The organism is Desulfosarcina cetonica JCM 12296 (assembly GCF_001311845.1).
In the GTDB taxonomy this organism is placed as follows: Bacteria; Desulfobacterota; Desulfobacteria; order Desulfobacterales; family Desulfosarcinaceae; genus Desulfosarcina; species Desulfosarcina cetonica.
The window spans coordinates 1-52,701 of the sequence record NZ_BBCC01000024.1; the positions used below are offsets into that span (position 1 = coordinate 1).

47 protein-coding genes and 2 pseudogenes are annotated in these 52,701 nt (G+C 54.8%); 32 read left to right on the forward strand and 17 right to left on the reverse strand.

Features of this window, described 5'->3' with window-relative positions; all coding sequences use genetic code 11:
• From JCM12296_RS39705 to JCM12296_RS07835, 12 genes and pseudogenes are all read left to right on the forward strand, one after another.
• Positions 1-430: pseudogene (locus tag JCM12296_RS39705) on the forward strand (hypothetical protein); the annotation flags it as partial.
• Between the two features lie 81 nt (positions 431-511).
• Positions 512-2,646, forward strand: a pseudogene (gene glgP, locus JCM12296_RS07790) (alpha-glucan family phosphorylase).
• A 32-nt stretch (positions 2,647-2,678) separates the two neighbouring features.
• A complete protein-coding gene (locus JCM12296_RS07795; protein ID WP_054691389.1) occupies positions 2,679-3,131 on the forward strand; it encodes a universal stress protein in 453 nt (150 codons plus the stop codon).
• A 221-nt stretch (positions 3,132-3,352) separates the two neighbouring features.
• A complete protein-coding gene (locus JCM12296_RS07800) occupies positions 3,353-4,885 on the forward strand; it encodes an NADH-quinone oxidoreductase subunit 5 family protein (protein ID WP_218188007.1) in 1,533 nt (510 codons plus the stop codon).
• A complete protein-coding gene (locus JCM12296_RS41525; RefSeq protein ID WP_218188008.1) occupies positions 4,882-5,274 on the forward strand; it encodes a hypothetical protein in 393 nt (130 codons plus the stop codon). Before JCM12296_RS07800 ends, JCM12296_RS41525 begins: the two co-directional genes overlap by 4 nt.
• Complete coding sequence (locus tag JCM12296_RS07805; protein ID WP_054691390.1) at positions 5,271-6,128, forward strand: complex I subunit 1 family protein; 858 nt, start codon at positions 5,271-5,273, stop codon at positions 6,126-6,128. Before JCM12296_RS41525 ends, JCM12296_RS07805 begins: the two co-directional genes overlap by 4 nt.
• A complete protein-coding gene (locus JCM12296_RS07810) occupies positions 6,125-6,628 on the forward strand; it encodes an NADH-quinone oxidoreductase subunit B family protein (protein WP_054691391.1) in 504 nt (167 codons plus the stop codon). The genes JCM12296_RS07805 and JCM12296_RS07810 overlap by 4 nt, the downstream gene beginning before the upstream one ends.
• A complete protein-coding gene (locus tag JCM12296_RS07815) occupies positions 6,625-6,996 on the forward strand; it encodes an NADH-quinone oxidoreductase subunit C (protein WP_054691392.1) in 372 nt (123 codons plus the stop codon). Before JCM12296_RS07810 ends, JCM12296_RS07815 begins: the two co-directional genes overlap by 4 nt.
• Positions 6,950-8,080, forward strand: a complete 1,131-nt coding sequence (locus JCM12296_RS07820; RefSeq protein WP_246804062.1) for a hydrogenase large subunit — start codon at positions 6,950-6,952, stop codon at positions 8,078-8,080. Before JCM12296_RS07815 ends, JCM12296_RS07820 begins: the two co-directional genes overlap by 47 nt.
• A 33-nt stretch (positions 8,081-8,113) precedes the next feature.
• Positions 8,114-8,461 (forward strand): 4Fe-4S binding protein, encoded by a 348-nt coding sequence (locus tag JCM12296_RS07825; RefSeq protein WP_054691393.1) that lies wholly within the window; start codon positions 8,114-8,116, stop codon positions 8,459-8,461.
• Positions 8,462-8,797: 336 nt separating this feature from the next.
• The gene (locus JCM12296_RS07830; RefSeq protein WP_054691394.1) at positions 8,798-9,139 is read left to right on the forward strand and encodes a hypothetical protein; all 342 of its coding nucleotides are present in this window, start codon (positions 8,798-8,800) and stop codon (positions 9,137-9,139) included.
• A gap of 1 nt (position 9,140) precedes the next feature.
• Positions 9,141-12,317 (forward strand): PAS domain S-box protein, encoded by a 3,177-nt coding sequence (locus tag JCM12296_RS07835; RefSeq protein WP_054691395.1) that lies wholly within the window; start codon positions 9,141-9,143, stop codon positions 12,315-12,317.
• Positions 12,318-12,345: 28 nt separating this feature from the next.
• On the opposite strand, the gene JCM12296_RS07840 is transcribed toward JCM12296_RS07835, so the two are convergent.
• The gene (locus tag JCM12296_RS07840) at positions 12,346-12,990 is read right to left on the reverse strand and encodes a response regulator (protein WP_054691396.1); all 645 of its coding nucleotides are present in this window, start codon (positions 12,988-12,990) and stop codon (positions 12,346-12,348) included.
• Positions 12,939-15,929 carry an ABC transporter substrate binding protein gene (locus tag JCM12296_RS07845; RefSeq protein WP_054691397.1) on the reverse strand — a complete coding sequence of 997 codons (2,991 nt, stop codon included), beginning with the start codon at positions 15,927-15,929 and terminating at the stop codon, positions 12,939-12,941. The genes JCM12296_RS07840 and JCM12296_RS07845 overlap by 52 nt, the downstream gene beginning before the upstream one ends.
• A gap of 577 nt (positions 15,930-16,506) precedes the next feature.
• Between JCM12296_RS07845 and JCM12296_RS07850 the strand changes: the two genes are divergently transcribed.
• Positions 16,507-16,719 carry a hypothetical protein gene (locus JCM12296_RS07850; RefSeq protein WP_157067450.1) on the forward strand — a complete coding sequence of 71 codons (213 nt, stop codon included), beginning with the start codon at positions 16,507-16,509 and terminating at the stop codon, positions 16,717-16,719.
• Between the two features lie 8 nt (positions 16,720-16,727).
• Positions 16,728-17,471 carry a ribonuclease HI gene (rnhA, locus tag JCM12296_RS07855; protein WP_054691425.1) on the forward strand — a complete coding sequence of 248 codons (744 nt, stop codon included), beginning with the start codon at positions 16,728-16,730 and terminating at the stop codon, positions 17,469-17,471.
• Positions 17,472-17,503: 32 nt separating this feature from the next.
• On the opposite strand, the gene JCM12296_RS07860 is transcribed toward rnhA, so the two are convergent.
• The 5 genes from JCM12296_RS07860 to JCM12296_RS07870 form a co-directional block, all read right to left on the reverse strand.
• Positions 17,504-18,160 (reverse strand): class I SAM-dependent methyltransferase, encoded by a 657-nt coding sequence (locus JCM12296_RS07860; RefSeq protein ID WP_054691399.1) that lies wholly within the window; start codon positions 18,158-18,160, stop codon positions 17,504-17,506.
• 34 nt (positions 18,161-18,194) lie between these two features.
• Complete coding sequence (locus JCM12296_RS37965) at positions 18,195-18,356, reverse strand: AF1514 family protein (protein ID WP_157067451.1); 162 nt, start codon at positions 18,354-18,356, stop codon at positions 18,195-18,197.
• Positions 18,353-18,490 (reverse strand): hypothetical protein, encoded by a 138-nt coding sequence (locus JCM12296_RS37970; RefSeq protein ID WP_157067452.1) that lies wholly within the window; start codon positions 18,488-18,490, stop codon positions 18,353-18,355. Before JCM12296_RS37970 ends, JCM12296_RS37965 begins: the two co-directional genes overlap by 4 nt.
• Positions 18,491-18,595: 105 nt before the next feature.
• Positions 18,596-19,447, reverse strand: a complete 852-nt coding sequence (locus tag JCM12296_RS07865) for a rhomboid family intramembrane serine protease (RefSeq protein ID WP_246804063.1) — start codon at positions 19,445-19,447, stop codon at positions 18,596-18,598.
• A 5-nt stretch (positions 19,448-19,452) separates the two neighbouring features.
• On the reverse strand, positions 19,453-20,412 hold the full coding sequence (locus JCM12296_RS07870; protein ID WP_054691400.1) for an aldo/keto reductase: 960 nt from the start codon (positions 20,410-20,412) through the stop codon (positions 19,453-19,455).
• Between the two features lie 187 nt (positions 20,413-20,599).
• Between JCM12296_RS07870 and JCM12296_RS07875 the strand changes: the two genes are divergently transcribed.
• From JCM12296_RS07875 to JCM12296_RS07915, 9 genes are all read left to right on the forward strand, one after another.
• A complete protein-coding gene (locus JCM12296_RS07875) occupies positions 20,600-22,972 on the forward strand; it encodes an ATP-dependent DNA helicase (RefSeq protein WP_172683810.1) in 2,373 nt (790 codons plus the stop codon).
• Positions 22,973-23,139: 167 nt separating this feature from the next.
• On the forward strand, positions 23,140-24,438 hold the full coding sequence (locus JCM12296_RS07880) for an ABC transporter substrate binding protein (protein ID WP_054691402.1): 1,299 nt from the start codon (positions 23,140-23,142) through the stop codon (positions 24,436-24,438).
• A gap of 247 nt (positions 24,439-24,685) precedes the next feature.
• Positions 24,686-25,087: a hypothetical protein gene (locus tag JCM12296_RS07885; RefSeq protein WP_157067454.1), complete on the forward strand. Its 402-nt coding sequence runs from the start codon at positions 24,686-24,688 to the stop codon at positions 25,085-25,087.
• Complete coding sequence (locus JCM12296_RS07890; protein ID WP_157067455.1) at positions 25,021-26,829, forward strand: cache domain-containing protein; 1,809 nt, start codon at positions 25,021-25,023, stop codon at positions 26,827-26,829. The genes JCM12296_RS07885 and JCM12296_RS07890 overlap by 67 nt, the downstream gene beginning before the upstream one ends.
• Positions 26,807-27,046 (forward strand): cyclic di-GMP-binding domain-containing protein, MshE-related, encoded by a 240-nt coding sequence (locus tag JCM12296_RS07895; RefSeq protein ID WP_054691405.1) that lies wholly within the window; start codon positions 26,807-26,809, stop codon positions 27,044-27,046. The genes JCM12296_RS07890 and JCM12296_RS07895 overlap by 23 nt, the downstream gene beginning before the upstream one ends.
• A gap of 43 nt (positions 27,047-27,089) precedes the next feature.
• Positions 27,090-27,905, forward strand: coding sequence for a diaminopimelate epimerase (locus tag JCM12296_RS36100; RefSeq protein WP_172683811.1), 816 nt, complete (start codon positions 27,090-27,092; stop codon positions 27,903-27,905).
• A gap of 291 nt (positions 27,906-28,196) precedes the next feature.
• Positions 28,197-30,833, forward strand: coding sequence for an MFS transporter (locus JCM12296_RS07905; protein WP_054691407.1), 2,637 nt, complete (start codon positions 28,197-28,199; stop codon positions 30,831-30,833).
• Between the two features lie 111 nt (positions 30,834-30,944).
• A complete protein-coding gene (locus JCM12296_RS07910) occupies positions 30,945-32,333 on the forward strand; it encodes a hypothetical protein (RefSeq protein WP_054691408.1) in 1,389 nt (462 codons plus the stop codon).
• An 8-nt stretch (positions 32,334-32,341) separates the two neighbouring features.
• Positions 32,342-32,590: a hypothetical protein gene (locus JCM12296_RS07915; protein ID WP_157067456.1), complete on the forward strand. Its 249-nt coding sequence runs from the start codon at positions 32,342-32,344 to the stop codon at positions 32,588-32,590.
• 64 nt (positions 32,591-32,654) lie between these two features.
• Here the strand turns inward: JCM12296_RS07915 and JCM12296_RS07920 are convergent, their stop codons facing one another.
• From JCM12296_RS07920 to JCM12296_RS07930, 3 genes are read right to left on the reverse strand one after another with little or no spacing between them, the layout of a single operon-like run.
• Positions 32,655-33,251, reverse strand: coding sequence for an SAM-dependent methyltransferase (locus tag JCM12296_RS07920; RefSeq protein WP_054691410.1), 597 nt, complete (start codon positions 33,249-33,251; stop codon positions 32,655-32,657).
• Positions 33,248-33,679: a 50S ribosomal protein L11 methyltransferase gene (locus JCM12296_RS07925; RefSeq protein ID WP_054691411.1), complete on the reverse strand. Its 432-nt coding sequence runs from the start codon at positions 33,677-33,679 to the stop codon at positions 33,248-33,250. Before JCM12296_RS07925 ends, JCM12296_RS07920 begins: the two co-directional genes overlap by 4 nt.
• Positions 33,680-33,706: 27 nt before the next feature.
• The gene (locus JCM12296_RS07930; protein ID WP_246804064.1) at positions 33,707-34,708 is read right to left on the reverse strand and encodes an ABC transporter substrate-binding protein; all 1,002 of its coding nucleotides are present in this window, start codon (positions 34,706-34,708) and stop codon (positions 33,707-33,709) included.
• A 553-nt stretch (positions 34,709-35,261) separates the two neighbouring features.
• Between JCM12296_RS07930 and JCM12296_RS07935 the strand changes: the two genes are divergently transcribed.
• The 4 genes from JCM12296_RS07935 to JCM12296_RS07950 all read left to right on the forward strand — a co-directional run bounded on the left by JCM12296_RS07935 (position 35,262) and on the right by JCM12296_RS07950 (position 42,505).
• Positions 35,262-37,115 (forward strand): response regulator, encoded by a 1,854-nt coding sequence (locus tag JCM12296_RS07935; RefSeq protein WP_054691413.1) that lies wholly within the window; start codon positions 35,262-35,264, stop codon positions 37,113-37,115.
• Between the two features lie 168 nt (positions 37,116-37,283).
• Entirely contained in the window at positions 37,284-39,095 is a 1,812-nt protein-coding gene (locus tag JCM12296_RS07940; protein ID WP_054691414.1) for a response regulator, read from the forward strand.
• Positions 39,082-40,935 (forward strand): response regulator, encoded by a 1,854-nt coding sequence (locus JCM12296_RS07945; RefSeq protein WP_083455951.1) that lies wholly within the window; start codon positions 39,082-39,084, stop codon positions 40,933-40,935. The genes JCM12296_RS07940 and JCM12296_RS07945 overlap by 14 nt, the downstream gene beginning before the upstream one ends.
• Before the next feature lie 13 nt (positions 40,936-40,948).
• Positions 40,949-42,505 (forward strand): sensor domain-containing diguanylate cyclase, encoded by a 1,557-nt coding sequence (locus JCM12296_RS07950; protein ID WP_172683812.1) that lies wholly within the window; start codon positions 40,949-40,951, stop codon positions 42,503-42,505.
• A 16-nt stretch (positions 42,506-42,521) separates the two neighbouring features.
• Here the strand turns inward: JCM12296_RS07950 and JCM12296_RS07955 are convergent, their stop codons facing one another.
• Positions 42,522-42,758, reverse strand: coding sequence for a MoaD/ThiS family protein (locus JCM12296_RS07955; RefSeq protein WP_054691417.1), 237 nt, complete (start codon positions 42,756-42,758; stop codon positions 42,522-42,524).
• Between the two features lie 263 nt (positions 42,759-43,021).
• On the opposite strand from JCM12296_RS07955, the gene JCM12296_RS07960 reads away from it, so the two are divergent.
• Positions 43,022-44,095, forward strand: coding sequence for an SDR family oxidoreductase (locus tag JCM12296_RS07960; protein WP_218188009.1), 1,074 nt, complete (start codon positions 43,022-43,024; stop codon positions 44,093-44,095).
• On the opposite strand, the gene JCM12296_RS07965 is transcribed toward JCM12296_RS07960, so the two are convergent.
• The 4 genes from JCM12296_RS07965 to JCM12296_RS07980 form a co-directional block, all read right to left on the reverse strand.
• Positions 44,052-44,681 (reverse strand): hypothetical protein, encoded by a 630-nt coding sequence (locus JCM12296_RS07965; RefSeq protein ID WP_054691418.1) that lies wholly within the window; start codon positions 44,679-44,681, stop codon positions 44,052-44,054. The genes JCM12296_RS07960 and JCM12296_RS07965 overlap by 44 nt on opposite strands.
• A gap of 649 nt (positions 44,682-45,330) precedes the next feature.
• On the reverse strand, positions 45,331-46,518 hold the full coding sequence (locus tag JCM12296_RS07970) for a diaminopimelate decarboxylase (RefSeq protein ID WP_306303984.1): 1,188 nt from the start codon (positions 46,516-46,518) through the stop codon (positions 45,331-45,333).
• Positions 46,519-46,529: 11 nt separating this feature from the next.
• Entirely contained in the window at positions 46,530-47,756 is a 1,227-nt protein-coding gene (locus tag JCM12296_RS07975) for an LL-diaminopimelate aminotransferase (RefSeq protein WP_054691419.1), read from the reverse strand.
• A 72-nt stretch (positions 47,757-47,828) separates the two neighbouring features.
• Positions 47,829-48,302, reverse strand: coding sequence for an Lrp/AsnC family transcriptional regulator (locus JCM12296_RS07980; RefSeq protein ID WP_054691420.1), 474 nt, complete (start codon positions 48,300-48,302; stop codon positions 47,829-47,831).
• A 254-nt stretch (positions 48,303-48,556) separates the two neighbouring features.
• Between JCM12296_RS07980 and crcB the strand changes: the two genes are divergently transcribed.
• Together crcB and JCM12296_RS07990 are read left to right on the forward strand one after the other, a co-directional pair.
• Entirely contained in the window at positions 48,557-48,934 is a 378-nt protein-coding gene (gene crcB, locus JCM12296_RS07985) for a fluoride efflux transporter CrcB (RefSeq protein ID WP_054691421.1), read from the forward strand.
• Between the two features lie 65 nt (positions 48,935-48,999).
• Positions 49,000-49,368: a DUF190 domain-containing protein gene (locus JCM12296_RS07990; protein WP_054691422.1), complete on the forward strand. Its 369-nt coding sequence runs from the start codon at positions 49,000-49,002 to the stop codon at positions 49,366-49,368.
• Between the two features lie 107 nt (positions 49,369-49,475).
• Here the strand turns inward: JCM12296_RS07990 and JCM12296_RS47215 are convergent, their stop codons facing one another.
• Positions 49,476-49,601, reverse strand: coding sequence for a hypothetical protein (locus JCM12296_RS47215; RefSeq protein ID WP_281491957.1), 126 nt, complete (start codon positions 49,599-49,601; stop codon positions 49,476-49,478).
• Between the two features lie 17 nt (positions 49,602-49,618).
• Positions 49,619-50,236 (reverse strand): hypothetical protein, encoded by a 618-nt coding sequence (locus JCM12296_RS07995; protein ID WP_218188010.1) that lies wholly within the window; start codon positions 50,234-50,236, stop codon positions 49,619-49,621.
• 367 nt (positions 50,237-50,603) lie between these two features.
• Here JCM12296_RS07995 and JCM12296_RS08000 point away from each other — a divergent pair, with 367 nt between their 5' ends.
• Together JCM12296_RS08000 and JCM12296_RS47220 are read left to right on the forward strand one after the other, a co-directional pair.
• Complete coding sequence (locus JCM12296_RS08000; RefSeq protein ID WP_054691423.1) at positions 50,604-51,746, forward strand: PDC sensor domain-containing protein; 1,143 nt, start codon at positions 50,604-50,606, stop codon at positions 51,744-51,746.
• Positions 51,746-52,701, forward strand: a 956-nt coding sequence (locus JCM12296_RS47220) for a methyl-accepting chemotaxis protein (RefSeq protein ID WP_281491958.1), incomplete at its 3' end; no start/stop codon positions are given. The genes JCM12296_RS08000 and JCM12296_RS47220, both read left to right, overlap by 1 nt.

Sequence of the window (52,701 nt, forward strand, 5' to 3'; positions counted from 1 at the left end):
CGATGCCCGGCGCTACCGCCTGGCCTATGGCGGCTCGGATTTCGTGCTCATGCCGCTGCGGCTCGATCCCTGCGCCTTGCCCTGCCGCATCGGACAACGCTACGGTGCCCTGCCGATTGCCTTTGATGCCGGCGCCATCCATGACTGCACCACGCATCTGGATTGGAATACCGGCCAGGGCAACGGCTTTCTTTTCCGTTACTTCGACGCCACCGGTTTTCTGTGGGCCATCGACCAGGCCATGGCCTTTTACCGGCAACCGCCGGAGATCCGTGCCCGTGAGGTTGAACGCGTGATGCAGGCGAGCCTGGCGCAGGTCAATTCCGATGAGGCCATCGACGGCATCGTTGCGCTCTATTCCCGGACCCTTGCCGGCGGGCCGGTGCAGTTTACCCCCGATTCCGGCGATCACGATCGCATCGCGGCCTGATCCGTGGGGCAGGAAGTGCTCCCGGCCGTCATGGGAAAATCTCTTGCTGTCCCCGGCTGAGCCGCACGACCGGAGGTGAGAATGCCGCTATCGACGAGTCATTCGCCATTTCCCGACCTTCCCGAGAGCATTGCCGGGCTGACCCAGCTTGCCGAAAACCTGTGGTGGAGCTGGCGTCCCCGGGCGCGCATGCTCTTCAAGATGATCAACCGGCAGGCCTGGAAGGAGAGCGGCCACAATCCGGACAAGATGCTGCGCGAAATCGACCCTGCGATTCTGAAACAGGCCGCCGCCAACCCGGATTATCTGCGTCATTACCATGTGGTCATGTCGCTTTTTGAGAATTACATGGCCCGTCGGGGATGCCCGCTGCTGGATGGCATCGCCCCTTCCGAGAGCGGACCCATCGCTTATTTTTCGGCCGAATTCGGTCTGCACCGATCGCTGCCGTTTTATGCCGGTGGGCTCGGTTTTCTGGCCGGCGATTTCATGAAAGAGTGCAGCGACCTGAACCTCCCCGTGGTCGGCGTGGGATTCATGTATCCCGAAGGCTACCTGTCACAAAGGGTCCGCGAGGACGGATGGCAGGAGAACCTCAACGAACACTTCGATCGGGAGGCGGCGGCCATTTCGCGGGTCATGACCGAGTCCGGCCAGCAGCTGACTTTCAAGGTGCCGTTGATCGACCCGCCGATCCACGTGGCCGTCTGGAAGATCGCCGTGGGGACCACGGATCTCTACTTGATGGATACGGACATCGATGCCAACGACCCCTGGAACCGCACCATCTCCGCGAGGCTCTACTCCGGAGATCTGGAACAACGCCTGCGCCAGGAGATCGTGCTGGGCATCGGTGGAGCAGAAATGCTCGAAAAGCTGGGATTGCATTTCAAACTGATCCATCTCAACGAGGGGCATGCCGCCTTTGCCCTCTTGGAATGGATCCGGGACTTTCGCCTTGAGGGGCTCGCCTTTGCCGAAAGCTTCGATAAAGTGCGCCGTCACACGATCTTCACCACCCATACACCGGTGCCGGCCGGTCACGATATTTATCCTTTCCACATGATGGAGAAATACTTCCGTTCCTATTGGTCCGACCTGGGGCTGGACCGCGATGGTTTTCTCGAACTGGGCGTCCACCCGGAAAACCCCCAACAGGGTTTCAACATGACCGTGCTGGCCCTCAAGGCTCGGCCTATCGTAACGCCGTGAGCCGCAACCATGCCGGGGTATCGCGCAAAATGTGGCACGCCCTGTGGCCGGACCAAGCCCTGGCCGATGTGCCCATCGACGCCATCACCAACGGGGTCCACGTGCCCACCTGGGTGGACCCCAAGATCAAGATGCTTTTCGACCGCCATCTCGGCTCCACCTGGCGGGACAATCACGACAACCCCTATATCTGGGAGCTTGTCGAGAAAATCCCCGATCAGGTGCTCTGGGAGACCCACTACTGGCTGAAGATCAAACTCATCGATGCCATCCGCGAACGCTGCCGCAAACGCTGGGTGACCGAGCAGGGCAGTCCCTCGATTCTGCTTTCCGGCGGCGCCATGCTGGACCCGTCGATTCTGACCATCGGGTTTGCCCGTCGTTTCGCCACGTACAAACGGGCCGACTTGATCCTGCATGACCTGCCGCGGCTCATGCGCCTGCTCAACGACCGCTGGCGGCCGATCCAGATCATTTTCGCCGGCAAGGCCCACCCGGCCGACGATCCGGCCAAGCATATCCTGCAGAAGATTTTCAACACCTGCCGTGATCCCCAGATGGGCGGGCGCATCGCCTTTGTGGAAGATTACGGCGAGCAGATTGCCCAATATTTATTACATGGTGTGGACCTGTGGCTCAACAACCCCCTGCCCCCCATGGAGGCTTGCGGCACCAGTGGCATGAAAGCGGCCTTGAACGGCGTTCCCCAGCTGAGCATCCTGGATGGCTGGTGGATCGAAGGCTACAACGGCAAAAACGGCTGGGCCTTCGGCGATGTCTCCGGCGAGAGTAACCGCACCGACACCGATGCCGCATCGATCTATCACCTTCTGGAGCAGGAAATCATTCCCCTTTACTACGCGATTTCGGACGATGGCTTTCCCAAGGGGTGGGTGCGCATGATGAAAGAGACCATTCGCAGCAGCGGGGCCCGGTTCTCGGCCCGGCGAATGGTCAAGTCCTACGTCCGGCAGTACTATGTGCCGGCCCTGCAGGAGGCTTGACCCGATGGAACCTGAAAGCAAGGAGACAGACCATGTACAAGAAGATTCTGGTTCCCTTGGATGGATCGTTGCGCGCGGAGGCCATTTTGCCCCATGTGGAGCATCTGGCCCTGCATTTCCGCTCCACGGTGATCCTGCTCAGCATGGACGATACCGCCGATCTGCTGCTGGAAAAGGATGAGGTGGTGGACGTCGATACCGTGCTCGAAGCGCGCCACAAACGACACCAGAAAACCCAAACCTACCTGCAGACCATTGCCGACAAATGGCGCAGCATCGATATCATCGCCCGGGTGATCATCGAACGCGGGAATGTCGTCAGCGGCATCATCGCGGTGGCCCGGCGGGAGGCCGTGGATCTGGTGGCCATGGCCAGCCATGGCCAGGGCGGCACGAATCGAACCTTTTACGGCAGCGTGGCCGTGGGCGTCCTGAACCAGATCGACCGGCCGCTGCTCCTGATCCGATCGCGCCTGGAGGAATAGGGCGGAACCGATGGGATGCACGCTGATGAACGTGTAAAAAGCCGCATTTCCGACGGATTCGTAAGAAGCCCGAGATCAAGGCTTGCGAATCCCGAGAATACCGCTATCGCGGGTGCCGTAGGCAGCGTACTTTTGCGTACGCCGCAGTGACGAGGGATACGCGTAACGCCGATATCGGGCTTCTTACGAATCCGTCAACCTTGGAGGAATGCCCCCATCCCATGACCCCCTACCTGATCCTCGTCTTGCTGGTGTTGCCTCCCGTCGCAGCGGTGGCATGCCGTTGGTGCCGATCCGATCGGCTGCGTAGCGGTGTTATCTCCGTCACCGGCCTGGCAGTGGCATGGGCCGCGCTGGGTCTGTCGGTCATGCCTCCGGCGGACGTGAAGATCGGCACGGGCGCCGGGCAAGTGATGGATGGCCTGATCCAGGTGGCCGATATCGGCTTGCTGTTGCTGTTTCTCTACTACGGAAGGCGCTACCGCAGCCGGGCGGTGTTGGTGCTGGCTGGGGTGCAACTTCTGCTGCACCTGCCCATGGAACTGCTGCCACCGGCGGCAGCGGGTACCACGTTGTCGGTGCTGCACGACGACGGCCTGACCCGGGTCATGCTGCTGGTGGTCAACCTGGTGGGCCCCCTGATCTGCTGCCATGCGCTGCCCTACATGCACAACCATGAAAAACATCTCTCCCCGGCAGCGTCTACCCAACCCCGCTTCTTTTTCATGATGCTGCTCTTTTTGGGCGCCATGAACGGACTGGTGCTGGCCAATGCCCTGAACCACATTTACTTCTGTTTCGAGCTGACTACCCTGTGTTCGTTTCTGCTCATCGGGCACGATGGAACCGACGAAGCCAACCAAAACGCCGTGCGGGCTTTGTGGATCAACAGCATCGCTGGCGTCGCTTTTGCCCTGGCTCTGCTGCTGCTGCGCTTTGGCGGCATCCCTCCGGTTTTGACCGGGCTGCTTGCCCAAGGGGCAGGGGCATCCTCTTCCATTTTCCATCCGGCCGTGGCCCTGCTCTGCCTGGCGGCCTTCGTCAAATCGGCCCAATTTCCCTTCCAGCGCTGGCTGCTGGGCGCCATGGTCGCGCCCACGCCGGTCTCGGCCCTTTTGCATGCCAGCACCATGGTCAAGGTGGGCGTCTATCTGCTGCTGCGCCTGGCGCCCCTGTTTTCCGGTACCTTCATGGGGCGTTGTACCGCCATTTACGGCGCGCTGATTTTCATGGGGGCCGCCGGCCTGGCCGTGGGGCAGCATAACGGCAAGAAAATTCTGGCCTATTCCACGATCAGCAACCTGGGGCTGATTTTTGCCTGCATCGGTCTGGGCACGCCCGCGGCCCTGACGGCCGCCGTCTTGCTGATGATTTTTCACGCCCTGACCAAGGCCTTGCTCTTCTTGTGCGTGGGCACCATCGAGCAGCACATTCACAGTCGCGACATCGAGGACATGCGTGGCCTTTACGCGGTCATGCCGGCCACCGCCATGATGACCGTGGCGGGCGTCCTGATGATGATCATGCCGCCCTTCGGCATGCTGCTGGGCAAATGGATGGCCATGGAAGCGGCGGCCCGGGCCGTCGATGTGATTCTGCTGATCGCGGCCGGCTCGGCTTTGACGGTGATCTACTGGGCGCGATGGGCCGGCTTGCTCATGAGTGAACCCATCACGGTTCCTTTCCGGGTCGAAAAGATGCCCGTGGCCACCTGGTCGGCGCTCTTGGCGCTGTGCGCCAGCGGGCCGCCATGAGCGCCGCCGCTCCCTGGATTTACGAAGCGCTCGTGGGAAAGGCCATCGGAGCGGCGGGCGCGATGGCCACCTATGCCGTACATGCCGGTGCCATGGAAAACGCCGCCGGCCGGTTTGCCGTCTTCCCCCTCAGTCTGTTGATGATCGGCGGCTGTATCGTTTCGATACTGGCCTTTCACCACGCCAGTCGGGGGCGACCGGTTTCGCCCTACCTGTGCGGCGAGCAGGCCGGCGCGCCGGATGCTTTCCACGGGCCCATGGACCAGCCGGTTGTCGCCCATGTGGGCAACTTTTACTTGCAGTCCATTTTTGGCGAGGCGACCCTGACCCCCTGGCTCAATACCGCCGCCATCGCGCTTTTGATCCTGTTTCTGGGAGGTGCGCGATGAGCGACCTGATCCTCCGCGGGGTCGCCGGTCTGCTTGCCGGACCGCTGCTCGGGGGCCTGACCAGCGGCCTGGACCGCATCCTTACCGCCCGGCTGCAGGCCCGCCAAGGGCCGCCACTGCAGCAACCCTATTACGATGTGGTCAAGCTGCTGGCCAAGGAACTCGTGGTGGTCAACGCCTGGCAGGCCTTCTGCGTTTACAGCCATCTTTTTGCCACCGTTTTGGCGGTGGTGCTTTTCGCCCTGCAGGCGGATCTGCTGTTGATTCTCTTCACCGAGGCGGTGGGTGCCGTGTTCCTGGTCATGGGCGCCATGGCCTCCACCTCACCCTACAGCCAGATCGGTGCCCACCGGGAACTGCTGCAGATCCTGGTTTACGAGCCGCTGCTTTTTCTGGTGGCCATCGGCATCTATCTGGAAACCGGATCCTTCCGGCTCACGGCGGTATTCCAGTGGCCGGTACCTTTGATCACCCAGCTGCCCCTGTTGTTTGGCGTCCTTTGCCTGGTGTTGGTGATCAAGCTGCGCAAATCGCCCTTTGATCTGTCGGCCGCCACCCATGCCCACCAGGAGTTGGTGCGGGGTCTGTTCACCGATTTTTCCGGGCCGCTGTTGGGGTTGATCGAAATTGCCCATTGGTATGAAACGGTGTTGATGCTGGCCTTCTGCGGCCTCTTTTGGGCCGGTGGCCTGCTCCCCATGACCACGCTGGCCCTAGCGGCCGTCATGGGCGTGATCTTGATGGACAACGCCACCGCGCGCCTCAACTGGCGCTGGCTCTTGGGGTATGGCTGGCTGGCTGGCATGACCCTGTCGCTGATCAACCTGATCTGGCATTTCCGGGGGGCGGGATGAGCATTGAACAACGACCGCGCCGCTGCGGGGGGTGGCTGGAAAGGCTGATCCAACATGCCCGGGTGCGCTCGCCGTGGCTGCTGCATTTCGACTGCGGCAGCTGCAACGGGTGCGACATCGAGGTGCTGGCCTGCCTGACGCCGCTCTACGACGTGGAGCGCTTCGGCATCGTCAATGTGGGCAACCCCCTGCACGCGGACCTGCTGCTGGTTACCGGCACGGTCAATCGGCGCAACGCACGGGTGCTGGCCAACCTTTACCGGCAAATGGCGGCCCCCAAAAAGGTGGTGGCCATTGGTGCCTGCGGTCTTTCCGGCGGCATCTTCCGGGAGGCCGACAATGTCATCGGCGGGATCGACCGGATCATTCCGGTGGACTGCTACGTGCCGGGCTGTCCGCCACGGCCCGAGGCGATCATCGATGGGGTGATGCGCGTCCTGGAGCGTTTCGGCACCGGCCATCCAAAGGAAGACGTGGCAAAAGGGAAGGGGATTCCATGATCGATGCGACCCGCATGGTTAGCCCGCAGGATCTCTTGGGCACGGTCACCCGGCTCAAGATCGACGGTTATCGCCTGGTGACCCTCACCGGCGTGGCCACGGGAACGGATACGGTGGAAATCCTCTACCATTTCGACAAGGACCTGACCTTGCGCCACTTACGCCTAAGCGCCGCCATGGCGGCAACGGTACCCAGTATCGCCTCCATCTTTCCGGCCGCCGTTCTGGCTGAAAACGAAATCCAGGACGGCTTCCGGATCCGTTTCAGCGGATTGCCCATGGATTACCGGGGCTGCATGCTGCGGACGGCGGAAACGGCCGATGACCCTTCTTTCGGGACGGCGCCATCGGCGCCGGACCCGGCGTGAGGTGGCCATGCGTAGGGCGGTGATTCCCTTCGGTCCCCAGCATCCGGTCCTGCCCGAGCCCCTGCAGCTCAAGCTGAGCCTCAAGGACGAGGTGGTCGTCGAGGCCCTGCCGGCCCTGGGGTATGTGCACCGGGGGCTGGAATCCCTGGCCACCAAACGCGATTTCCACCAGATGGTCCAGGTGTGCGAGCGGGTCTGTGGGATCTGCTCGGTGCTGCATGCCATCTGCTACTGCCAGGGCATCGAGGAGATCATGGGGATCGCGGTGCCCGACCGGGCACGCTACCTGCGGGTCATCTGGGGTGAGCTGCTGCGGTTGCACAGCCATCTGCTGTGGATGGGGCTGTTTGCCGACAGCCTTGGCTTCGAAAGCCTTTTCATGCAGTTGTGGCGCATTCGTGAACAGGTGCTGGACATCCAGGAGGCCACCACCGGCAACCGGGTCATCTCCGGCGTGATCCGTATCGGCGGCGTGTGCCGGGATATCGACGATGCCCAGCGCGGCTGGATCCAGACCACCCTTGCGGCCGTCGACCGGGCGGTGCGCCAAATCGCGCCGGTATTGCGGGAGGATTTCACCATTTGTGCCCGCACCGTGGGCAAGGGGATCCTTTCGGCTGAAAAGGCCCGTGAACTGGGCGCCGTCGGGCCGGTGCTGCGGGCCAGCGGCATCGCCCAGGACATCCGCCAGACCGGTTATGCCGCTTATGGCGAACTGGACTTTAACCCGGTCATCGAGACCGCCGGTGATTGCCACGCCCGCTGCATGGTGCGCTTGGGGGAGATCCACCAAAGCATCGATCTCATCGGCCAGGCCCTGGCGCGCCTGCCCCAGGGGGCGATCCGTAACCCGGTGCACGGCAAACCCACGGGTGAAACCGTGATGCGGGTCGAGCAGCCCCGGGGGGAGGTCCTGTACTACCTGCGCGCCGATGGCGGCAAGACCCTTGCACGGATGCACATCCGTACCCCGACCTTTGCCAATGTCCCCGTGCTCATCGATCTTTTGCCCGGACTGGGCCTGGCCGATGTGCCGGTGGTGGTGCTGAGCATCGACCCGTGTATCAGTTGCCTGGAGCGATAACCATGCAGCCTATCTGGTGAAAGGCCGACGCGCATGCTCAAGATGATGCCCCGCATTCTGGACAACCTTTTCGGCCGGCCGGTGACGCGCGACTATCCCCGGAAGGTCCGCGCCCCCTTTGCCGCCGTCCGCGGCCGGGTGGTGAACGATCCTTGCACCTGTATCGGCTGCGGTATCTGCGCGCAAAAATGCCCCAGCGGCTGTATCCGCGTGGATCGCCATGCCGGTCAGTGGATCATCGAACCCGATCGCTGCATCGGTTGCGGGGTATGTGTCGAGAATTGCCGCCAGCACAGCCTGCACCAGGAGAACACCACCGGCCCGCCCATGCTGGAAAAGCTGCCCGTGGTGGTGGCGATTGAGACAAAAGCGAACAAATGAATCGTATTACCGATCCATTCCCCCACCAACACCTGCCTTCCGGAGCCTCCTGCAGATAACCCAACCGGCCATCTGAAATGCTTTTGAAACCGTGAATGGCCGGACGTATTTCCGATTACGAATGAAACCCTGGCCCGTCATCCGAATCCTTCCTCTGAAGGCTGCAAATATATTGGGACATGGGGATGTCGCGTGCCTGCCGGTGTGCCGTCAATATATTCCGCAAAGTGTCGATATCGCCAATCAGCTGAAAAAAAACGATCGACCAGAAAATCCTGGATGATGTCAGCGGTTCGGCTATAATGAAGTTGACGTCAATCCGCGGAGAGATGCCACATGAATCCTTACCACGTTAAAGACCTGCCACCGGTCAGGATTAAACCCTATATCTTGGCACTGACGCTGATTTGGTCGGCCCTTGTCATTGGCCTGTGGGCCTGGGATGTGATCCAGATCAAACAAGGAAGCCTTGATCTGGCAACCATCCAGGCCCGGGAATCATTGAAGAAAGACATTATTTACCGCCGCTGGAACGCCGGACACGGCGGCGTTTATGTTCCCATCACGCCAGCGACGCCGGCCAACCCATATTTGAAAGTGCTATCGGGATATTCCGGTCAATTCCAATCTGGTGCTGACCCTGGTAAACCCGGCCTATATGACGCGGCAGGTCCATGAAATGGCCAGCAAAGCAGCCGGGGTCATCGGACATATCACCAGCCTGAATCCCATCCGTCCCAAAAACGCGCCCGATAAATGGGAGGTAAAGGCTTTGGAAGCATTTGAACGCGGCGATGCGGAAGTCAGCTCGGTGGAGAAGATGGGCGGCATCGAATACCTGCGCTTGATGCAGCCGCTATTTACGGAAAAGGGTTGCCTGCAATGCCATTCCGAACAGCATTACCGCGTCGGCGACATTCGTGGTGGCATCAGTATATCGATCCCCACCGCCCCCTTCGTGTTTGTCGAGCACGCCAATATCGTGCGTTCATCCATCGCCCATGGTCTTCTCTGGTTGTTCGGCTTGGCTTTTGTAGGCTTTGAAATGCAGCGGTTGAACCAGCAGTTGAGGATTCGTCATCGGCTTTCCAAGAACGCATTGATCGAGAGCGAGGCCAAGTACCGGCGGATATTCAACGCGTCGGTCGCGGCCATTTACATCGTTGACACAGACAAGTATTTTTTGGATTCCAACCAAGCCGGATTGGACCTATTAGGCTACACTCGGGAAGAACTGCTCGGCATGCGTGTTCCCTATGTCTATGGCGATCCAGATGGCGTTTTTGCGGCCCACGCGCAACTCTTGAAGGGACGCAAGGCCATCAGTTATGAGCATCGGCTGAAGCGCAAAGACGGGCGTGTCATTACCGTCCTCAGCAACTCCGTACCGATTCTGGATGCCGATGGAAATGTTATCGGCATCCAAAGCACACTCATCGACATCACCCTGCGCAAGCAGGCGGAACAGGAGTTGCGCGAAAATCAAACCTTCCTGACGATATTGATCAAAGCATTGCCGGATCTGGTCTGGTTGAAGGACCCGGATGGCGTATACCTGGCCTTCAATTCCCGATTTCAACGGTTTTTCGGGAAAGCGGAGAAAGACATCATCGGGAAGACCGATTATGATTTCATGGGACGGGAGCAGGCCGATGCTTTCAGATACCATGACAAACGCGCCATTGAAAAAGCTGCCCCGAGCATCAACGAGGAGGAGGTCACCTATGCCGATGATGGTCATCGGGAAATTCTCGAAACCATAAAAACACCCATCTATACGGAAGCCGGAAGGCTGATGGGTGTGTTGGGAATCGCTCGTGATATCACCGAACGCAAATTGAAGGAAAAAATCCAGGCCGCCAAACTGCGGCTGATCGAGTTTTCCGCGACGCACGCCAGTGTGGAACTGCTGCAAAATTTCCTGGACGAAGCCGAAGCCCTCACCAACAGTTCAATCGGTTTCTATCATTTCGTTGATGAAGACCAGAAAACGCTGTCGCACCAAACCTGGTCCACGAACACCCTGAACAACGCCTGCCACGTGGAAGGGGCGCCTAAACACGCCGCCCTTACCCAAGCAGGGGTGTGGGCTGACTGCGTCAAGCAGCGCAGACCCGCCATTCACAACGATTATGCGAGGCTTGAACACCAAAAGGGGATGCCGCCGGGTCACGTGCCGGTTACTCGCGAACTCGTCGTGCCGGTCATTCGAAACCATCGGATCCAGGCGATTTTCGGCGTGGGGAATAAAACCACCGCCTACACCAGCAATGATGTTGACATCATTGAGCAGTTTGCCGAGCTGTCGTGGGAGACGATCAATTACGAGCGCGCCCGGGACGCCCAGCGTGAAAGCGAGGAAAGATATCGATCCATGATGGAGGCGATGAATGATGCGGCCTTCATTTGTTCACCGGATTTCCACATCGAGTATCTGAATCCTGCCATGGCCAGAAGAATCGGCCGTGACGCAACCGGTGAAATCTGCCATCAAGCGATCAACCATCTGGATGAATGCTGCCCCTGGTGCGCCATGGACACCATCCAGCAGGGCGCGAGCCTGAAAACGGAAGTCAAAAGCCCGCTGGACGGTCGCTATTACCAAGTTTCCAATTCGCCGATCCAGCACCGGGACGGCGTCATTTCAAAAATGGCCATCTACACCGATATCACCCAAATCAAGGGGGCGGAAGAGCGTCTCCGGCAAGCCCAGAAAATGGAATCGCTGGGCAATCTGGCCGGTGGCATCGCCCACGATTTCAACAATATTTTGTCGCCCATCATCGGTTTGTCGGAACTGTTGATGATGGACCTTCCCGAAGGCGGCTTCGAACGTGAGCATGTGAACGGCATCTTGAAATCTGCCAAACGAGCCTCCGATCTGGTACAGCAAATTCTCTCTTTCAGTCGGCAGTCCGAGAAGAAACGGATTCCGATTCGGATTCAGCAGATTCTGAAAGAGGTGTTCAAGTTGATGCGATCGACGATTCCCTCCAATATTCCGATCAAGCGGGCCATCCAGGTGGCGTGTGGTCAGGTTCTCGCCGATCCGACGCAAATCCACCAGATCGTCATGAACCTGGTGACCAACGCCTTTCACGCGGTTGAGGAAAATGACGGTGAAATCGCACTCTCGTTAAGAGAAGTCACCATCGACAAAACCATGCTGACAGGATCGATGCTGGAGCCGGGCCAATATGCGGTGATATCCGTTTCGGATACGGGCTGTGGAATCGAGCCGGCCATTTTGGAGAAGATCTTTGAGCCGTATTTCACCACCAAAAAACCGGGGAAGGGAACCGGCCTCGGTCTTTCGGTGGTTTACGGCATCGTCAAAGACCATGGGGGTGACATTCGGGTGACCAGTCCACCCGGGGAGGGCACGACCTTCGATATTTATCTGCCGATCATCGAGGCTGAGGATGAGAATGATCACCTTGTGGATAAGGATGAACACCAGCCCGGCGGAAACGAACACATTTTATTGGTTGACGATGAAGAACCGGTTGTGAAAGTCGAAAAGATCATGCTTGAACGCTTGGGGTATCGTGTGACGACGCGTGTCAGCAGCATGGACGCCCTATATGCGTTCAAGGCGCGTCCGCATGCCTTTGACTTGGTCATCTCCGACATGACGATGCCGAATATGACCGGCGACCAATTATCCCGGGCAATGCTCGAGATCCGTCCCGGCATGCCCATCGTGATTTGTACCGGGTTCAGTGAAAGAATCGACAAGCAAAAAGCCGATGCGATCGGTATCAAGGGCTTTTTGAAAAAACCGGTCATCAAGTCCAAGATGGCTGAAATGGTTAGAACGATCCTGGATGAAGCGCAAGGTCAGATTCAACCTTGACGGATTCGTAAAAAGCCCGATATCGGCGTTACGCTTCATCCCCGTCCAACGCTTCACGCACCTTGATACCAAGCTTTTCCATCGAGAATGGTTTGGGTATGAAATTCACGCCTTCATCCAAAACGCCGTGATGGGCGATAACGTTGGCGGTATATCCGGACATGAACAGGCACTTCATATTCGGATGAATAGACCGGATGCGGCTGGCCAAATCCCGCCCGTTCATTTCGGGCATGACCACATCCGTCACAAGCAGATGGATCTCACCGGCATGCACCTCGGCCAGGCGAATGGCTTCATTCGGTGTGCTGGATGGCCTCACTTGATACCCCATGCTTTCGAGCATGATGGTTGTCATTTCAAGAATTGCCGGTTCGTCCTCCACCAGCAGGATGGTCTCGTTGCCGCCTTCGGCCGGTGGCTCTTTTTCTTTCTTTGGCGCCTCGTCTGCCCGGGTTTTGTGACGCGAGAGGTAGATTTTAAATGTCGTCCCCTGGCCCGGCTCGCTGTATACATTGATAAAACCATTGTTTTGCTTGACGATGCCATATACTGTTGACAGTCCCAGTCCCGTGCCCCTGCCGGATTCCTTGGTTGTGAAAAAAGGTTCGAAGATTTCATTCAAGATCTCGGCGTCCATGCCGCAGCCGTTGTCGCTGACGGCCAGCAGCACATATTCACCCGGCCTGAACCCGAGGTGCTGGCTGCAATAGTCCTCATCGAATATCGTATTGCCCGTTTCGATGGTGACCTTGCCCACATCCGTGATGGCGTCCCGGGCGTGACGCAAAGGTTGGCCAGGATCTGATCGATTTGGCCAGGATCGATCATCACCGGCCAAACCGCCTCGCCCGGCAGCCATGCCAGATCGATATCTTCCCCGATGAAGTGCCTCAGCATCAGCATCATGCCCGCAACGGTTTTGTTGATGTCGAGCACCTGGGGAGCGATGGTCTGTTTCCTGGCAAAGGCCAGCAGTTGGCGGGTAATATCGGCGGAGCGCTGGGCCGCTTTCACGATTTCCATCAAGGCAGCATGTAGTTGAAGGGCGGGGTCCGTCTGAGCCAGAGCCAGTTCTCCATATCCGAGGATGACACTGAGCATGTTGTTGAAATCGTGCGCCACCCCGCCGGCCAAGCGTCCGACGGATTCCATTTTCTGAGCCTGCCGGAGTTGATTTTCGAGTTTGGATTTCTCCTCTTCGGCCTTTTGACGCTCGGTAATGTCACGGGCGATACCCAATACGCCGACAAGTTCTCCCTGGTTATCGATCATCGGCGTTTTTATCGTATCCAACAGTGCGCGATGCCCATCGTCGGCAAAGGTGACCCACTCCTCATTACTGATGGGCTTGCCGGCGGCAGTGGCCATGCTGTCCCGTTCACGGAAGAAGTCCGCCAGGGATTTGTCCACAAAGTCGTAGTCTGTTTTACCTACAATTTCCGCTTCTTTGGCTCCGCATAAACGCTCAAACATCGCGTTGCAGGATAGAAAGACACCATTCGGGTCTTTTAGCCAGATCAAATCGGGGATGGTTTGCAACAGGGCACGCTGAAAGCTTTCGCTTTCCCTCAAGCTTTGTTCCATCCGTTTTCGTTCCGTGATGTCCGTCGCAAAGGCGCAATTATACGCCTTGCCGTCAAAAACCACGAAATTGGCCCGAATTTCCACCGGGTAGACACGGCCGTCCCTCGCACGATGCAACGATTCAAAGGTGAGGGACCCCTTCTCCTGCAAATCTCGCCAATGCTCGGTAAAACTCTCAAGCGAAACGGTCGGGCCGATATCCGGTATCGATAATTTCAACAGTTCCTCGCGTGAATACCCCAATGCCCGGCAGGCGGCATCGTTGACATAAAAAAAACTGCCATCTTCGGTCATCCAGAAGGCCTGGTCAATTGTTTTGTCGATGGCATATTGGGTGAACCGCAATGTCTCTTCCGCCTGCTTATGCGCTGTAATGTCTCGTGAGGTCCCGAAAAGCTCAGAAATCTTTCCATCCCCGTCGTAACGCGGAAATCCCTGTGAGTTAAACCAATGAATGGAACCGTCAGGAAAAATCGCACGCGCCTCGATGTTGAAGGGTGTCCCGCTTAGTGCTCTCTGAAAGGCTTCATCAAACATTTCACGGTCATCGGGGTGAAGGGTTTCGATGAAGGTTTTATAATCCGGAATGGTTTTTCCCGGATCAAAGCCCAGGATCAGAAACATCTGGTCAGACCAAATCGGTTTTCGGGTTTCAACGTCGTGACTCCAGTGTCCGATGTTTGCCATCTTTTGCGCCAGACGCCATGCTTCCGAAAGATGCCGCAATTTCTCCTCGGATTGTTTTCGTTCGGTGATATCCCTCGCTGCGGCATAGATCAACGATCCTTGATAGGGTGTTGATCTCCATTCAATCCATCGGTAGGAGCCGTCTTTGCATCGATAGCGGTTAACAAAGTCAATCACTTTTTTACTCGCCGCAAGTTCATTTACCTTATTTGTCCTGGCAACATCTTCCGGATGAACCAAATCGATGAACATGGTTCCCTCGAGTTCATCCAGGCGGTAACCGAATGCATTTTGCCAGGCCGGATTCAGTCTTATGAGCCTGCCGTCAAGGCTCGTTACGCACAGTAAATCAAGGGAGAGACTAAAGATGCGGTCCAGCTCTTCTGTCTTTTCCCCTAGCGCGGCCCGTGTTTGCAGTAAGCGAACAATAAAGAAGGCAAGAAGCAAAACCGCGATGGCAAGTATGATGAGGATTGCGGTGATGGTGATGGCGAATTCCCGGTGTGTCGTGAAAACCGATACCGGCTTGTTGATAATGATGCTTCCCTTGGGGAGTTCCGACAAGGAGATGTTGAAGCGCTCCATTTGTTTATAGTCAAACATCGCAAGGGCGGTCCCGGATTCCTCAATCGGTATCGCGTCGGGATTTTCTCCGGCAAGGAGACGAAGCCCGATGTCGGCCGCCCTTCTACCCTGTTCGCGGCCGCTAACCAGATATCCGCCGACGATGCCATCACCGAGCCTGTTCTCATGGACCCCATAAACCGGTACTTTTGTCGCGGATACGATCATGCGGGTGCTGTCTTTCGTGGAAAGCGTGTTGCCCGCGCTGTCGGTGGTGAAAGAATTTAGCAATATGATTGAATCGGTTGGAAGCGTGGCAACCGCGGCCCGTGCTTCCGCAAATGTGCATTTCGGAAGGAAGCGAATTTTCACGCGATCGCCATACGCCGGCATAATCGCTTCCAGCATTCGTTGCGCTGAGATGCCGCTGACGGTCGTGTCACTAATCGATAGTATTTCGCTTGTCTCCGGGTGGAGCCTGAGCGCCGTATCGATTGTCGCTTTGATGTCCTGTGTTTCAAGAACGCCGGTAATGCGGTCGCGTCCCCTGTGCGCATATTTGTTGAAACGGGTGATCCCCGCAAAAACGATCGGAATGCCTGGGAAAAGCGCCGGATGGTCGTCTGTGAGCATTTCCACGGCGGCGTCATCCAAGGCGATGATCACGTCAATCTTTTTCCCGCGATATTTGTCCATCAGCAACCGTTTCATGCGGGCCAGATGGTGCTTGTCGGGATATCGTTTTGCGTCAAGATATTCGATGGGAACATCCATTGACGGACACTTTTCACGTAACCGATCGATAGCACCGGTTTCTTCTTCATCCGACCATGAAAAACCCGGATGATACGAGTTCAGGAGTAGGATATTTCCGAAAGACCGGTTTTCTGCAGCGACAGATGTCAAAGTGACCGTGACGCTTACAACCGCAGCCCAAAAAGCGTTACTGAACCTGATCCGTATATTCATATCGGGATTTCTCCACCACAAGAACGGCCAGCCTTATGTCATGAATCCTTGCACGATCCCTTGTTCAGGAATAACTTGTTGTAGTTTATCAGATTTTAGGAAAAGCACAAGATATTGGGTGTGGTGATTCCCCTGTAAACGGGCAGACTGCGGATGCATGCAAAATGAACGCGGTGCATCGGGTGGTGACCATTGCCGAACGCGTTTGTACGGTGAGAGGAATCAACGTCCGCTTGCGCAAAATACCAATAACCGTTAATATGGCGACCGTTCAAGGCGATTCTTGGCACGCATGACCCAGCCTCCTGTAAGCACATTCCACAGCATGGCTTTGGGGCACGATGCGTGATCGGGATCGTTTGTTTTTTGGGGGGAGGATTTGATGAGGGAATGGTCCAAAGGCCCGATGCTCATGGTGCATATTGTGATCGTCACCATGGTGAACGCTTTCTTTTTTCCCCTGATCATGAAATGGACCGGATCGATTCTTTATGGATTTCTCGTCAGCGTCGGGTTGCTGGCAGCCTATGGCGGGGTGCTGATGGGTATTTGGGGGACTCGTGTGCCGCCTGCCGAAACGCGTAAGAAGAGGTGATTGTCGTCATGCCCATCAAGAAATACTATGCTGTTGCCGTCGGCCGCCAGCCGGGGATCTATACCCAATGGTTTGGGCCGGCAGGCGCCAAAGCCCAGGTGGATGGGGTTGTTGGCGCCCGATACAAAGGGTTCCCCACCATCGAGGAGGCCCGCGCCTTTGTTGAGGCCCATCGCGATACGAACAACAGCGGCCGGATGCAGCCTGGAAAACCCTCCCCCAAGGCGGCTAAAGCTAAAGCGGCTAAAGCTAAAAAAGAAGATTCCACGATCGATCTAGGCGACCGAATCGTGGTCTACACCGATGGTTCCAGCCTGGGCAATCCCGGTCCCGGCGGATATGGGGTGGTCATCCCCACTGCTGGCGGCGATCGGGAATTTTCGGCGGGCTATCGCCGCACGACCAACAACCGCATGGAACTGATGGCCTGCATCGTGGGGCTCGAGCAGTTGGACCCACCGACGGCCGTGGCGCTGTACAGCGATTCGCGCTACGTGGTGGACGGCATCACCAAGGGCTGGGCCAGGAACTGGCGTCGTCGGGGATGGCGCAAGAGCAATGGTGAGCCCGCCCTTAACGTCGATTTGTGGTCGCGTCTGCTCGATCTTTGTGAGCGCCACGACGTGATGTTTGTCTGGGTCAAGGGCCACGCGGGCAATCCCGGCAACGAACGCTGCGACCAGCTGGCCACGCGGGCGGCGGGTGGCGCCCATCTGATGGCCGACATCGCCTATGAAGGCGGTGGCAACTAATCGCAATCCGGTCTCAAGTTCACGTTTCCCGATTAATGCTCGGTTTTATGTCGCATGCGGAAGAGAACGATATGCAATTCCTCACCGTCGGTACAAAGGCGCTGGCGACGGACCTGGATGTCGTAGTGATGACGCATGCGTTCCCAGAACTCAACGCCGGTGCGACGGACGGACTCGGCCATAATGATCGTACCGCCGGGGTTCAGGTAGCGCTCGAAAAGGGCTTCGAGCCCGTCGATGTCCTCGGAGCGGTAGATCGTTTCGGATCCGACGATATAGTCGAAGCGACCCTCAAGGTCGGGTACGTTCCAATCCAGCCGGCTAATCGGCAGCTCCGCACAGCCATTGGCCAGGGCATTGGCACGGGCGAAATTCAAGGCGTGGGGGTTGAGTTCGGTCATGGTTACCCGGTGGCCGGCCCGGGCGGCGGCGATGCCCACCAGCCCCAACCCGGAGCCGATCTCCAGCATGGTTTTATTTCCCTCCGGTGGTAGGCTGGTCAGATAACTTGCCAGGACGCCGGAGGCTTCCCAGAGCTTGGCCCATAGCGGGAAATGAAGGGTGATGTCGTCATGGTCGAGGAACCGGTCGATGGTAGCGGGTTTGAAGAGCTGCAGGGTGGTCCCGTTAATGCTGATCGGTATGGCTTCGGGGTCGTAGGTGCGTACAAAATGATCCAGGTCGAACATGGAAATGCGTTTTCCTTCATGAAAATGGATGGCGTTAGCGTTGCGACAGGTAGATGAAAATGAACTGTTCATCGTTGATATCGACGGTCATGTCACAGTTGCGGGCCTCGGCATAGTCGAGCCAACCCGGTTTGCCGGCGGCGGTACATTCCATATCGGGATAATGATCGCCAGTGGTGGCGTCATACCAACTCACCAGCACGGATCCGGGCAAAGGGATTTGACTTTGTTTTCCGCGAGGGTCTTGGCCGTGCTGAAATCAAGATCAGAGAGGTCGGTTCTGATTTTGAGGGGATTGATCAATTGGTACTTCAGCGGCGCCTTTGCCATTCCTGTCTCCTTTGGATGAACAGCTGATGAACAAGCGTCTGACCGATGTAGTATGCGCGGCTAAAAAAATCAATATCGCTAAAAGACAGTTTAAAAAGCTCGCCGTTAAAGGCGGTAGAACAGCGCCGTAAAGACCGCCCACATCAGAATCCCGGCCGTTGCCACAAGGCAGAGACTTGCCAGCCACCGATGGAAAAAACGTTCTTTGCAGCGTTCCTGATATCCCATGATGGCGCCTAAAAGAATTCCGGCCGCCATTCCACCGCCATGGGCCCAGTTGTTGATCCCCGGCACCATGACGCCGAAAATGACGATTCCCATGGCCCAGCCCCCCACTTGGCGGTAGATGGCCTGCCCGTAGACGCCGCCGCGCCGCTTACCGTAGTAGAGCGCTGCCCCGATGAGCCCGCAGACGGCGGCGGATGCGCCAATGGTGAGACTGACCCCGGCAATGTAGGAGAGCAGAAAACCGGCCACGCCGCTTAAGGCATAGATGATAAACATGCGGTGGTTGCCGTATTCGCGCATGATCAGAGGGGCGAGTTGACGCAGGGCCAGCATGTTGAAGGCGATGTGGAGGATGCCGCCATGCAGGTAGGAGGCGGAAACCAGCGTCCACCAGCGATGATACTGATCGATGGGAAAGACGCCGGTGGCGCCCAGCAACAGAAGCGCGTGATTGTCCGGGGAGAGGAAATGAAGCGGGTTCCCGGACAAGCGCAGGCTGCCGCGGCTCAACAGCAGGGTGATCAGGTACATGACCAGGTTGGCCGCGATGATGGTGTGCAAAAGTCCCCATTCGCTGTTGATCCCCTGGACCAGACGGGATTGCTTCCAGCGGGCACCCGGCGTGGGAATGCCGCAGTATGGGCATCGGGGCTCGTCCGCGCTGACCAGTCGGCGGCAGTTGGGACACAAAAGGGCATTGTTGCGCGTGCCCTTCGAAGGATCCGTCACCGGTGCTACCATGCCCATAGGACCGGATTGTCATCGATGCAGGCCGTCACCGGACGGCTGATTCGATCCAGCTCGGCCAGTTCGGCATCTTCCAGGTGAACCGCGGCCGCTTGGGCGTTGGCGCTGGATTGTGCCGCGTTGCGCGCACCAGCGATGGCACAAACCCCGGGTTTGGCGATGACCCAGGCCAGGGCCAGTTGGGCCATGCTGATGCCCTTTTTCTCGGCCATGGCACGCAAGGCGGTAAGCGCCGTTTGCACGCTGGGATAAACATCCGGCTGGAAAAGGCGATTCGCGCTGCGGTGGTCCCCTTTTTCAAATTGATGGTCCGGGCCGAATTTACCGGTGAGCAGCCCCTGAGCCATGGGCGAGTAAGCCAGCACCGTGACTTGGTGGGCTTGGCACCAGGCCAGGCTCTCTTTTTCCACATGGCGCCACAAAAGCGAATAAGGGGGTTGCAGACTTTCGATGGCGCCTACCTGGCAGATCGCCTTGAGTTGCTCGAGCGAGAAGTTGGATACGCCGATGGCCCTGATTTTTCCCTGGGATTTCAGTTCCGCCAAGGCCGCCATGGTCTCCTCCGGGGGAACCGGCTTGGCACCGAAACTGCCCGACGGCCAATGGATCTGGTAGAGATCGAGGTAGTCGGTGCCCAGGTTTTTCAGCGAGCGTTCACAGGCGGCGACGACCTGGTCGTGCTTGAGATGGTTGGAGAAGACCTTGGACAGAATCTGGACTTTGTCCCGATCCCCGCCGATGGCCTTGCCCAGCACCTTTTCCGAATGCCCGTTACCGTAAGCCTCGGCCGTGTCAAAGGTGGTGATACCGTTATCCATGGCCGCGCGAATGGCTTTTTCGCTTTCGGCGTCATCAATGCCGGTCCACATGGCCTTGCCGGTCTGCCAGGTGCCCATGATGATAGCCGACAGATGGATGTCTGTTTTTCCCAAAACGGTTGTTTGCATGACTTTTTCCTTGTGCGCGACCCGAACCGATCGCTTGCGGTTTGTGCCGGTGATCCGTCGACCGGCCGCAACCCGCGACCGTGCCGATGGGAGATGCTTGACCAAAACGATTTGGCTTTTTACAGTAGTGCGTATTTTCTCAATTGGCAAGGCGTTGTCAAACGAAAAGGATCGAGCGGTTGAAGGAGTGTCATCGGATAGCCGTCAGGGCCTTGGTGGAATTTGTCTTGCGGGAGGGAGACCTGGCGGTCGGTTTTTTTCACCCGGTCGCTCTCTCGCGGGGATTCGTGCCCATCAGCGCATTCAGCGCAAACGGCCGGAAGGCTATCGGGCCGAGGTCAGGGTCGCTGCCGAGATAGAGACGCCGGAGGTGATCCTGGTGGTCGGCGGCCGCATTGACGGCGTGCTGGAAACGGAAGGGGAGACGCTCGTCGAGGAGATCAAATCGACCACCCGGGACCTTGACCTGATCGAACAAAATCCCGATGCCTGCCATTGGGGGCAGGCCAAGGTGTATGCCTGCCTGCTGGCCAGGGAAAAAGCGCTGCCGGCGGTCCGGGTTCAGTTGACGTACTACCAGTTGGACACCGGGGAGGTCCTGGAGCTGAACGAGGTCCACCAGCGGGATACCCTGGATGCGTTCTTCGAGGATCTGGTCCATCGCTATTTGAAATGGGCCACGGCGCTTTCCGCCTGGCGACAGCTGCGGGACGGGTCCATCCGGTCGCTGGCTTTTCCCTACGCGCACTATCGCGCCGGCCAGCGCCAGATGGCCATTACGGTGTACCGGACCCTTCGGGACGGCGGTCAAGCGCTCGTTCAGGCGGCCACCGGGATCGGTAAGACCCTGGCGGTCTTGTTTCCGGCCATCAAGACGTTGGGCGAGGGACACACAGAGCGGATTTTTTTTCTGACCGCCCGCAACACCGGCAAACAAGCCGCGGTCAAGGCCCTGAATCTGCTCGGCGGCGTCGGGCTTCGATTGAAACGGGTCTGTCTGACCGCCAAGGATCGGATCTGTTTCTGTCCGGAAGCGGCTTGCGATCCGGTGGTGTGCATTTTCGCCAAAGGGCATTTCGACCGCCTGGGTGCCGCTTTGGAAGATGCGTTTCGGCGGGATCACCTCGATCGTGAAACCATTGAGACGGTCGCCCGCCGCCACCAGGTGTGTCCTTTCGAATTTTCACTGGAACTTGCCAATTGGGCCGATTGTATTGTTTGCGACTACAATTACGCCTTTGATCCACGCGTTTACCTGCGGCGGTTTTTCGACGAGGACGCCGGTCAACATGTCTTTTTGGTGGATGAATCCCATAATCTGGTCGATCGCGCCCGTGAGATGTTCTCGGCCAGTCTGGAAAAAAGCGATTTTATCGAGCTGCGTCGCTCGGTCAAGGAAGATCTGCCATCGGTTTTTCGGGCTGCCGGAAAGATCAATACCTGGCTGGTCAAGGCCCGCCAACGCACCCAGGAAGCGGATGGGTTCCGATCCGAAGCCCATTTACCCGATGGACTCGAACCGCTTTTAAACGCATTCGTGCGTGCCTGTGAAAAATGGCTGACCCGGCAAGAACCATCCCCGTTTCGGGAGATTGTGCTGGCATGTTATTTCAGGGTCAACGGCTTCATGCGGGTCTGGGACGTGTTCGATGACAGCTATGTGTGCTACCGCCAGGCGAACGGACGGGAATTGACCCTCAAGCTCTTCTGCCTGGACCCGTCGCGGCAGCTTTCTTTGGCCTTGCGCCGCTGTCGGGCCGCGGTGTTTTTTTCCGCGACATTGACCCCGGCCGACTACTTTCAGCAGATTCTTGGTTGTGCGCCTGAAGCCACCCGGCTGGCCATCCCCTCGCCCTTTGCCCGCGAAAACCTGGATGCCCGCATTGCCCGAAGCGTCCCCACGACCTACGCCCGGCGATCTCAGAGCGCCCAGCGGGTGGCGGATTTGATCCGTGCCTTCATCGGCTCACGACCGGGCAATTATCTCTGCTTCTTTCCCTCCTATGCCTACCTGCACCTGGTGCATGCCTGTTACGCATCGCCGGGGGATGGGGTGACCGTCCTGGTGCAGGAACCGGAAATGGACGAATCCGGGCGAAACCGTTTTCTGGCGGCTTTTTCGGAACGCAATCCACACACCCTGGTCGGCTTTGCCGTCATGGGCGGAATCTTTGGCGAAGGCATCGACCTGGTGGGTGAACGGCTCTGCGGGGCGGTGATCGTGGGGGTGGGCTTGCCGGCGGTCTGCCCCGAGCGGGAGTTGATCCGGGCCTATTTTGAACCGCGGGGCGTGGGGTTCGATTTTGCCTACCGTTATCCGGGAATCATCCGTGTGCTCCAAGCCGGCGGGCGGGTGATCCGCACCGAGCAGGATCGCGGCGCGCTTCTGTTGGTGGATCAGCGCTTTTGGCACCCCGCGTACAACCGCTTGCTGCCGGAACACTGGGGGAGGCAACCCGTCGATACCCCTGCTCAGTTGACCCGTGCGCTGGACCAGTTCTGGGGCGCGGCGGCATCCTCCGCGCAGATCCCCGCCGACAATCGGCAGATCTGTCGTTAATCCCTGCCCAACGTGTTTTTGGGCGGCGTTATCGGTCGTCGCGGTATGGGTTATACAGCTTCCTCCCTCTGGCCTTGCCAAAACATTATCTTAAACCTTGCCAAAACATTATCTTAAAAACGATATCCCGTCTTGCCGGCATCGTAAAAGATTCATTTTGATGATCGATGCGAAAGCGGTCAGATCAGCGGCCGGTACAAGGCGCATCAAGCATAGCGGTCTTCCACGGTGCCTGGCGGGGCCGAAAAGTAGCTAAAGGTGCCGCCATATTTGCCGATTTTATCGCCTGGTATTTTGACGCAATGGGCATGGGAGAAAAACATGCAGAAAATTATCGCTCGGACGATCATCCCTCTTCTTTTTCTTTGTTTTTTTCTGTGCCAACGTTTGCTGCGGATACCAAGTACAATACCGAACCGATCCATTCCGTTTCCCCATCCAAGAAATGGCGTATCGGGTATTTGCAGGGGGGCGATTACATTGATTATAAAAGGACCCTTCTGGCCACGGTGAAAGGGCTCGCAGATTTGGGTTGGATGCCGGCGATCGATACCGATATGCTTGAAACCCTTTCTGTGCAAGAAATCTGGACGTGGCTAGCCCACCATGCAAACAGTGACTACATCGATTTTGTCGGCGATGGATTTTATTGTGAAAACTGGGACAGTGCACGGAGGACATCCATCGTCAAGGACATCATTGAGCGGCTGCAGCGCAGCGGTGACATCGATCTGATAATGGCAATGGGGACGTGGGCCGGGCAGGATCTATCGACAGCACCCGTCGACACGCCCGTGATCGTAATGACGGCAAGTGATCCGCTGGCCGCAGGTATCATTCAATCGGTTACCGAATCCGGCCGGAAAAACTTGCATGTCTACATTGATCCCACCTTGATCGAGCGGCAGCTCAGACTCTTTCATGAAATCATCCGGTTCAAAAAACTCGGGCTCATCTATGAAGATACGGCCGCGGGCCGAAGCTATGCAGGCGTTGCGATAGCTGAAAAGCTGTCATCCGAATTGGGTTTCAACATCGTGTCCTGCATCGCGTTAAGCGACATCCCGGATATTGGTCAGAGTGAACAGGAATATCTTCAGTGCATACACAATATCTCTTTAAATATCGATGCATTTTTTACCACTGTCCATAGTGGTGTCAACGAGAAGACGATTCCGATGATCGCCGAGCAACTCAATCGCTTGCGTACGCCAACCTTTTCCCAGTCCGGTGCCGAAGAAGTGGAGAAGGGCATCCTGATGAGTCTATCCCGAAACACTTTCAAAGGATTGGGTAAGTTCGAGGCGATGACGATTGCCAAGGTATTCAATGGTGCCAATCCGGGAGACTTGGTTCAGGTCTTCGAAGAACCGCTCAGTATTTCCCTGAATTTAGAAACGGCCAAAAGTATCGGTTACATTCCGAGTGCTGATATCATTGCCGCCACGGACATCTTTTTCCCCTAGGAAAGGCATTCGGATGTCGATAAAAAATAATTTCACCACCATTTTTAAATGGGCAACACTCTGATCTTAGATTGCCACCCATTGTTTTTCTTAAGTTTTAATAGGTTCAGACGATAAATGCCATTGACCATTTTGTTTAAACTGAGGCGACGAAACATCCGCATTCGATTTGACACAGTAGAACCCGACAGCAACAACGCCTTCGTTGGGGCAACACCACCAAACCGGTAACAGGTCAATGTAATCGATGATGCTTTACTCATTAAAAGCGAAGATTATTTTTTTCACGACATTGATTTTAGCGACAACAGCTGCAGCAATCATGTACTTCACCCACACCTATGTGGGAAAATCCATGCTGGAGGCAGAGGTTTCATCCGTCAGAAATATTCTCCATTTGGTCGAACTGAATATTCAGGGCGGATACGATAAGTTGCTGTCCGATAAAATGGAAATGGTGCTGAGTGCAACCAAGGATCTGAAAAAGGCGTCCGAAATCTGCGTGTCTGTCGCCAACGATATGGCCAACCTTGCCGAAAATGGAAGCATCCCAGCGTCCTTGGCGAAAGAAAAAACCCTAAGGTGCTTCATGAAACCACCTTTGGCAAACTCAAGATCTTTGTCTTTGACCAAGAAGCGCAAATGCTGATGCATCAGATGCGTGAACGCGATGTGACGCCAATCCGTAGGGTCGAAGATGTGAAGGGCAGAAATCTTTTTGAGGTCATGCGCCCGGATGTATTAAGTACGAATGGTGATTTTGCTGTTTTTTATTGGCCGTCCGCCAGTCAGGGCAACAAAAAACAAAAGATGGGGTATTTCCGACCCCTTCCAAACTGGGGATGGACGGTCGGGGCAATCATCGATTTTGATGAGATCGAAGCCGAAGCCAAAAAGAAAGTCAATAAGATCGTTCAGGTCCTTGGCCGGACCTTTTCCAAGATCACCATATCCAAGACCGGAACGGCGTTTCTGTTTCATGGCGACCGCAGCATGCTTATCGCGCCTAAAGGCACCGATGGGATCGACTTTCAAACGTTGAAAAATGACCTGTCCGGGAATCTACTGCTTGACGATCTCATGCAGGCTGCGCATACCGGTGATAAATCCATATGTTATATCAGATCGGCGTTAAACGATCATCAACTGCTTGAAGCGCATATACGTTATTTTAAAGCGTTTGACTGGTATATTGTGCTGGTGTTCCCCGTGGATGAAATCCAGGCTTCCGCAAAGCGGCTGCTCGGACGCCAGAGCCTTATCATTGGGCTCATCTTCTTCGTCAGTATTGCTGCCGCATATGTCTTCATGTCAAGAATCTCGGATCCTTTAAAGAAACTGGCCCTGTACGCCCAAAACATTCCAGAGATGGATTTTACGACGCCTGAAACAAGCAACGACTTCATTGACAAGCTTGCCAATAAACAGAATGACGAAGTCGGCCAACTGGCTAAGTCGTTTGCCTTCATGGAAAAGGAACTCAAGAAAAATGTACTCAAAGTCATCGAAACAACGGAACAAAAGCAGAGAGCAGCCGAAGAGTCCAATCGATTGAAAAGCGAGTTTCTTGCAAACATGAGTCATGAGCTGCGAACACCGCTCAACCATATTATCGGGTTCACCGAATTGGCCCTGGACAAACATCTTGGTGATCTTAACGAGCAGCAGGAAGAATATTTATCCGATGTTCACCAGAGCAGTCTGCATCTACTTTCCTTAATCAACGATATTCTCGATCTCTCCAAAGTTGAAGCCGGCAAACTCTCCTTGGAATCATCCATGGTTGAAATTGAACCGATTCTTCTTAACAGCCTTGTCATGGTTAAGGAAAAAGCCATGAAGAACGGCATCCGGCTGTCCACGGCAATTGAGGAAATGCCTGGCTTCATGTGGGTCGATGAACGCAAAATCAAGCAGATCCTCTATAACCTGCTTTCCAATGCCGTGAAGTTTACCGAGCCTGGGGGAGAAATTTCCCTTGAAGCCTACTGCGCATCCTTTTATCGAGATGAGACCGCATCGGACGATATCGCCTTGAAGGTCATCGAGCCGGATCAATTGCCCCCAGCAGAGGAGATCGACCGCACCGAACCTTGCGTGGTCGTGCGGGTCAAAGATACCGGCATCGGCCTGAAGCTCGATGACCAACAGCGCATCTTCGAGCCGTTTGAACAGGCGGACGGGTCGACCAGCCGCAAATACCAGGGAACCGGATTGGGACTGTCGTTGACGCGAAAACTGGTTCAGCTTCATGGGGGTGCCATTTGGGTGCACAGTGATGGTGAGGGACACGGGAGCACGTTTGGTTTTATTATCCCCATCAATGACAATGGGCTCGACAATACTGACACATTGAACGAGGTTTCCTATGAACAGCAGGGCTATCCATAAGCGGTTTGGTACTATCGCCGTCGAGAAACGGTTCATCACCACAGAACAACTTCTCGAAGCACTCAAACTTCAAGCCGAAGAAAATATCGGAACGGAAAAACACCGGCTCATCGGGCAGATTTTATTTGATCTGGGATATATTACCGAATCTCAAATTGAAGAAGTACTGGAGGTGATCAACCACCGGATGGTTTACATGTTGTCCGTCGGGCGATGAGTATCTGGCCGGTTTTCAGAGACATTGCGACACGGAGGCAGGGGTGTCTATTCCGATCTCGAAATATACGTCGTACGGCAATAATTTTGTACTGATTGATGAAACTCAGGGGCGCATTCTGGATGAGACGGAAACGTCGGGCTTTGCCCATGAAGTGACCGACATCAATTTCGGCGTCGGGGCCGACAATTTTTTAGCCGTTCAGCGGTGTACCCACCAGACCCTGGAAACGATCAACGGACATCGTTCATATTGGACCGAGTCGCCGGACCCGGATTGTGCGGACTTCATTTTCCGCATGTTCGAATCTGACGGTACGGAAGCCTTTTCCTGCGGAAATGGATTGATGTCCATCGCAAAATACCTATTCCAGACCTACCAAATTAGACAGGCGAGGATCCTGACTGAAATTCCCACACGAACACCGACGGTCGTCGCCATCGGTACTGAATCCGACGGTCATGCCAGTTGGGCGCGAATGCCCGATCCGCGCAGGGTTCCCGACGATATGGCCGTTCAGCTGCCCCGTACACCGATCAACGACCGGGTCGATGGAATCAGCCGGATAGAATTGAATGAAATAAGACGATCCGATTCCATACGCTTTTTTAGCAATGCGACGGCGGTAGCGTTGTCCGGAGCCTCGTGTTTACCGGGGAGCCGCATTTGGTTGTTTTTGCGGATGATGGGTTTAATATCGAAGGCATCGCCAATCAAATTTTTTTTTCGCCAACGAATAAGGAACAACCCGCCACGGGTGTTGAAAAACGGGCGGGCAGCAGTATTGCTTTCATCGATTTTATTGGTAAATATTTCGTCCGTGAATTCTCGAATCTCTTTCCCGTTGGTATCAATATAAACTTTGTCAGGGTACTGCCCGATAGGCAAACCATTGAACACCGCTGCTTCGAACGGGGGATAAACCATGAGACTTTATCCTGTGGCACTGGTGCCCTGGCATCGGCATATATTGCCAAGGTATCGGGCCGGGTCGGTGGCGATAAAATTATTGTACGCCCCCATCGCTGCCGCTGGCATCTCCCCGACGCGGAACTTGTCATCGAACATGCGGACAATGCGTGGTCAATAAAGGGCGTCCCGTATCGCCTGTTTAACGGAATGTTCGATTGGCATCGATGATGTCGTTCCATTGAAAGAAAAAAATCTCCACGGGCTGATGACAATGAAAAAATCAATAACCTATCGTCTGATTGCTGGCTCGATCCTTCTTTTTACGTTTGCGTTTGGGGTCAATGTTATATTGAATTCATCCGCCGTGGACAAGCTTTGCGAAGAAGCCATCCTGTCTCAATACCAGATTATCGGTCAAAACTTTCAACGTTCACTACGGAAAGTCCCTATCACCCAGGATGGTTTTTCCGGCGGGTACGACATTCAACCGCTTTTGAACAAAACCCGGAATCAGTTGTTGATGGTCACCGATACGACGAACGGTGGTGCGTCATTGGTCTCGAAGGAGAAAGAATCGCTGATAACGGTTTCCCTCCTTGGCGCGGATCATGAAACCCTGGCGTCAACGGATCCATCGGTATTGAACACGGAAATCAAACATCACCACCAAGCGGTCATTGCCTTTCTCAATAAGATCGAAGCGGAAAAGGCGAGTTTTTATCGAAGCAACGATGTTTATCTCGTCAAATATCCATCGAACGACGATGAGGGGCATTTGAATGCCACTATCGTCATCTCCATCCCCATCGGTTATGTTCAGGCGAATAAAAACATCCTTATTCACCAGGATTTTTTATCGCTCATTCTTATTCTCCTTCTCGGTATTATTCTATTGGTATTGATCTGTAAGAATATCAAAGATGCTGATTGTCGTCATCACGCCTTTTCGAAGACACGCATATCGCTATTGCTATTCTCGGTTATATTGAGTGCTCAAATTGCCTTTACCGCTGTCACCATCATAACTTTTACGGACCAGTATCTCGTGATGAACAAGGATAAGGCCAGACTGCTGGTTGGTCTCCTCAAGGACAAGATTGAGCTGAATACATCAAACAGGGGCGTTTTTTACACCCATCTTCCCAATACAGAACTCATTTTAAAGGAAATCCTGGCGGACTCGCCTGAGCTTAGCGATATTTCCATTTTTGACTACAAATGGCATCCGCTCTACATTGCAACGGACCAGAAGGCCCTGAACTGCCTGGCTGCGACAACCGTACAGGTTGAAAATATCAAAAAAACGTTGCCGGAATGGGACCCTGCGTATAACGTTCGACTGACGATCACGAACGGCAACGATAAAACGATTCAGGGATACATTTCAGCCAATATTTCCAAGCCGGCGCTTTACGATCGTCTCATCGAGATTGCGTTGGATTCGATTACGATACTTGTTATTTCGATTCTCTTTTTGGTCGAGATGATGATTTTCATATTTCACATCGTTGATGAGAAAAAAGATAGTTACAGCTTTTTTGATGCCTTCAAGAAGCGATTAAATCTCAATACGATCAAACAAACGATAAAACGGATAACGGCTCACAACCGCACCTCACAGGATCAAGCGACAACAGCCGCGTCCATGGAACCACGGCCCGATATCCATTATGGGTTGATGCGACCGGCGGCTTTTTTGTTGCTTTTCGGTTATGACATTTCCATGTCATTTCTTCCACTGCATACGGAAAAGTTGTACTCGCCTATCTTTGGTCTTTCCAAAGATGTGATCATGGGGCTTCCCATCTCCGTTGAATTGTTCTTCGTCGGTGTCTGCATCCTGGTTTCAGGGATATGGCTGGACAAACGCGGCTGGCACGAACCGTTCATCACCGGGCTCGCGATGGCTGCCTTGGGTACGCTTTATTCCTGGGGGGCACCGGATGTGATGAATTTTATCGTTTCCCGCGCGATAACCGGAAGTGGATACGGGCTTGCCCTGATGGCGTCCCAGGGGTTTGTCATCGAATACAGCGATGCCCGAAGCAAGGCACAGGGGCTCGCCTACCTATTTGCGGGTATCTACGCGGGAAGTTTGTGTGGCGGTGCTACCGGTGCCATGCTTGCGGATCGTTACGCGTACAGCTCGGTGTTCTTCACCGGTGCATTGATCTTATTCATGGTCATCGTTTATTCGTTCATTTTCATGCGCGACGGCATGCGCAAACCCGGTTCTTACAAAAAACCGAGCCAACAAACGGTAGTGGTACCCAATAAAACGCTGACGCGATTCCTGAGCAACCGGATTGTTATCGCGCTGGTTTTCTTCAGTAGTTTGCCTGCGGCCATTGCAGTGGTTGGATTTTTAAATTATTTCAGCCCGATTTATCTTAATCGGATTGGCGCTTCCCAATCGACCATTGGCCGAGTATTGATGATTTACGGTATCTGCCTGATTTATATTGGCCCCTTGGTCAGTAGATATGTCGACGCATCGAATAAAAAGCGGTTGTATATCTTTATCGGATGTGCTCTCGGGAGTATCGCTTTTCTAACCTTCAACGTGATTGAAGGCATCATCGCCGCTGCCGTCTCGATGCTGCTGTTGGGTCTTTCCAGCAGCTTTGTGCTGGCTTCACAAAGCGCCTATACGTTACGACTGAAGGTGACCGAAGAATTGGGCGCCGGAAAGTCGATCGGCATTTTCCGTTCGACTAGCCGGGGGGGGCAGGTCCTGGGACCCATCGTCTTTAGCTGGTTGATCGTTTCGACCAACATCGAACAGGGGATCACCTATTTCGGCCTGGCCTATTTTGCCTCGGCAATCCTTTTTCTTGTGTTTACGGTGAGGGACCAGCAACAGATGGCATTTTAGGATGCCGGTGTTCCACAACGATCATTTTGTTTGCGTTCGTTTTCCTTGATCGTGCCTTCAAGGCAGCGATGTTCCAGCGATCATACCATTCATCTTCATGAAGAGTCGTCTATGTTGATCCCCCATGAGATAGCCGGGCAGAGCGATGATTGTCATGCGTGTTATTCAACCGCCAACGCTTCCCATCGGCGTGCCAGCGAGCGCTACCTTGATCTTGCCTGCAGGCAATTTCCGGTTCTCGGAAATGCGATCCGCAACCATGGAAACCGCTCGCTTTGTGAATATCTCGATCTGATTCAGCCATCGGATATCCGGCCATTGCAGCCAATCGAGGATTTACTGGCGGTTGCCGAGGACTATGCCAGATCCCTTCTGGGTGAAACCATTGCAAGGCGACTGGCAACGGATCTCGAGCGGTCTCCGATGATCCTGACCGCAAACCATCATGGAATCGCGTATTTCGCCCAGGATTTTCAAGGAAACCTCATTTTTTCGCTCAATCGAAAAGGGGAGGGCACTGACTTGCGTACCGTTCCCGTTTTTGCCTGTGGAACGGTTCCGTTGGACAATTTGACCTATCCATTGGGGATGCTCTGCTATCAAGCCCTGGAAACCGGCCTGGATTCCATTCCCAATAAGATTCCGATCTTTTCCAATAAAATGAGGCGGCAGATGGTCAGTTCAGCGAAACCATTCAAAATGGATATGATTCACCGCGCGAAAAAACGCCTCCGGAAAATGATTCGCGACCGGATTTTGCCGGTGAGCGTCGAACCATCGATCATCGCATTGCTGGAGAAGGAATATGCCCGCTCCGATGTGCTTGACCTGCCGACCTATTCACAACAATCCGTGGTGATGAACCATGCCCTCTGGAATCGAATTTTCAAGGCGCCGAAGCGGTTTCCAGATCTGGTGGTTCTCGAATTGGAAAAAGTGGCAATGGCGCTGCTGGAAAAAGATCTGAGGGATCACAACAGCTTGGCACACTGTGTGATGTTCGATCCGGAACTCAGACGAAATGTATTCACGAATTTGGACGGCAGTCGTGCCTGCTGGCAGACATCGGCGCTGTTACGCCGGCTTCACGCCGACGACACGGCCGGGAACTGGAAAGACATGCCCTGCAGTTGCGGCACCATGCTTTTTTGGGGGTTGGACGCCCGCGGTCGTCGGGTTCCGCTATACCTGGAAACCGATTCCGGCAATGCCGCACTGCTTCGGGGTATCGACGATCGCGGGAATGTTTTGGAAATGCCATTTTCCATTGACGCGATTCTTGAGGCCCTTTCAAGCAACACGATTCTACCGTCAGTTTTTACCAGTCTGTTGGTCATCTCATTGGCCCGTGGCGTTACCTGCGTCGGAGGATATTTCCAATGTGAGTATTTGCCATCGATGCAGGCCGGGCTCGTCAAAGCGCTCAACGATACGGAGGGTATGATGATGCCGCGAGGAAGGTGTCGATGGTGCCGACGGCGGTATATCTTTCAGGAATGATCGCTGTCATGCACCGCTGGCAGAACGGCGGCCTCGTGCCGGCCGGCCCTTTGGAGATGATTGCCGGCGGGGGACTCGACGAAGCCGATATCCGGCGCATGCAATCCATGAGTGTCAAGGACGCACACATGTGTGCTTTGTCGGAAACGATTCAGGATTTTCCTCCAGCAGTGAAGCAGTTGTGTTCCGGCAGCTGGAGAGACGACGTGGCCGAGGATAACGCATCTTTGCTTTCAGGTAGAATCGTTCTCAAATAGAGGGTGGCAGGACGTGCATCGATCGTCCTGCCACCCTTTACGTTTACGTAGTGTGGATTTTGGGTCAGCCCTCCATGGTGAAGTCAAACGCGGTCAGGTCCTGAACGACATTCAATGTCATCGATTGGCCGCTTTTGACCGGAACCGGTGCGGGGAAGCACTGAACCGCTTGCTTCCAGTGCGTTTTCGCGTTTGTGGGCGAGCTTGAAAACATCGTATCTTTATCGATATCCAAGTCAAACCAGAAGGCCACGCCATGGCATCGGCCGTCTTGCTCCACACGCAAGGGGATCCGGAAGGTTCGTTTTTCGAGCGATCCCGACTGAAAATCGAATTGGCATACGTCGAACGGGGCTGAAAGAAAACGATGGGGAAACATCTTAAGACGTACCGGGAATGCACCCAGCGTCGATAGCGCATTGAATTTGCGGACATCCAAACCGACCGCCATTTCGGCGTGATTCATGCCATAAATGACGTCGCTTTCGATTAGACAGCCCGATACACGGGCACCCACGGGGAGTATCCTGGCATTTTCCTTAAGAAGATGTTGCCGCGCATGCTTGATAATGGGAATGATGCCTTCGCCAATCAGCGCGGAATCGATGGTTTCGGTAACAAGAAGGTCCAAACGGTCAGGAATGTCGATCCCCAGAATCAATTTGTCGGATTTTTTCCAATGATCGTGATCTTGTCTGAATATCCATTGGCGGCCACGACGGTTTTGGCGGTTTCAGCCACGGGACGCACCATCTCACAGGCATAAATGTGTTTTGCACCGGCCCTGGCAGCCATCATTGCGAGTAGCCCGGAGCCCGTGCCCACGTCCAGCACCAATGTGCTCGCGTCAACACTGTTTTTAATGGCGCGATTATACTTTTCGTTACGTTCCACATCGTTGAGCATGTTGAAATGATACCGTGGCACGACCATCTGGATCACTTGGTTATAGGCCGTTGTCGCTTCGTGCCGGATCTCTTCGACGCCCATGACCCTCAAGAAACATTCCATCGCGTCGCCGTATTGGGCTTGGTCAAGGCATTGGTAGCCTTCCTTGAGGATCGCCTTGAAATCCTTGTTCTCACTCATCGCACAGATCCTTTTGATAAAACATACCTATTTTGTTGCGGTGTCGCATACGATATCTTCATAAATTTCATCGGCGACCCCCAGCACGTCAATCGGCGGGTCGTATCCGATGGCGATTGCCGTTTTTAAATTGATGGCGATCTTCTTAGGCTCCTCGAAAACCTGGTCAAGATCGTTGGGTTTGGCCCCATTGAAAACCTTGGCAAACGTCTCCGCATGAAACTGACCCACATATTTAAACCCAGCCTGGGAAAGGCAGGCCAGAATTCCCCGCTTGACCTCTTCGGAACCCGATTGCGAAAATGTGGGAATAAGGTGGGCATTGGCGATTTCGACAATTTTGGGGATGCTCCGCGAACTGACACCACCATGCACCGTGACGTAAATCGCATCCGTTTTCATCGACAATTGTTCAAAACAGCCAACGTATGCGTCTTCTCTTTTTTCCGCATCGGCAATGTCGCTAACGGCAAAACAGCGTTCGATTTGAAAACCACGCTCTTTGGCGACTTTCTCGACCATGTCGATCGCGGCATAGCTTCTTCCATCAACCGTGTTTTCATAGACGACACCGAGGCGTTTGAAGCCAATCATATCATGGAACACCCTTACCTGACGCTGGTATCGGTAGGGATCCACATAGGCATGAACATAGTCGAACCCGGAGTCTTCGATGCTTTTAATGATGCCGGCGCTAACCGCGTCACTTGCGGAAACGACCATGGTATCGGTTGTATGGGAAGCGTTGGCAAGATCCTTGCCCGCCCAGGTGCCCATGGCAATCATTAAATCAATATCTTTCCGGGTGTTCAGCCGTTTTATAATAGTGTTAACGGTTGTCTCTCTTTCGTTATCTTCCCATTTGGCACTGTAATGGGCGTTTTTAACGAAGTCCAAATACTCACTTTTTGCGTGTTCCGTCAGCCAATTCCACAAGCCGGCGGTTTCTTCACCTTTCAGTGGCGGCAGCGGCTCTTCTTCAATCCACCCCATTTTCATCAAGGCTTTAACGGTTTCGGCAAAGATCAATTGGTAATCGATGTACGTGCCCCCTTCGTAGTAGCCAATCCGCCATTTTTTTCCATCATGGGTCGTGGGTTTCGTCGAAAAATGGCCTTTATCCGCGGCGATGGCACTTAAAGGGACAACCGTGATCGTTACAATGATCAAGCACAAGATGAATCGTCTGAGGCTAGGCATTTCAATTCCTCCGGAAGGCATTCATGGGATAGATGATTATCACTTTGCCGTAATGGGTAAGCAGTGGCCGACCCCATTATACAATATCATCCACCTCATCGGTCATTAAGGGTAGGACTTTAGCATTTGCACGGGGTTAAGATCGGTTTGCCGGCACTATGGATTCGTGGTTAAAGAAAAAGACAAAATAGCCGATACACGTCGCTGTAAGCTTCCAGGTCGCCATTCATTAGGGTCGGCCTGCAACATACAGTGACCCCGTTGCGATTCCGCCCGACCATCATTCGTGAGGCGGCTGCATGGTTGTCCGCTCAATCCATAAAGCGGGGCCAGCGTTGATTTGGAACATGATACGGTTGCTTGAAAGGGCTTTGTCCCCTATATGAATGATTCTCATTCCACGATATCATCTCACCGCTTTTCCGAAGACACTTCCCAAGGGCGCATTCTGGTCGTCGAAGACAATCCGAAGAATCGTAAACTGGTACGCAGCCTGCTCGAGATACACCATTTTACCGTGCTGGAGGCCGGTGACGCAGAAACCGGAATTCAAATCGCCAGGCAAACCCCCCCGGATCTCATTTTGATGGATATCCAACTCCCGGGAATGGATGGGTTGCAGGCCACGCGTATCATCAAAAGCATCGATTCACTGCAGCATATTAAGGTTGTCGCGCTGACGTCCTACGCCATGGAAGGCGATGCCGGAAAAGCAAAGGCGGCGGGCTGCGACGGGTACATCACCAAACCGATCAACACACGTCAGTTTATCGATGACATCAGACCCTGCTTGCCTGAGAAAAGGCCTATCACGGCGGTGCCCGCCGCAGATCAAAGCAGAACCGATATTACCCTGCTGATCGTTGACGACGATCCGATGAACCTTAAACTGCTGCATGGCAAGCTGTGCCGTCAGTACCCGAATATCATTAAGGCCGTGGACGGTTACGAGGCACTAGCCAAGGCGAAAGATGTCCTTCCGGACCTGATTCTGCTCGATATCATGATGCCGGGACTGAATGGTTTTGAAGTGACGCGGCAACTTAAGGCGAATGCGAAGACCCGGCAAATACCGATCATTTTGATTACCGCGCTGGATGGGCACGATTACAAAGTCATGGGGAGTGAAGCCGGAGCGGACGACTTTTTAAACAAACCCGTTAACACCCATGAACTCCATACCCGCGTCAAGTCCCTTTTAAACATGAAGGTTTGCCAGGACCGGCTGCTTGAAACGGATAGTCGTGCTCACGATACCGAGCTTGCGCTGCCCTCAGGGGAAGCTTTGGTTGACCGAAATTTCCGAGTTCAGATTTTGGTTAATAGCGCGGAACAGTGCAACAAAATCAGCATGTATCTGTTTGGTCAAGGCTACGACATCCACATCAATGAGGATCTCGAACGGTCGGCCGAACGGATTCGCCAGGAACCGCCGGATATCCTGATTATGGAAAACCAATCATGGCCGGCTGCCTGGATCGAGCTTTGTGCAAACCTGAAAAATGGGGGGGGAAACCGGCCAAACTGCCAGGTCCTGTTTATCCTCTCGGAAACGAATCTCGAGTCGAATTTTTCTGATTTCGAGGACTATATCGATGACTTCCTGACGCAACCCATCAATATATACGAACTTCGGGCGCGCATTAAAGTGCTCCTGAAGAAGAAAGCATTGCTTGAATATCTGAGCAAGGGCAAGAAGCCCACCCTTCGGCAGTGGATCACCGATCCCGCGACGGGGCTATACAATTTTGAGTACTGCATCCATGTGCTCAAACACGAATTGCAGCGTTTTTCTCGCGAAACGAGCCATGTTGCCATTGTTATGATGGCATTTAACATGAACGCCAGCCCTGCGAGAAAAATGCCGCAGAATGAATTCGACGCATTCGTCATCAAGTTGGGTGCGTTGATAAAGAAGAATATTCGCAAGCTGGATGTCGCTTCAAGACGTTCGGATCAGACATTCTTCTTCGTTCTCCCGGAAACGGACGAAGAAAAGACCTTTCGTTTTATTCATCGGTTGAAGAAACTGATCGATCGGCAGTTGAAAGAAATTCAGTTGATGAGATGTCGTGCGTCCGATCTGTTTGTCTTTGGGTATGCGGTTTGTCCGAACGATTCCATAGAATTGGAAGCGTTGCTGCAGACAGCCGAAAACAGGCTAAAAAAAACGGCTCCCCAGCAGCCGGTCAACGCCGACGGCCGTATACGCGCAACGACCCTGAACCAGCGGTGACAACATGGCAATGAATCGCGATATGCTGACGGATAAAGCGCCTCGGCGTACTGCTGATCTCGAGCATACGATTTCCCATGATCAGTACTTCCTTGCCGTCGGGGAGGCAGAAAACCATCGTTTTGGCGATGTCATGACAGACCATGATTTCGCTGGCCGGAGTCAGACATGATGCCTAAATTCCCTGAACCCAATTCGGAAACACTGACGGTTGTGGTGGAAAACAACACCGCCGATCTCATCTTGTTGTCACGGCTTTTAAAGTCGCATTCAGGGCAGGTCCTGACCGTCCAGAATGCCGACGACGGGTTGGCCTTGATCGAGACAATGAATCCGAATTTGGTCATGGTCAACGTCGATCTGGCCTGCGCGGACGGTGTCCCCTTGATTCAGAAAATTCGCAGCCACGCCAAACTGGCCCATACGCCCGCTATTGCGCTCGCCGCCGCCACGAGCGCGACGGTAAAGGCTGGAAACGGCAACACGGGTTATAATGCGTGGATCGGCAAGCCGCTGGAACCGGACCGCTTCAAGCAGACGATCAGGGATTTGTTTGGTGGCGCGAGTCCGGTGCAGCCGTTGCCGGTACCAAATCTGTGTAGAAAAGCACGGGTCCTTATCGTTGACGATGAGGCGATGAATCTCAAGCTTTTCAAAGCCTACCTCGCATCGGAGGCGTATGAGATTGTCACGGCTGAAAATGGTCAGGAAGCACTCAGCCGTATTGCCGTGTCCCCTCCGGACGTGATTTTGCTCGACATTATGATGCCGGGGATCGATGGCTTTGAAGTCACGCGTCTTCTGAAAGGCAGTCAGGAGACGGCGGAAATCCCCATTATTTTGATGACAGCACTCTCCGGTAGGGAAAACAAGTCCGCCGGCCTCGATGCCGGTGCCGATGAATTTATCACTAAACCCGTGCAACGGACGGAACTGGTCGCCCGTGTTCGCTCGATGCTCCGGATGAAACGATTCGAGGAGCAGATCAAAGGGCGGCAACGTTCCGAAGACACTTTGTCGCCCGTGCCGGCGCAATCCGCTGCCGGGCACGAAATCATCCAAAATGTGCTGGTCGCCGAGGACAATGATACCGATGCCCTGCTGCTTTTGAGGCAACTGGAACTTGAACCCTACACGATCAAGCGGGTCTCCACCGGTGAGGCGGCCATTCGCGAGGTCCTCAACGAGCCAATCGACCTTGTATTGCTTGATTTGATGCTGCCGGGGATCGATGGTTTTGAAGTTTGCCGCCGCATCAAGGGGGATGATCGGACGAGAAATATCCAGGTTGTCATGATGACATCGCTGCGAGATTTGGACTCCCGTGTCCAAAGCGCCGAATTGGGTACGGACGACTATCTTGTCAAACCGGTCAATCCACGCGAACTCCGTGCCCGGGTTCAAGCCCTGCTGAAGAAAAAGCGGTATATCGACAAATTGCATAATCGCTATGAAAAGGTTCTCAACCGGGCCATCACCGATGACCTTACCGGGCTGTTCAACCATGGATACTTCAAGCGTTTCCTGGAACTGGAGATTAAACGTTCCTTGCGACAGAAGCATCCGATTGCCCTGTTGCTCATGGACCTGGACAATTTCAAAAAGATCAACGACACATTGGGGCATCTGACCGGCGACCGCATCCTGGTGCAGGTTGCCAAAAGCATAAAAGCAAACATCCGCGACGTGGATTTCGCGGCCCGATATGGGGGGGAGGAATTTGCCGTTATCCTGCCCTATGCCGGTATCGAGGACGTTAAGGATATATCAGAACGGATCCGCCGGTCTATTGCCGATACGGTTGCCGTGAACGCGCAAGACCATGACACTTTGCCGGTTACCGTGAGTATTGGCGCGGCACTCAGTCCATATGACGCATCAACGGTGGAAACACTGATTCGAAAGGCTGACGAGATGATGTACCTGGCAAAAAAGTTTGGCAAAAACAGAGTATGCATTTCAACAGATGATAAGGGGTGATCATCCGTTGAATCAGAAACCCGTCAAGGACGTTCTGCATCCGCATGGATTGGTGGTTGTTATCGAAAATAACACAACTGATCTGATCCTTATCACCCGCGTGTTACGTTCCAGGTGCTGTCAGATGCTGACGGCACAGAACGCGGATGACGGATTGATGCTGATCGAAAACATGACGCCGGATCTGGTGATCGTGAATACGGGTCTTACGGTTCGAGATGGCATCCCGTTGATTGAGACATTGCGGACGCATCCAAACCTGGTGGATATTCGGACGATCGCATTGGCCGCACCCGAAGCCTTGAGCCAAGATGGCAATATCGACGATAAAGGCGATAACCGTTGCATCGCAAAACCGTTGGACCCGGATAACCTCGATGCCGTTATCGCCGACATGCTTTCGGACCAGGGGAGGGCGCCGGCAAAACCATCTTTGGCAAATCCATCTTTAGGCCCGAGCACACGGGCGCGGGTTCTGATTGTCGATGACGAGGTCATGAATTTAAAGCTGTTCAAGGCCTATTTGTCATCTGAAAATTACGAAATCCTCACGGCCGAAAACGGTCATGACGCCATCGCGGTCATCAACCAGCATCCGCCGGACGTGATTCTGTTGGATGTGATGATGCCCGGCATCGACGGCTTTGAAGTGACGCGGCGATTGAAACAGAACGCAGCAACCGCTTCTATCCCGATCATCCTGGTAACGGCGCTTTCCGGGCAAGGGAACAAAACGCTGGGGCTGGATGCCGGCGCCGACGAGTTCCTGACCAAGCCCATTCAACGTGCGGAGCTGGTTGCCCGAGTTCGTTCCATGTTGAGGCTCAAACGTTTCGAGGAACAGATTCGAGGACGCCAATTGTCGGAGCCCCAACTGGAGCGTCCCGCCATTTGTTCCCTTGAGACCCACGAGCGGATACCATTGGTTCTGATCGCAGAGGATAATGATTCGGATGCTTTGCTGGTGTTAAAACAGCTTGAGTATGAGCCCTATTCGATCAAGCGGGTTTCTACCGGTGAAGCCGCCATTCGTGAAGTCTTGAACGAGCCGGTCGATTTGGTTCTGCTGGATCTCTTGTTGCCGGGTATCGACGGTTTCGAAGTCTGCCGGCGCCTCAAAGGGGATGATCGGACCTGCAATATCCAGATCGTGATGATGACATCGCTTCGTGACCTGGACTGTCGTATCCAGGGCGCCGAACTGGGAACGGACGATTACCTGGTTAAACCGGTGGACGCGTGCGAACTCAAGGCCCGCGTTAACGCGCTGTTAAAAAAGAAACATTATATCGATAAGCTGCACAATCGTTATGAGAATGTATTGAATCGTGCGCTCAATGATGATCTGACGGGGTTGTTCAATCATGGATATTTCAAACGTTTCCTGGCGTTAGAGACAAAACGCGCCCTGCGGCAAAAACACCTCATCGCCCTGCTTTTGATGGATCTGGATAATTTCAAGCAGATCAACGATACATTGGGACACTTGACCGGTGATCGCATTCTGGTGCAAGTCGCCAAAAAGATCCGGGAGAACATCCGTGAAATTGATTTTGCCGCACGATATGGAGGCGAGGAATTTGCCGTCATTCTTCCCTACACGGGGGGCCAAGATGCGAAAAGCATCGCCGAGCGAATTCGTTCGGCGATTCACAAAGAGGTGATCGCCCGAAATCGGGACGGAACGACGCTCCCGGTAAGCGCAAGCATTGGCGTTGCCTTCTGCCCCAATGACGGCATCGAACTGGAAGATCTCATTCGACATGCGGATGAGATGATGTACCTGGCCAAACAGTGTGGCAAGAACCAAGTCTGCGTCTCATCGGATTTCAAAGGATAATAAGGATCATACGGTGACTCACTCGATTCAGGAATTGTTACGAAAAGGCATCGAACTTCCCTCTCCACCCGAGATCGCGGTCCGTATTTTGGAGGAAATCAAGAAAGACGAATGCTCGTTAGATCGGTTGGCGGCTATCATCGAAACCGATCCGGCATTGGTGACCAGAATTATCCGCATATCCAATTCATCCTTCTATGGCCCGATGACGCGGGTCAATACGTTGCAGCGGGCACTTTCCATATTGGGGTTGAACGCCGTTAAGAATATTGCACTGTCATTTGTCTTGACCGAGAATTTACGCGGTGAAGAAAAAAGTATTTTCGACTATGATCTGTTTTGGCGGCGATCCGTGACCGCGGCCGTTGGGGCGGAGCTCGTATCGGATATGATCGGTTTGCCGTGTAAGGAAATCTTTATTACATCCCTGCTGCAGGATATTGGGATGGTTTTTATGTTTCTTTCTCACCCGGAGCAATATCAGAAAGTCCTGGAGGAGGTGCAATCCACTGAAGCGTTTGTGAAGGACACCGAGACCCGCATCTTCGGGTTCACGCATCCGAACGTCGGTGCCATTGTTTTAAAGGAATGGGGTTTTCCCCAGAACATCTATGCGCCGATTGGATTCCATCATGACCCCCACAACGCTGTCGCCGAATGTCGTCTTGATGCGCAGATCCTTCAACTCGCCAATCAGCTGTCCGTCGTTTATCACGGGCAGCAGGGCGCCATGGTACTTGAGAAAATAAAGCAGACATGCGAAAAGTCATTCAATGTCGATCCCGACAAGGTCGATACGGTGGTGGATGAGGTCGCCCGTCGAACCATCGAAATGCTTTCCTTTTTCGATATTCCACCGGGAGACATGCGGCCTTTCTCGGCGCTTCTCCAAGAAGCCAATGCCCAATTGGGCAAATTGAATCTGACCTATGAACAGTTGCTGCTCCAATATAAAGCGGCCAAGGACAAAGCCGAGAATCTTTCCCGCGAACTTCAGGAAGCGAACTGCAAGCTACGGAAATTGGCCACCACAGACGGGTTGACCGGCCTTTACAATCATCGCACCTTTCAGGATCTGCTCGAAAAAAGAGTCAGCGAGGCGCATCGTCATCGACGTAACTTGTCCCTGATTCTTCTGGATTTGGATCATTTCAAGTGCGTCAATGACTGCCATGGCCATCTTGTCGGCGATGCCGTACTGAAAGCGGTCAGCAATAAAATCCGTGGGTTGCTGCGCAGTGAAGATATCCCTGCGCGCTACGGGGGGGAAGAGTTCGCCCTGATTCTTCCAGAGACCGATATCGACGGGGGGGTTAGCCTGGCTGAACGCATCCGTGAAAATGTGTCCCAAATGCACATCGCCATCAATGGCGCGCCCATCCGAATCAGCGTCAGTCTGGGGGTGGCTGCCATCGGCCCCCATTTGCCGCCCTTCGACAAATCCGTTCTCGTCGATTTCGCCGACAAGGCTTTGTATACCGCGAAGCACAACGGCCGTAATACGGTTCGGATATCGACTATCAATACACAGAGCCTTGAGAACCATCTCAACAGCTGTACCATCGATTGATGAACGCGTAACCGGACTATCCTCCGGCCACCGGAGGAAAAATACCGACACGTTCACCACCTTGCAGGCAAGCATCAAGGGACTGCTTGACGCCGTCGACAAAGATGAGATGCGCCTTGGCAACGGGAATCCCAAGCTGCTCCAAGAGGTCGTGGACCGACGCGCCCGGCTTGATCGGCAGTCGGTTGGCGTTTTCGGGGGCCATGTTACTGAGGGAGGCAAACAGTTTCAGTTGAATGTAGTGTTCAGGCATGGTCGTGCCCCCGTTTTGGTAAGGTGGTTAATAAAACACGTATCGTATTCATTTCTTTTCATATCATTTTTCCTGCCATTTGGGCAGAAAAGAAGCTGATTGCCCTGAGCTGATTCCAGGGCGGCGTTGCTTTTGTGGGGGCCTTATGGCATCATCGCCCGACGCACTGGATTTCGGGGCAGGGCGCCTTTTTCCCTCGGGTATGCGGTTCAGCCTGCTCGGTCCCAAATGACCGATCGATTCCGCCGAAAGGACCATATTCAATGGATACAATCAAACGCGTTTTGATAACCGGCGGCGCCGGCTTTATTGGCTCTCATCTGGCAGAGGCGTTGGTGGCCCGTGGCGCCCGGGTAACCGTGTTGGATAACCTTTCTACCGGGCATCGCCATAATCTTGCGCATCTGGCTGACGATCTTGAATTCGTCGAAGGGGATATCCGGGACGCCGATCTTCTGTGCCGGTTGGTGAAAGGCTGTGATGTGGTGTTTCACCAGGCCGCGGTGGTATCGGTTACGCTCTCGGTCCAGGACCCGTCGTATAGCTGCGAGGTAAATTCGTTGGGAACGGTGCGGGTGCTGGATGCATGCCGGCGAAAGGGTGTGCGGCGCGTGGTGATGGCGAGCTCCAGCGCGGTGTATGGTGACGATCCCCGCCTGCCCAAAAAGGAGGATATGTCGCCGCATCCGTTGAGTCCTTATGCGGTGCAAAAACTGACCGGGGAGTTCTATGCAAAAACGTTCGGCCAATTATACGACTTGGAGACGGTCTGTCTCAGATATTTCAACGTCTATGGCCCGCGTCAGGATCCGTCATCGCCCTATTCCGGTGTAATTTCCATTTTTATGACCAAGGCGACTGCCGGACAGGCACCGACCATTTTCGGAGACGGTCAACAATCGCGGGATTTTGTTTATGTCAGGGATGTGGTTCAAGCCAATTGGTTGGCGGCTACGGAGAAGACGGCTGTCGGTCAGGTGTTTAACGTCGGCACGGGGAGTTGTATCCGCATCCGTGAACTCTGGAAGATGATCGGCCAGCTGACCAATACGACGGTGGAACCGTGTTTTGCGCCACCCGCGCGGGAGATATCCGTGAATCCATATCCGATATCGGCGCCATCCGCCGAAGCCTCGGTTTTGTTCCAAGGGTTGATTTGCGAAAGGGGCTTTCCGACACCCTGGCCTGGTATCGCGCCAATTCATCCGGTCATAACCCTTAATTCTCGAGAAACAGCGCGTCTTTTTTTACTGCTCCTGGCCGGTGCCGGCGGTTCCGGACACGGGCCGGACACTATGACGCTTTGCTGGCAAAATGGGCTTCCCATAATTTCTTAACCGCAGGGCCGCGCCATTTCCCCTTGCCGGATACGGTGGGTACCTGGTGATTATCCAAATACCTGGCGATCTTTTCCCAGCTTTCACCTTCTTCCCGCATGCCGGCGATAACATCCAACGTGCTCGGCTCTTCTTCTTCCTCAGATGAGGTTTCCTCCGCTGATGGCGCCTTCTCGGCTGGCGCGGCCTGCGGGGCGGCCACCGAATGGCTGGATGGAGAAGACGCCGGATCCGTCTCGCAACGGCTTGCCATCGTATCGGCTTCATCGGTGTGGGGCAAAAGATCCTCGTACCCCCACTTTCGTCCGATCATGGTTGCAAGTGCTTCAAGGGAATTGGCGATGCGTGTCGCCGTTATGTTTTGCGTGGCGATGGTATCGGCGATGCGGGTTTGATTTTCTGCAAGTACGTCTAGGGTTTCCTTGATCAGCGCAAAATTTTCGTTGGTGACCTTGGTGTAATAGTCGGGCTTGCGGCGTTCATTGCCCGCACGGCGCTGAGGTCCCTTGTAGTCCGTATAGTCGCGTCTGCTTCGATCCGTCTGCTTCAGTTTTCCACTTCTCAGATTGTGCAAAAAATCATCCATGGAGTCTCCTTATATTGTGCTGGGCGCATATAAACCCGCACTCTTGAATTAGTCAATGATGTTTTGGACGGACCCGTTAAAATCCTGATTCACGGCATCTTGACGACGTGTAAGCGCGCAGCCACCTTTTTGGCGGCCTTGTCTTGCATGGCGACCAGACCATGTGCTTGCGAATAACCAACATTCGCTTGCCGTTTTCATCATGAAGAATAGAGAATCACGTTATTGCAGGACAGTCGAAATAAAATGGGCAAGGCGGTTGGCTTACCTTCCTGACCGAAAATATCGGTCAGGCCAGGCGACGACTTTAGGGGCGCGGCAAAAAAATAATTGTACCGGGCTTGGTTTCATCTGCAAGCCGCTTTTCACGAATCCGTCAATCTTGAAAGACGCGACCGGCCGCGAGTGCCTTCTCCATAGAATGGTTAATAACCTTTCGATGACCGGCATACAAGCAAAAAGCGGGTGCTGCATCCAAAGAGCATGCAGCACCCGCTTTCAAAGCGATCATTCATCTCCCGCGATCGGCGGTGACCCGCCGAATGTCAGTTCGCCAACTGCCGGGATGTATTCGGTGGGGCCGGCCGCAATGTATCGGGCGTGAATGTCAATGTGGCGAAATAGTCCGCCAGCCGCTCCTCACGCCGAATCAAGCAACCGTGCCGTCCTGGCGGAAGAGCAATTCCTTGGGCCGTAACTTGCCATTATAGTTGAATCCCATGGCATGACCATGGGCACCGGTGTCGTGAATGACCACCAGGTCTCCTTCGGCAATGGGCGGCAAGGGTCGCTGAATGGCAAATTTGTCGTTGTTTTCGCACAAAGAACCCACCACATCCACGATTTGGGGGGAATCCGTTTCCCTTTTGCCGGGTACGGTAATATGGTGATAGGCGTTGTACATGCCCGGTCGCATGAGTGATGACATGCAAGCGTCCACACCCACGTAAGTGCGATAAATCTCCTTGCGGTTGATTACCTGGGTGACGAGGACGCCGTGCGGGCCGGTCATGTATCGGCCACTCTCCATATAGAGTCGCGGCATGCTGCCGTTGCGCATCGCAAAATCATTGAACAACGTCGTGATTTCCCGAGCCATGGCGTCTGTTTTCAGGGGGGCGTCCTCGGGCCGGTAGGGGATGCCCAGGCCGCCGCCGATATTGATGAAATCAAAACCGATGCCCAAGGCCACCGATATCCGCTCGACTTGCTCGAGCAGCATGGCGGCGGTTTGCACCATGTAGGTGTAGTCCCGTTCGTTGGAGGCCAGCATGGTGTGCAGCCCGAACCGTTTGGCGCCTCGATCCTGGGCAATTGCATACGCGCGGAGCAGCTGATCGTGGCTGACACCGTATTTGGCTTCCACGGGCTTGCCGATGATGGCATTGCCCGTGCGCCGTTGGCCAGGATTGTAGCGGAAGCAGATCAATTCGGGCATCTGCGGCAATTTTTCGATCAGCGAAATGTCGTCCAAGTTGATGATACTGCCACCGTCGGCCATGGCGGCAGCAAATTCCCGCCGGGTGGTGTTGTTGGATGTGAACATCAAATCGTCGCCGTTGCCCCCCACCCGACGTGAGAGTTCCAGTTCGGCGATCGAACTACAGTCGAAGCCGAACCCCATGTCGACCATGATCTCCAACACGGCCGGGTTGGGCAGGGCCTTGACGGCAAAGTATTCGCGGAAGCCGGGGATGCCGGCAAAGGCCGCCTTCAATCTCTCGCCGGTATCGCGAATGCCGGCTTCATCATAGATGTGAAAAGGTGTTCCGAAATGTGCGACAATTTCGTCCAAGCGTGGATAGAGCCGATTTTCAAAAGCGGATGACATGGGCATGACGGATCTCCTTAGGTGTTGAGGGCCTGGCCGATGCGGGACATCGCGGTGGACACGTTTTCATGGCTGTTGAAGGCACTGATACGGATGAAGCCCTCACCACAGGTGCCGAAGCCCGCACCTGGTGTGCACACAACGCCGGCCTTGGCCAACAGCATGTCAAAGAACGACCATGAATCCGATCCGGTGGCGATCCAGATGTAAGGCGAGTTCTCACCCCCGATGCAAGCATAGCCCAGGGCCTGCATCTCTTTGCGGACCAGTGCGGCGTTCTCCATGTAGCCGTCGATCAACCCGGTCATTTGGGCTTTGCCGGCATCGCTGTAGATGGCGGCCGCGGCGCATTGAACCGGGTAGGCGACACCATTGAATTTTGTGCTCTGACGCCGGTTCCACAGGCTGTGAACCGAATGCGCCTCACCCGCGGCGGTATAGGCCATCAGCGATTTGGGGACCACCGTATAGGCGCAACGGGTGCCGGTGAAACCGGCCGTCTTGGAGAAACTGCGGAATTCAATGGCCACTTCACGGGCGCCCTCGATTTCGTAGATGGAGTGGGGCAGGCGATCGTCGCGGATAAACGCTTCATAGGCGGCATCAAAGAGGATGATGGCCTTGTTGGCCGCTGCATAATCCACCCATGCCTTGAGCTGCTCCTTGGTAATCGTGGCCCCGGTGGGGTTGTTGGGAAAACAGAGGTAGATCAGATCCACCGGTTCTTCCGGCAAGGCCGGGATGAACCCATTTTCCATGCTGCCGTCCAGATAGACGACGCCCTCGTAGCGGCCGTTCCGATAGGTGCCCGTGCGTCCCGCCATGACGTTGGTATCCAGGTAGACGGGGTAGACCGGGTCTGGAATGGCGATACGGGTGTCGGTGGCGAAGATTTCTTGAATGTTGCCGGTATCGCATTTGGCACCATCACTCACAAAAATTTCATCGGCATGGATGTCGGCGCCGCGTGCCTGGAAATCGTTTGCCGCAATGGCCTCGCGCAGAAAGGCATACCCCTGCTCGGGGCCGTAGCCGCGAAAGGTGCTGTCCTGTGCCATTTCGTCGACGGCCTGGTGAAAGGCGGCAATGCAGGCCGCCGGCAGGGCGTGGGTCACGTCACCAATACCCAGACGGATGACCGGCACCTCGGGATGCTGTTGCTGATGGGCCGCCACACGCTTGGCGATCTCTGAAAAAAGATAAGATGCATTGAGTTTCAGGTAATGCGCATTGATATGAATCATGGAATGCCTCGTTTCAATTTTCGTGCATTGGGGGTAAGCTGCTTTTTACGAATCCATCGGAAATGCGACTTTTTACGCGTCCATCAAGTCATGGTCGTCGATGGGGATTCGGGCCGTCTCCTTAATTGTATTCATGACAATCGTGGTGTGGGTGGCGACCACGCCGTTCAGGGGGGCGATCTTGTCCCGGACCAGGCGTCCCAAGGCCCGGGTGTCGGTTTCGCGTACCTTGAGCAAATAACCGTCCTGGCCGGCCACATAGTGGATTTCCTGAACCTGGGGCAGGGCGGTCAACGTCTGAACCAAGCCCTGGGGGTCGATGGCGCCGCCGGTTCGGACCTGGATAAAGGCCACCTGGCTTTTACCGAAACGTTCCGGATTCAAGCGGACCTCGTAACCGTCGATGTAGCCCATTTTTTCAAGTTTTCGGATCCGTTCCAATACGGCCGAGGGGGCCATGCCCACCTGCCGGGCCACCTCCACATTGGGAATGCGGGCTTTTTCCTGTAAAATTTTAAGAATATTTAGGCTGATGTCGTCTATCATTCTGATAATTCCTTTTGATCGAACAAATATTCTTTAAATTATAGATTGTCAAGAATATTATTCGAATATTCTTCCTTGCGGAAGAATGTCACCGCAGTCTCCCCATGGAGAAAGGGATTGCAGTTCCCGAACAATTTTCCTATGGGGGCAAGAGGGCAAGCGCGGAATCTTCCGCGGGCGCGGGTTTTTTCCATATGACGGTCGTCTCCGATGCAAACCACCTGTAGGCTTGCGGGGCGGACAGGAGCAAAAGGATGTTGAAAATTGCCGTTATCGGTGCCGGCGGATGCGTGGGTGCCATATTGCGATATCTGGTTGCCGGCGCGGTTCACCGGCTGGCGCAAACACCGTCCTTTCCGGTCGGCACCATGACCGTGAACGTGGTTGGATGCTTTTTGATCGGTATCGGTGGTGGACTGATGGAGAGCCGTCAATTCTTCTCCCCGGAATGGCGCGCCTTTCTTTTTGTTGGGATCATGGGCAGCTTTACCACCTTTTCCACTTTTGGCCTGGAGACGTTCAACCTGGCCAAAGAAGGCCAGTGGCTATCTTCCTGTGGAAATATCGGCATCAGCCTCTTGCTGGGGCTTGCCGCGGTTTTTGCCGGGCACCTGCTATCCCGATTGATCTGAGCGGCTGTTTGAAAAGCCCGTCTAAGGCCCGCTACCGGCGTTGGGAAATCAAAAGGAGAAAAAGAATGAACGCAATCCAGGAAGAGGGGCAACTCCTGCGCATCATCATCGGTGAATCCAACAAGCACGAGCGCATGCCGCTTTACGAATGGATCGTGCGCCAGGCCCGCTCCCGGGGATTGGCCGGGGCCACGGTTTTGCGGGGCATCCAGGGATTTGGGGCCAACAGCCTGATTCATACCACCAAGATTCTGCGGCTTTCCGAAGACCTGCCGGTGGTCGTGGAGATCATCGATTCAGCAGAGAAAATCGAAGCCTTCCTTCAGGCGATCGATTACGCGATCACCGAGGGAATCGTAACCGTGGAGAAGGCGTGGGTGCGCATGTATCGCGCCAGCGGTAAAAAAACCACTGCCGGTGGTGATGCTTCATAAAAGAAACCGGCAATGCCGGTGAGCAGCACTTGCCCGATCCGCCAGAGCAGACCCGGTCGCCGGACGAAGGGGTTAACGGGGGTGCTGTCCGGTGGGTGGCCCATCTACTAAAACCGCAGGGAAAGGCAGGTCAGCCCACCGTCCATTTTTCTGAATTCACACGTATCCAGCATGATGATCGGTTTTCCCAGGGCCTGTAGCTTTTTACGGGTATCGGGAAAACCGATGGGCATGATCAAATGGCCGTTGATCAGAAGGGTGTTACCGGCATAGGCTTCTTCGGGAACGACGAGAATTTTATGATAGCCGGCCAAGGCCGGATGGTCGGCAAAGGTCTCGGTCGTGAGCAGTGTATCGTCAGCGACGGCGTTGACGCTGGATTTGAAGTGCAGGCCGGCTGCCACCGGAAGGGTTGCCCACGTGTAGCCGAAGTCGGCAAGCACATTTCCCAGTTGAAGCGCCCCTCAGCATTGGTGCGGTCGGAAAGGCCGATCAGCACATGTTTTCCCATCATCAGCACATCCCCGCCATCGACGGTTCCGGGTGACTTGATCCGAACGGTTTCGCGGAACGACGCCAATGCCGTTTCGATGGTCTCCACCTCAGCCTTGCGCGCCGCGGCACCCGGATTTGTCACTACCGCCACCTCGGGCGTCACCACGGCCGTGTCTTCCACAAAATGGGCATCCGGATGGCCTTCAAGCGCATCAAGAACGGTTACGGTCAGCCCGCAGCCGGTCAATGCGTCGACGTAGGCATCGAATTGCGCAAGGGCCGCCGGGTAGTCGGGTACCCCCAGGTTCGCCGTGGTAAGGCCCGCCGCCAGGTCACGGCCGGGGCGCCGGGTCAATGCATGGGTAAAAAACATACGATTCATCCTAATGGATTTTGCAGGGTTGCCGATATAACGGCTGGTTCAGAAGAAAACTGTCACGGATGCGTTGGCCGTTTTTAACAGAACGAGCGATCTTACGAAAATGGCATGGCCGTTGTCGAATCTAAAATGACCCCAACAGCCCGTCTTCATAGCAACAATGATCACTAAAAGAAATAGCTTTCATCCAGCGTGTCAGACATTCCGCTTGGATGAAATTCTCTCGTCCGGGCATCATCATCTGCTTGTCGAAAAAATGAAGCGCCTGGATCGGGGGGAACGCGACGCCATGGGCATGTAAGTTATTTACCGATAGGAAAATAGGCTACTATCCTGTTAATTTTTCGAGGAGACAGATTCCATGTTTCAAAAGTTTCGAAACCTTAAGCTGAGAACCAAACTGTTGGTATCCATTTGTTCGGTTGCCTGGCTGGCATTTGCCATTACGATTGCTTACATCGGTTATCACACGAACACCATTGCCAAGGAAGATGCCTTCGATAAGGCGCGCGAATCGGCGCACCGCTTCGCCAACATGGTGCAGGCCGATCTTGGGGGCGCCATGGACACCGCCAAAACCATCGCCCGTTCCTTCGAGGGGATGAAACAACAGGGTACGCCGCCTCGGGACATGATGGATGGTATTCTGAGGCAAGTTCTTTTGGACAACCCCGGATTCCTTGCCGTGTGGACCCGCTGGGAACCCGATGCCCTGGATGGTAAAGACGCCGACTTTGCCAACGCCTTTGGCCATGACGAAAGTGGTCAATACATGCCCTACTGGAACCGTCTGGGCGGTGAGGTCGATGTCGAACCGCTGAGTGAAAAGATGGCCACCGGGGATCAGGAGCAATACCTTGAAACCTTGAAATCAGGGCAGGAGACCGTTTCAGAGCCGATTTTCTTCAAGAAGGGCAATACACGCGAGTTAAAAGCCGTTTTGTCGGTTCCGGTCCGTTTCATGGGCAAGGTGGTCGCGGTGGTGGGGATCGACATTCCTGTTTCCACCCTGGCACCCATTGTTCGACGCGTGAAACTTTTTGAAACCGGATATGGTTTTCTGGTTTCCAACAGCGGCATCCTGGTCGCACACGGCACCAACGACAGCATTCTCGGTAAATCCACACAGGAATACGGTTTCAGCCAGAGCACGCTCAACAACATCAGACAAGGGCGTGAGGACAACACCTTCATGATATCCAAGGTCACAGGGCTCAGAACCGACTACATTTTTATCCCCATTCAAATCGGTAATGCGAAAAATCCCTGGAGTTTTGGCGTCAACGTTCCCCTGGAAAACGTGCTCAAACGGCCGCGCCAATTGCTTTATGCCACCCTGATCGTCGGCAACATTGCGCTCTTGGGCTTGCTGGCGATTGTTTACCTGATTTCCGGTGGAATTTCCCGCCCGGTTGTCGAAATCGCCGGTGTTGTTAATAAAGTCGCCACCGATCGCGACCTGACGCTTCAGGTACCGGTCCAAAGCCGTGATGAGGTCGCTTGATGGCCAACGAATTCAACAAATTGATTGTTTCGCTACGCGACTCTCTGAAAGTCGCCGATCACTCGGCCGTGGGGGTTAAGAACTACTCCGCGGAGGTGTCCAAGCGGGCAACGGCCAACAAGGATCGTGCCGCAGAGGAAGAACGCCAAATGGCCGCCATTCAGGATACCATCACCCAAATGGGTGGAACCGCCGGTGAAGTGGCCCAGTTCTCCCAATCCCAGCGAGACGCCGCCAACCTATCCTACCGCCGCATTGAAAACCTGATCGAGAATATGCGGCAGATGGGCCAGGCTTCTTCCGAGCAGATCGAAGAGGCCGATGTCGCCAACGAACGTGTGACCGCCATGGGTGAAACCGGTGCCATGGTTGTGGCCACGGCGGGGCGCCAGGGTGAGCAGGTGGGCAAGGTTACCGACGCCGTCGGGCAGATTGACACCATCGTGTCGGAAATGACCCTTGCCGCAAACCGGGCCACCCAGCATGGCCAGGATGTATTAACCGCCGCCCATGAAGGTGCCCAATCGGTAAAAGAGACCGTTTTGGGTATGCAGGCCATTGCGGAGTCTTCGGAGAAAATCGCCGACATCATCTCCGTTATCACCGACATCGCCGAACAGACCAACCTTCTGGCGCTCAACGCCGCCATCGAAGCTGCCCGTGCCGGTGTTCATGGCAAGGGGTTTGCCGTGGTTGCCGATGAAGTCGGTAAGCTGGCCCAGCGCTCATCCGAAGCGGCCAAGGAGATCGGCCAGCTGATCAAGGAATCGACCCTTCGCGTTCAGGACGGAACCCGGCTGACCGAACGGTCCGAGCAGGCACTCGAGAAGATCGCCAAAGGCGGCGAAATCAACCACGAGGCCATTGATCATATTTCCGAAATGACCCGAACATTGAACCAGCAAACCCGGGAAGTGACGGGCCTCATGGAAGGGCTGAACGCGCTGGCCGGGGA

Coding starts and splice junctions, on each gene's coding strand:
- JCM12296_RS07795 (WP_054691389.1), top strand. CDS start 2,679: ATGTACAAGAAGATTCTGGTTCCCTTGGATGGATCGTTGCGCGCGGAG.
- JCM12296_RS07800 (WP_218188007.1), top strand. CDS start 3,353: ATGACCCCCTACCTGATCCTCGTCTTGCTGGTGTTGCCTCCCGTCGCA.
- JCM12296_RS41525 (WP_218188008.1), top strand. CDS start 4,882: ATGAGCGCCGCCGCTCCCTGGATTTACGAAGCGCTCGTGGGAAAGGCC.
- JCM12296_RS07805 (WP_054691390.1), top strand. CDS start 5,271: ATGAGCGACCTGATCCTCCGCGGGGTCGCCGGTCTGCTTGCCGGACCG.
- JCM12296_RS07810 (WP_054691391.1), top strand. CDS start 6,125: ATGAGCATTGAACAACGACCGCGCCGCTGCGGGGGGTGGCTGGAAAGG.
- JCM12296_RS07815 (WP_054691392.1), top strand. CDS start 6,625: ATGATCGATGCGACCCGCATGGTTAGCCCGCAGGATCTCTTGGGCACG.
- JCM12296_RS07820 (WP_246804062.1), top strand. CDS start 6,950: ATGACCCTTCTTTCGGGACGGCGCCATCGGCGCCGGACCCGGCGTGAG.
- JCM12296_RS07825 (WP_054691393.1), top strand. CDS start 8,114: ATGCTCAAGATGATGCCCCGCATTCTGGACAACCTTTTCGGCCGGCCG.
- JCM12296_RS07830 (WP_054691394.1), top strand. CDS start 8,798: ATGAATCCTTACCACGTTAAAGACCTGCCACCGGTCAGGATTAAACCC.
- JCM12296_RS07835 (WP_054691395.1), top strand. CDS start 9,141: ATGGCCAGCAAAGCAGCCGGGGTCATCGGACATATCACCAGCCTGAAT.
- JCM12296_RS07845 (WP_054691397.1), bottom strand. CDS start 15,929: ATGGATGTTCCCATCGAATATCTTGACGCAAAACGATATCCCGACAAG.
- JCM12296_RS07850 (WP_157067450.1), top strand. CDS start 16,507: ATGAGGGAATGGTCCAAAGGCCCGATGCTCATGGTGCATATTGTGATC.
- rnhA (WP_054691425.1), top strand. CDS start 16,728: ATGCCCATCAAGAAATACTATGCTGTTGCCGTCGGCCGCCAGCCGGGG.
- JCM12296_RS07860 (WP_054691399.1), bottom strand. CDS start 18,160: ATGTTCGACCTGGATCATTTTGTACGCACCTACGACCCCGAAGCCATA.
- JCM12296_RS37970 (WP_157067452.1), bottom strand. CDS start 18,490: ATGGCAAAGGCGCCGCTGAAGTACCAATTGATCAATCCCCTCAAAATC.
- JCM12296_RS07870 (WP_054691400.1), bottom strand. CDS start 20,412: ATGCAAACAACCGTTTTGGGAAAAACAGACATCCATCTGTCGGCTATC.
- JCM12296_RS07880 (WP_054691402.1), top strand. CDS start 23,140: ATGCGAAAGCGGTCAGATCAGCGGCCGGTACAAGGCGCATCAAGCATA.
- JCM12296_RS07885 (WP_157067454.1), top strand. CDS start 24,686: ATGATGCTTTACTCATTAAAAGCGAAGATTATTTTTTTCACGACATTG.
- JCM12296_RS07895 (WP_054691405.1), top strand. CDS start 26,807: ATGAACAGCAGGGCTATCCATAAGCGGTTTGGTACTATCGCCGTCGAG.
- JCM12296_RS07910 (WP_054691408.1), top strand. CDS start 30,945: ATGTTGATCCCCCATGAGATAGCCGGGCAGAGCGATGATTGTCATGCG.
- JCM12296_RS07915 (WP_157067456.1), top strand. CDS start 32,342: ATGCACCGCTGGCAGAACGGCGGCCTCGTGCCGGCCGGCCCTTTGGAG.
- JCM12296_RS07925 (WP_054691411.1), bottom strand. CDS start 33,679: ATGAGTGAGAACAAGGATTTCAAGGCGATCCTCAAGGAAGGCTACCAA.
- JCM12296_RS07935 (WP_054691413.1), top strand. CDS start 35,262: ATGAATGATTCTCATTCCACGATATCATCTCACCGCTTTTCCGAAGAC.
- JCM12296_RS07940 (WP_054691414.1), top strand. CDS start 37,284: ATGATGCCTAAATTCCCTGAACCCAATTCGGAAACACTGACGGTTGTG.
- JCM12296_RS07945 (WP_083455951.1), top strand. CDS start 39,082: ATGATAAGGGGTGATCATCCGTTGAATCAGAAACCCGTCAAGGACGTT.
- JCM12296_RS07955 (WP_054691417.1), bottom strand. CDS start 42,758: ATGCCTGAACACTACATTCAACTGAAACTGTTTGCCTCCCTCAGTAAC.
- JCM12296_RS07960 (WP_218188009.1), top strand. CDS start 43,022: ATGGATACAATCAAACGCGTTTTGATAACCGGCGGCGCCGGCTTTATT.
- JCM12296_RS07965 (WP_054691418.1), bottom strand. CDS start 44,681: ATGGATGATTTTTTGCACAATCTGAGAAGTGGAAAACTGAAGCAGACG.
- JCM12296_RS07970 (WP_306303984.1), bottom strand. CDS start 46,518: ATGCCCATGTCATCCGCTTTTGAAAATCGGCTCTATCCACGCTTGGAC.
- JCM12296_RS07975 (WP_054691419.1), bottom strand. CDS start 47,756: ATGATTCATATCAATGCGCATTACCTGAAACTCAATGCATCTTATCTT.
- JCM12296_RS07980 (WP_054691420.1), bottom strand. CDS start 48,302: ATGATAGACGACATCAGCCTAAATATTCTTAAAATTTTACAGGAAAAA.
- crcB (WP_054691421.1), top strand. CDS start 48,557: ATGTTGAAAATTGCCGTTATCGGTGCCGGCGGATGCGTGGGTGCCATA.
- JCM12296_RS07990 (WP_054691422.1), top strand. CDS start 49,000: ATGAACGCAATCCAGGAAGAGGGGCAACTCCTGCGCATCATCATCGGT.
- JCM12296_RS47215 (WP_281491957.1), bottom strand. CDS start 49,601: ATGCCCATCGGTTTTCCCGATACCCGTAAAAAGCTACAGGCCCTGGGA.
- JCM12296_RS07995 (WP_218188010.1), bottom strand. CDS start 50,236: ATGTTTTTTACCCATGCATTGACCCGGCGCCCCGGCCGTGACCTGGCG.
- JCM12296_RS08000 (WP_054691423.1), top strand. CDS start 50,604: ATGTTTCAAAAGTTTCGAAACCTTAAGCTGAGAACCAAACTGTTGGTA.